This window comes from Bacteroides sp. MSK.18.37, from assembly GCF_019129155.2.
Taxonomy (GTDB): Bacteria; Bacteroidota; Bacteroidia; order Bacteroidales; family Bacteroidaceae; genus Bacteroides; species Bacteroides ovatus.
In genome coordinates this window covers 2,710,561-2,768,231 of record NZ_JAHOIB020000001.1, presented here as the reverse complement: position 1 = coordinate 2,768,231, position 57,671 = coordinate 2,710,561, and the positions used below count along the sequence as shown (strand labels likewise).

At 41.9% G+C, this 57,671-nt stretch carries 43 protein-coding genes (2 of these 43 only partly in view); 20 read left to right on the top strand and 23 right to left on the bottom strand.

The genetic code is table 11. The annotated features are described in order from the left end of the window. The 5 genes from purD to KSX81_RS11350 all read right to left on the bottom strand — a co-directional run. Positions 1-489, bottom strand: partial view of a phosphoribosylamine--glycine ligase gene (gene purD, locus KSX81_RS11370; RefSeq protein WP_004296700.1) — the 5' end (the start) only. The gene continues 786 nt to the left of window position 1, outside the view; the window shows 489 of its 1,275 coding nt (coding positions 1-489); the start codon lies at positions 487-489; its stop codon lies beyond the left edge, outside the window. A gap of 65 nt (positions 490-554) precedes the next feature. After that, entirely contained in the window at positions 555-2,753 is a 2,199-nt protein-coding gene (locus KSX81_RS11365) for a S9 family peptidase (protein WP_115484382.1), read from the bottom strand. Between the two features lie 14 nt (positions 2,754-2,767). Then, complete coding sequence (locus KSX81_RS11360; protein WP_004296702.1) at positions 2,768-3,328, bottom strand: ORF6N domain-containing protein; 561 nt, start codon at positions 3,326-3,328, stop codon at positions 2,768-2,770. A gap of 143 nt (positions 3,329-3,471) precedes the next feature. Continuing rightward, positions 3,472-4,914 (bottom strand): class I SAM-dependent RNA methyltransferase, encoded by a 1,443-nt coding sequence (locus KSX81_RS11355; RefSeq protein ID WP_004324207.1) that lies wholly within the window; start codon positions 4,912-4,914, stop codon positions 3,472-3,474. Positions 4,915-4,930: 16 nt separating this feature from the next. Beyond that, the gene (locus KSX81_RS11350) at positions 4,931-5,836 is read right to left on the bottom strand and encodes a serine O-acetyltransferase (RefSeq protein ID WP_004296704.1); all 906 of its coding nucleotides are present in this window, start codon (positions 5,834-5,836) and stop codon (positions 4,931-4,933) included. A gap of 122 nt (positions 5,837-5,958) precedes the next feature. Between KSX81_RS11350 and KSX81_RS11345 the strand changes: the two genes are divergently transcribed. Further along, positions 5,959-8,010: a histidine kinase gene (locus KSX81_RS11345; protein WP_115484381.1), complete on the top strand. Its 2,052-nt coding sequence runs from the start codon at positions 5,959-5,961 to the stop codon at positions 8,008-8,010. Further along, positions 8,007-8,786 (top strand): LytR/AlgR family response regulator transcription factor, encoded by a 780-nt coding sequence (locus KSX81_RS11340; RefSeq protein WP_004324209.1) that lies wholly within the window; start codon positions 8,007-8,009, stop codon positions 8,784-8,786. The genes KSX81_RS11345 and KSX81_RS11340 overlap by 4 nt, the downstream gene beginning before the upstream one ends. A gap of 88 nt (positions 8,787-8,874) precedes the next feature. On the opposite strand, the gene KSX81_RS11335 is transcribed toward KSX81_RS11340, so the two are convergent. Both KSX81_RS11335 and polA read right to left on the bottom strand, forming a co-directional pair. Then, positions 8,875-9,270 (bottom strand): DUF3836 domain-containing protein, encoded by a 396-nt coding sequence (locus KSX81_RS11335; protein ID WP_004296707.1) that lies wholly within the window; start codon positions 9,268-9,270, stop codon positions 8,875-8,877. 390 nt (positions 9,271-9,660) lie between these two features. Continuing rightward, entirely contained in the window at positions 9,661-12,510 is a 2,850-nt protein-coding gene (gene polA, locus KSX81_RS11330; protein WP_217725599.1) for a DNA polymerase I, read from the bottom strand. 88 nt (positions 12,511-12,598) lie between these two features. Here polA and KSX81_RS11325 point away from each other — a divergent pair, with 88 nt between their 5' ends. Next, entirely contained in the window at positions 12,599-13,573 is a 975-nt protein-coding gene (locus KSX81_RS11325; RefSeq protein WP_004296710.1) for a polyprenyl synthetase family protein, read from the top strand. Here KSX81_RS11325 and KSX81_RS11320 read toward each other — a convergent pair whose 3' ends face one another. From KSX81_RS11320 to KSX81_RS11270, 11 genes are all read right to left on the bottom strand, one after another. Further along, positions 13,574-14,254, bottom strand: coding sequence for a DUF1266 domain-containing protein (locus tag KSX81_RS11320; protein ID WP_004296711.1), 681 nt, complete (start codon positions 14,252-14,254; stop codon positions 13,574-13,576). A 394-nt stretch (positions 14,255-14,648) separates the two neighbouring features. After that, positions 14,649-15,551, bottom strand: coding sequence for a deoxyribose-phosphate aldolase (gene deoC / locus KSX81_RS11315; RefSeq protein ID WP_004302958.1), 903 nt, complete (start codon positions 15,549-15,551; stop codon positions 14,649-14,651). Further along, on the bottom strand, positions 15,538-15,876 hold the full coding sequence (locus tag KSX81_RS11310) for a nucleotide pyrophosphohydrolase (protein ID WP_004296714.1): 339 nt from the start codon (positions 15,874-15,876) through the stop codon (positions 15,538-15,540). The genes deoC and KSX81_RS11310 overlap by 14 nt, the downstream gene beginning before the upstream one ends. A gap of 19 nt (positions 15,877-15,895) precedes the next feature. Further along, the gene (gene dtd, locus KSX81_RS11305; protein ID WP_008023798.1) at positions 15,896-16,348 is read right to left on the bottom strand and encodes a D-aminoacyl-tRNA deacylase; all 453 of its coding nucleotides are present in this window, start codon (positions 16,346-16,348) and stop codon (positions 15,896-15,898) included. Between the two features lie 238 nt (positions 16,349-16,586). Then, positions 16,587-18,422, bottom strand: coding sequence for an excinuclease ABC subunit UvrC (uvrC, locus tag KSX81_RS11300; RefSeq protein WP_004296717.1), 1,836 nt, complete (start codon positions 18,420-18,422; stop codon positions 16,587-16,589). A 69-nt stretch (positions 18,423-18,491) separates the two neighbouring features. Next, on the bottom strand, positions 18,492-19,022 hold the full coding sequence (locus tag KSX81_RS11295) for an adenine phosphoribosyltransferase (RefSeq protein WP_004296718.1): 531 nt from the start codon (positions 19,020-19,022) through the stop codon (positions 18,492-18,494). A 50-nt stretch (positions 19,023-19,072) separates the two neighbouring features. Beyond that, complete coding sequence (gene mnmG / locus KSX81_RS11290; protein ID WP_004296719.1) at positions 19,073-20,959, bottom strand: tRNA uridine-5-carboxymethylaminomethyl(34) synthesis enzyme MnmG; 1,887 nt, start codon at positions 20,957-20,959, stop codon at positions 19,073-19,075. An 845-nt stretch (positions 20,960-21,804) separates the two neighbouring features. Beyond that, positions 21,805-23,370 (bottom strand): IS66 family transposase, encoded by a 1,566-nt coding sequence (tnpC, locus tag KSX81_RS11285; RefSeq protein WP_004296722.1) that lies wholly within the window; start codon positions 23,368-23,370, stop codon positions 21,805-21,807. 86 nt (positions 23,371-23,456) lie between these two features. Next, on the bottom strand, positions 23,457-23,807 hold the full coding sequence (gene tnpB / locus KSX81_RS11280; RefSeq protein WP_004296723.1) for an IS66 family insertion sequence element accessory protein TnpB: 351 nt from the start codon (positions 23,805-23,807) through the stop codon (positions 23,457-23,459). Next, positions 23,795-24,199, bottom strand: coding sequence for a hypothetical protein (locus KSX81_RS11275; RefSeq protein ID WP_004319308.1), 405 nt, complete (start codon positions 24,197-24,199; stop codon positions 23,795-23,797). The genes tnpB and KSX81_RS11275 overlap by 13 nt, the downstream gene beginning before the upstream one ends. 85 nt (positions 24,200-24,284) lie before the next feature. Further along, positions 24,285-24,923, bottom strand: coding sequence for an HU family DNA-binding protein (locus KSX81_RS11270; RefSeq protein WP_004298017.1), 639 nt, complete (start codon positions 24,921-24,923; stop codon positions 24,285-24,287). 309 nt (positions 24,924-25,232) lie between these two features. On the opposite strand from KSX81_RS11270, the gene KSX81_RS11265 reads away from it, so the two are divergent. The 11 genes from KSX81_RS11265 (at position 25,233) to KSX81_RS11215 (ending at position 44,248) form a co-directional block, all read left to right on the top strand. After that, entirely contained in the window at positions 25,233-26,543 is a 1,311-nt protein-coding gene (locus KSX81_RS11265; RefSeq protein ID WP_004298019.1) for a VapE domain-containing protein, read from the top strand. A gap of 368 nt (positions 26,544-26,911) precedes the next feature. Next, positions 26,912-27,481 carry an RNA polymerase sigma-70 factor gene (locus tag KSX81_RS11260; protein ID WP_004298021.1) on the top strand — a complete coding sequence of 190 codons (570 nt, stop codon included), beginning with the start codon at positions 26,912-26,914 and terminating at the stop codon, positions 27,479-27,481. Between the two features lie 244 nt (positions 27,482-27,725). After that, positions 27,726-28,940, top strand: coding sequence for a FecR family protein (locus tag KSX81_RS11255; protein WP_004298022.1), 1,215 nt, complete (start codon positions 27,726-27,728; stop codon positions 28,938-28,940). A gap of 51 nt (positions 28,941-28,991) precedes the next feature. Beyond that, entirely contained in the window at positions 28,992-32,348 is a 3,357-nt protein-coding gene (locus tag KSX81_RS11250; RefSeq protein ID WP_004298023.1) for a SusC/RagA family TonB-linked outer membrane protein, read from the top strand. Positions 32,349-32,362: 14 nt separating this feature from the next. After that, entirely contained in the window at positions 32,363-33,886 is a 1,524-nt protein-coding gene (locus KSX81_RS11245; RefSeq protein ID WP_004302963.1) for a RagB/SusD family nutrient uptake outer membrane protein, read from the top strand. Positions 33,887-33,907: 21 nt separating this feature from the next. Continuing rightward, the gene (locus KSX81_RS11240; protein WP_004298027.1) at positions 33,908-34,654 is read left to right on the top strand and encodes a DUF4843 domain-containing protein; all 747 of its coding nucleotides are present in this window, start codon (positions 33,908-33,910) and stop codon (positions 34,652-34,654) included. Between the two features lie 18 nt (positions 34,655-34,672). Continuing rightward, on the top strand, positions 34,673-36,346 hold the full coding sequence (locus tag KSX81_RS11235; RefSeq protein ID WP_004298029.1) for a PKD-like family lipoprotein: 1,674 nt from the start codon (positions 34,673-34,675) through the stop codon (positions 36,344-36,346). Positions 36,347-36,428: 82 nt separating this feature from the next. Next, positions 36,429-38,753, top strand: a complete 2,325-nt coding sequence (locus KSX81_RS11230; RefSeq protein ID WP_004298030.1) for a S9 family peptidase — start codon at positions 36,429-36,431, stop codon at positions 38,751-38,753. Between the two features lie 18 nt (positions 38,754-38,771). After that, positions 38,772-41,129 carry a S9 family peptidase gene (locus tag KSX81_RS11225; protein ID WP_004298031.1) on the top strand — a complete coding sequence of 786 codons (2,358 nt, stop codon included), beginning with the start codon at positions 38,772-38,774 and terminating at the stop codon, positions 41,127-41,129. Continuing rightward, positions 41,113-43,830 carry a prolyl oligopeptidase family serine peptidase gene (locus tag KSX81_RS11220; protein ID WP_004298032.1) on the top strand — a complete coding sequence of 906 codons (2,718 nt, stop codon included), beginning with the start codon at positions 41,113-41,115 and terminating at the stop codon, positions 43,828-43,830. The genes KSX81_RS11225 and KSX81_RS11220 overlap by 17 nt, the downstream gene beginning before the upstream one ends. Before the next feature lie 13 nt (positions 43,831-43,843). Further along, on the top strand, positions 43,844-44,248 hold the full coding sequence (locus KSX81_RS11215; RefSeq protein WP_004298034.1) for a lipocalin family protein: 405 nt from the start codon (positions 43,844-43,846) through the stop codon (positions 44,246-44,248). A 157-nt stretch (positions 44,249-44,405) separates the two neighbouring features. On the opposite strand, the gene ybeY is transcribed toward KSX81_RS11215, so the two are convergent. Together ybeY and KSX81_RS11205 are read right to left on the bottom strand one after the other, a co-directional pair. After that, entirely contained in the window at positions 44,406-44,822 is a 417-nt protein-coding gene (ybeY, locus tag KSX81_RS11210; protein ID WP_004298035.1) for an rRNA maturation RNase YbeY, read from the bottom strand. A 16-nt stretch (positions 44,823-44,838) separates the two neighbouring features. Beyond that, positions 44,839-46,071: a nucleoside recognition domain-containing protein gene (locus KSX81_RS11205; protein ID WP_004298038.1), complete on the bottom strand. Its 1,233-nt coding sequence runs from the start codon at positions 46,069-46,071 to the stop codon at positions 44,839-44,841. A 126-nt stretch (positions 46,072-46,197) separates the two neighbouring features. On the opposite strand from KSX81_RS11205, the gene ruvB reads away from it, so the two are divergent. The 5 genes from ruvB (at position 46,198) to KSX81_RS11180 (ending at position 53,114) form a co-directional block, all read left to right on the top strand. Beyond that, positions 46,198-47,229 carry a Holliday junction branch migration DNA helicase RuvB gene (gene ruvB / locus KSX81_RS11200; RefSeq protein WP_004298040.1) on the top strand — a complete coding sequence of 344 codons (1,032 nt, stop codon included), beginning with the start codon at positions 46,198-46,200 and terminating at the stop codon, positions 47,227-47,229. Between the two features lie 62 nt (positions 47,230-47,291). After that, positions 47,292-48,068 (top strand): dienelactone hydrolase family protein, encoded by a 777-nt coding sequence (locus tag KSX81_RS11195; RefSeq protein WP_004298042.1) that lies wholly within the window; start codon positions 47,292-47,294, stop codon positions 48,066-48,068. A 30-nt stretch (positions 48,069-48,098) separates the two neighbouring features. Further along, on the top strand, positions 48,099-49,595 hold the full coding sequence (locus KSX81_RS11190) for a polysaccharide biosynthesis C-terminal domain-containing protein (protein ID WP_004298043.1): 1,497 nt from the start codon (positions 48,099-48,101) through the stop codon (positions 49,593-49,595). 2 nt (positions 49,596-49,597) lie between these two features. After that, the gene (locus tag KSX81_RS11185) at positions 49,598-50,953 is read left to right on the top strand and encodes a TIGR00341 family protein (RefSeq protein ID WP_004298044.1); all 1,356 of its coding nucleotides are present in this window, start codon (positions 49,598-49,600) and stop codon (positions 50,951-50,953) included. A gap of 19 nt (positions 50,954-50,972) precedes the next feature. After that, positions 50,973-53,114: a S46 family peptidase gene (locus KSX81_RS11180; protein ID WP_004298045.1), complete on the top strand. Its 2,142-nt coding sequence runs from the start codon at positions 50,973-50,975 to the stop codon at positions 53,112-53,114. 28 nt (positions 53,115-53,142) lie between these two features. On the opposite strand, the gene KSX81_RS11175 is transcribed toward KSX81_RS11180, so the two are convergent. After that, on the bottom strand, positions 53,143-54,009 hold the full coding sequence (locus KSX81_RS11175; protein WP_004298047.1) for a DMT family transporter: 867 nt from the start codon (positions 54,007-54,009) through the stop codon (positions 53,143-53,145). A gap of 143 nt (positions 54,010-54,152) precedes the next feature. Between KSX81_RS11175 and KSX81_RS11170 the strand changes: the two genes are divergently transcribed. Then, positions 54,153-56,810 carry a glycoside hydrolase family 78 protein gene (locus tag KSX81_RS11170; RefSeq protein WP_004298048.1) on the top strand — a complete coding sequence of 886 codons (2,658 nt, stop codon included), beginning with the start codon at positions 54,153-54,155 and terminating at the stop codon, positions 56,808-56,810. Here the strand turns inward: KSX81_RS11170 and KSX81_RS11165 are convergent. Beyond that, entirely contained in the window at positions 56,804-57,010 is a 207-nt protein-coding gene (locus KSX81_RS11165) for a sugar-binding domain-containing protein (RefSeq protein ID WP_004298051.1), read from the bottom strand. The genes KSX81_RS11170 and KSX81_RS11165 overlap by 7 nt on opposite strands. Positions 57,011-57,568: 558 nt before the next feature. Continuing rightward, on the bottom strand, positions 57,569-57,671 hold the end of the coding sequence (locus KSX81_RS11160) for a DEAD/DEAH box helicase (protein WP_217725751.1). The gene runs 1,835 nt beyond the window's last position; the window shows 103 of its 1,938 coding nt (coding positions 1,836-1,938); the start codon falls outside the window, past its right edge — the gene reads right to left on this strand; its stop codon occupies positions 57,569-57,571.

Below are 57,671 nucleotides of genomic sequence, written 5' to 3'. Positions count from 1 at the left end.
AGGGAGGATAAGTACTCCTTTTCCGGCACAAAGACCATCAGCCTTCAATACGTATGGAGCTTCCAGCGTTTCGAGGAAAGCGAGACCTTCTTCGAGGTTTGCGGAAGTGATGCTTTTGTAGCGGGCTGTCGGGATGTTGTGGCGCATCATGAAGCCTTTGGCAAACTCCTTGCTTCCTTCCAGTTCTGCTCCTTGAGCCGAAGGACCGATAACGGCAATATGCTTTAGCTCCGGACGGTTCTGGAAGTAGTCGTAAATTCCTTCTACCAACGGATCTTCGGGGCCTACTACTACCATTTGAATGTTCTCTTTCAGAGCGAAAGCGCTGATGGCTTCAAAATCGGTTGCTTTGATGTTGACATTCTCGCCTACGGCAGTTGTTCCGGCATTTCCCGGAGCAATGTACAGTTTTTCAACTTTCGGACTTTGGGCAATTTTCCATGCCAGTGCATGTTCGCGGCCGCCCGAGCCAAGTAATAATATCTTCATCTTTGTGCTATTATAAGTTATACTGTTATATATGATTCGTATAGATGCGGTGGACTTCACAGGTTTTATAAGTTCTGCTCAAAGTACCGGGTGATTTTCTCGTGCAGATGTACACGGTCGCGGCCTGCTACGTTGTGCTTGTGGCACGGGTAGATAAACAGGTCGGGATAAGTGCGGGCATCTACACAGGCTTTCATAAACGACAGGGTGTGCTGTGGCACGCAGGTATCGTCATGATCGTCGTGAATAATCAACAGGTGACCTTCCAGTTGACCGGCAAGATTCTTCAGGTTACATTCTTTGTAGCCTTCCGGATTGCTTTTCGGTGTATCCATATAGCGTTCGCCGTACATCACTTCATAATACCCCCAGTCGATTACCGGACCTCCGGCAACGCCTACTTTGAATATCTCCGGGTAACGGAGCATCAGGGCGGTAGTCATGTGACCTCCAAAACTCCATCCGTGTACGCCGATGCGCTCGCTGTCTACGTAGGGGAGGGATTTCAGGAATTCAACGCCTTTCACCTGATCTTTGCCTTCTTCGATACCGAGATGGCGGAAGGTGGCATTTTCAAATGTTAGTCCGCGGTTGCTGCTACCGCGATTGTCGATGGTGAACATGATATAGCCTTTGCTTGCCATGTATGTGTCCCATCCGCGTGCGCCGTTCTGCCATCCTCCGGTGACGCATTGTGCGTGAGGGCCTCCGTAGACATATACGATTACGGGATATTTCTTAGCCGGATCGAAGTTTGTCGGCTTCATCAGGCGGTAATGCAGGTCGGTAGTGCCGTCTGCCGCTTTGATTGTTCCGGTTTCGATGCTTGGCATCTGGTATCCGTCGTAAGGATTTTCGGCTGTCAGCAAGTTGGCTGTTTCTTTGAAGTTTTTGGTGTCTACCAGGTTGATGACGCGGGGTTGGTCTTTGGTGGAATAACGGTCGATAAGGTATGTACCAGAGGCGCTAAGTGTTCCGCTATGTTCGCTTTCCTTGCAGTTCTCGAACGGCTGGCTTATCTTTCCATTACTTACGTTTACTGCAAAATGGCCGCTTCTCAAGCCTTCTACGGCAGTGAAGATGACCTCTTTACGCTTTGTGTTGAATCCCAGGATTTCGCTGACCAGCCAGTTGCCTTTGGTTAGCTGTTTTACTTTACCGGCCTGGAAATAACTACCGCCGTTGGCACTATTATAGGTTTCACCTTTCATGTTTGCTGCATTTGTCTCAAAGAGATAAAGGTGATTGTAGCCGTCACGCTGACTTTGATAGATGAACTTGGTAGGGTCCCACGGCAAAAATACGATGGGGTTTTGCGGTTCAACGTATTTAGGGTGCATTTCTTCATAGAGAACTCCCATGGGTTCTCCTGTCTCTGCGTTGTACTGGCAGAGTTTGGCATGATTCTGGTCGCGGTTTACTTCGATCAGGTAGAGGCTCTTTTCATCCGGTGCCCAGCTGATGTTAGTGAAATAACGGTCTGTCGGATCGCCTGCATTCAGATAAATGCTTTTACCGGTAGCAGGGTTGTAAATGCCTACTTTTACCTGATGGCTCGTCATTCCTGCCATCGGATAGCGTACGTTGTTCACTTCGCCTACACGTGCAGTGATGTCTACAAGCGGGTATTGTGTCACCATGCTTTCATCCATACGGTAGAAAGCGAGCAGGTTGCCTTTCGGACTCCAGAAAGTTCCTTTGTTGATACCGAATTCATTGCGGTGCACTGTTTGTCCACAAACGATGCCTTCGGGTTCATTGGTTACTGCTTTCTCATTCACATATAGATTGTTATCTATCGTGTAAGCCACATTTCCACTGGCTGCGCAATAGTCTTCATTATTTGCCCCGTCCTTTGGTTTGAAAGTGCTGATAACCTGATTGTTCTTGAAATCATATACAATGAACTTTCCTGCTATCGTGAATAGCATTTGTGCCTTGTCTGTCCATGGAAAACGGACGGAATACAGGTGTGATAATTTTCCTGCCTTGTTTTCTTCAAGCACTTTGTTGATTTGCTCGCGAGTGATAACCATTGTTTCTTTCCCGGTTTTGGGTTGAATTGAATAAAGGGTATCTACTCCTGGCTTGATACATTCGTCGCCCCACCATTGCAGCCCGTACAGGTTTTCTGCATAGCGGTAACTCTCGCCGCCCGGAATCAGTTCTTCCAGCGTCGGTTTTTTGGTTTCTTGTGCCATAACATTGAATCCGATTGGTAGTGCCAACAATAACAGAATGGCTCTTTTTCCAATTTTACTCATTGCTCTTTTCTTTATTATTTGTTTTTAAATCCTTCTATTTTTACTCTGTCCAAAGGAGTCTGTCTTGATTGGATAATTGCACTTATTTTAGCAAAGGCATTAAATAGGTCGTCAAATTGTTTTTCGTAACTTTCCCTATCAGAAGTAATATCTTCTTCGAGATATTCGATGCGTTGTTTTAATTCTTCCAACTCCTTTTTAGGTATATTGGATAGAAGATATTGGCGCATACGTACAAAAGCACGGATAATATTGATATTTACTTCCACAGCGGTCTTGGACTTGAGGACGCTGGATAACATAACTATACCATATTCAGTAAATGCAAACGGAAGATATTTGATGTTATATCCTTGTCCTGTTTTCAAGGTCGCAATTTGCGACCTTGAAATTGCAACTTCTTCTTTTGTTAGCTCGAACATGAATTCAGCAGGAAAGCGTTCAATATTACGACGTACTTGTTCCTTGAGGCGTTTAGTTTCAACTCCATACATTTCTGCCAAATCAAAGTCAAGCATAACTTTTTGCCCTCTGATTTCGTATATTTTGTTTTCTATAATAGCTATATCATCCATTTTTTTGTTTAGACAGGTTCCAATTTGTGACTGAACATTAGAACTATGATGTAAACTTGAAGTTCCAATTTGGAACTTCAAGTTTTTAATTAATTATTAACTAGTGAATTACAGGGTGAATAAGTTGTTGGGATTATAACCGTTTATTCCTCTTCCTTCTTCGGAATCCTCGGCTCCCGGTTTCCCCTAAATTCTCTTGGCCCTCTTGAATCTCTTCCTCCGCGGAATTCTCCCCGTGGTTTTCTATCTCTTTCATCGCCACCTTTGAAGTCGCCACCTTCTCTGCGTGGCTTGTATTCTCCCTCTCTGCGAGGTCTGGATTCGCCGTCCCGACGCGGCTTGAACTCACCTTCGCGGCGTGGCTTAAATTCTTTTCTTTCTCTGAATCTTGGAGCTTGTTCTCCTTCACCCTCTTTCTTCTCTTCGCCCTCTTCCTGGCTCTTGAACTCTTTATATTTTCCGTCAAAAATCTCATATTTGCGGAATTCACACTCCAACGGTCCATTGAACAAAGGAACCTTCTGGCTTGCCTTCAAGCCAATCTGGTCGAAACACTCTTCCCGATAAGAAAGCACCCATGCTTCGTTTCCTACAAATGCATGTTTCAGACGTTCGCCGATCATCTGGTAAAGACCGAGCAAATCATTCGTAGAGATACGTTCCCCATAAGGAGGATTGGTGATGATGATTGATTTCTCTTTCGGCTGTTCGAACTGCTGGAACGGTTGCAATTTTAGCACGATATCTTTCGATACACCGGCAGCTTTTATATTGTGAGTTGCAATCTCATTCGCTTTCGGATTGTTGTCATACCCATAAATCTTATGAGTAAACTCACGCTCCTGACTGTCGTCATTGTAAATCTCATCAAACATATCCGCATCGAAATCCACCCATTTCTCGAAAGCAAACCCTTTACGGAATACTCCCGGAGCGATATTCTTAGCAATCAGTGCGGCTTCTACAGGGATAGTACCCGAACCACACATCGGATCGATCAGATCACATTCTCCACGCCATCCGGTCATTAAAATCATGCCGGCAGCCAATACCTCATTCAACGGAGCTTCTACCGCTTCCTGGCGATAACCGCGACGGTGAAGTGATTCTCCGGACGAGTCCAACGACAAGGTACAGGTAGTCTGTGCAATATGAATGTTCAGAAGTACATCCGGGTTGTTGATGCGTACCGACGGACGTTTACCCGTTTTCTCGCGGAAGTAGTCCACAATCGCATCTTTCACCTTGTACGAAACGAATTTCGAATGGCGGAACTCCTCACTGAATACTACTGCATCGATAGCAAATGTCTTGTTCACATCGAGATATTCTTCCCATGGAATAGCCTGTATTTGATTGTAAACCTCGTCAGCATCTTTGGCCGTAAAGTTCTTGATGGGTTTCAGGATACGGATGGCGGTACGTAGACAGAAATTAGCCTTGTACATCATACGTTTATCTCCTGTAAATGAAACCATACGACGTCCTATTTGAATGTCGTTGGCTCCTAATGCTGTCAGTTCTTCTGCAAGTATCTCTTCCAGTCCCTGGAAAGTCTTGGCTATCATCTCGAATTGTTCGCTCATATAGATTCTTTTGATTTTATTTTTTTGCTTTAGTTTGTACGATTCTTGCTCCTGCGGGCACGTTTTCCGTTACCCAGATATTACCGCCTACGGTTGCATCACGCCCGATGGTGATTCTTCCCAGAATAGTGGCGTTGGAATAAACAATTACATTGTCTTCCAGGATCGGATGGCGGGGGATTCCCTTGATAGGTTTTCCGTCGGCATCCAGCGGGAAACTCTTGGCTCCCAGCGTGACACCCTGATATAGTTTGACGTTGTTTCCGATGATACTCGTGGCGCCGATTACGACACCCGTACCATGGTCGATGGTGAAGTGAGTGCCAATCTTTGCGGCCGGATGGATATCAATTCCCGTTTCGCTATGCGCCATCTCCGTGATGATACGGGGAATCAGAGGAACACCCAGTTCCAGCAATTCATGCGCGATACGGTAATTGCTGATCGCTTTAATGGCCGGATAACAGAATATGACCTCTCCATAGCTTTCGGCAGCCGGGTCACCGTTGTAGGCGGCTTCCACATCCGTTGCCAGTATCCTCCTCATGGCGGGTAACTTACTGATGAATTTAGCAGCAAGACGTGCAGCTTCTTCTCGTTTGGAGTCGGAGCAGACGTTGCATTTCCCCTCTATGGAAGTGCTAAAACATAATCCGGCCAAGATTTGCTCACAAAGTAAATCAAACAATTTTTCAATGTTGACACCGATGTGATAATTGATAGTCCGGCTGTTAATAGTAGAATTTCCGTAATATCCGGGGAAAAGAATGGAGCGTGAAAGCTCAATAATTTCATACAAGACTTTTGCAGAGGGCAGTGGCTCGCCATCTTTGTGCTGATGAAACAGTCCTTTATAAGATTCGCTTTCCGATAGCTCATCGACTGCCTGTGTCAAAATGTGGGTGAAGTTCAGTGGACTCATTAGGTCAGTTGCTCATATTTATATGGGCACAAAGGTATTAAAAAAATAATAAAATTCGCTGGGATTCAGGATAAATAATGTATTTTTGTCACATTCAAAACATGACATGAATAAGGGGACTGATGAATCAGAAGACTGCTATGAAACTATTTGGACTGTTGGGGTTGTTGATGTTGTTGAGTTGCGGATATGCTGATAGACACCGCAATAGCTCTTCATGCGAACAGGCGTTGGTTGATTCTCTGGAAGTTCGTGTACAGGATTCTTTGTTTTCCAATGTGCATTATTCCCGCTCACAACTGCTTGAGGCACTGACGCAGACGCAAGATTCCCTGGTTTATTATCGTCTGCTCGCCCTTTACGGGAAAACATTTTTTGTCTCTTCCGATTTTGATTCTATACTCTATTACAACCGCCGGGTAAAAGAATTTTCCCGCAATGCTTCCCAATCTTCTGAATCTCTCCAGTCTCCACGATGGAATGATGTATTGTCCGATGTCTATAATATCGAAGGCAACGTATGGATGCAACTGAACCGCCCTGATTCTGCAATTATCGACTATAAGAAAGCCTATGGATATCGCCTGGAAGGAAAAAAACTACACCTGCTTCCGGATATTTGTATCAATATAGCTGATGCCTACCTGCATCGCAGTGACTTGGCGCACACTGCTTCGTATTACCGGCGCGCCCTGTTTCTCTGTGATTCTTTGAACTTGTCCGAGCACACGAAATTTCCTGTCTACTACGGATTGGGGCAGACTTATATGGAACTGCGCGATTTCGATTTATCCAATCATTACTATGAATTGGCCGGGCAGTTCTTCGATGAAATGAACGTGAGCGAGCAATGGACCTATCTCAACAATCGCGGCAACCATTATTATTACCGGAAAAACTATCAGGAGGCTTTGAAATATATGCGCAGAGCCAATGCACTCGTATCTTCTTATCCGCAGATGGTGTTTGAACAGAACTTTATCAAAGTAAACCTGGGAGAATTGTACTTGCTGACTGACAAACTGGACTCCGCACAGATCTGCCTGGACGAAAGTTATCGTTTCTTCTCCGATATACAGCATAACTCGGCTGTTCATTACATTGAAACCCAGATGATTGAACTGGCATTGAAGAAAGGTAATATAGCCCAAGCGAAGACTATGATCGCCCGGACTGCTCCTGTGGGGCATCTTGACGCCAATATGTTGACTATACGCAATCAGTATCTGCAACATTATTTTGAGCATACCGGTGATTATCGCCGTGCCTATGAATACCTGAAACGTGATTGCCATCTGGACGATTCCATCCGGAGCGAACGGATACAGATGCGTGTTGCCGAATTGGATATGCGTTACCGGCAGGATACGATAGTGCTTCGTAAGGAAATGAAGATTCAGCGACAGGCGGCAGAGATGAGAGTGCTCAAGTTGAGCGTATCTATCTGGGTACTTGTCTGCGTGTTGCTTGTGGCAGGGGTAGTGATAGTTGTCTGGTATATGCGTAAAAAGAGGGAGTTTCTTCGCCAGCGTTTCTTCCAGCAAATCAACCGTGTCCGCATGGAGAATTTGAGAAGCCGGATTTCTCCTCATTTTACTTTTAATGTACTGGGACGTGAGATCAATCAGTTTAACGGCTCGGAAGAGGTGAAACATAATCTGATGGAACTGGTGAAATATCTCCGTCGTAGCCTCGAACTTACCGAGAAATTGAGCGTATCTTTGCAAGACGAACTGGATTTCGTCCGTACATACATCGAACTGGAACGTGGACGTGTCGGAGAAGATTTTGTCGCAACAATCACGGTGGAGGACGGTTTAGATGCAACCCGCATCATGATTCCATCTATGATTGTGCAAATTCCGGTGGAGAATGCTATTAAACATGGACTGGCGGGAAAGGACGGAAAAAAGGAGCTAATGGTATATGTTTCCCGTGAAACAAATGGGATTCGCATAACGGTTACCGACAACGGACGCGGGTATCTCCCGCAGGTAGTTTCCGCCACACGGGGTACTGGTACAGGATTGAAAGTGTTGTATCAGACCATTCAATTACTGAATACAAAGAACAAGAGTGATAAAATACGTTTTAATATAACCAACAGAAGCGATGGACAAACCGGTACGGAAGTGTCGGTATATATCCCGTTTCGTTTTTCTTATGATTTATGATGGAGACAGAAGAAAAGTATAAGGTAGTCATCGTTGACGATGAACGTACAGCGATTGATGCTTTGCGCCGAGAGTTGGAGCCCTATCGTGAATTTGAAGTAAAAGGAATCGCAGGGAATGGTGCAAAAGGTAAAAAGATGATTATGGAGTTGCATCCGGACTTATTGTTTCTTGATGTGGAACTTCCGGATACGTTGGGACTCAATCTATTAAGTGAAATCAGGGAGGATATTTTGTGGGATATGAAGGTTGTGTTTTACACCTCTTATGACAAATACTTGCTTCAGGCGTTGCGTGAGTCGGCTTTCGACTTCCTGCTGAAGCCTTTTGAAGCAGAAGACCTGAAAGTAATTATGGACCGTTACCGGAAGGCTATGAGCTCTACTTCGCTTCCTCTTTTGCCTTCTTTTGCTTCTTCTATTAGTGCATTGATGCCCCAGCAAGGCATGTTTATGATTAGTACAGTGACAGGCTTCAAACTCTTGCGACTGGAAGAAATCGGCTTTTTTGAATATCTGAAAGACAAACGTCAATGGCAGGTGGTCTTGTTTAATCAAACTTGTCTGAATTTGAAGCGAAATACAAAAGCAGAAGATATTATCAGTTATTCACAAGCTTTTGTACAGATTAGCCAATCTGCTATTGTAAATGTTAATTATCTGGCAATGATTGATGGTAAATGCTGTCAACTTTATCCGCCTTTTCACGATAAGAACGATTTGATTATTTCCCGAAGTTATCTAAAAGAACTGCAAGAGCGTTTCTTTGTTTTGTAATGTAGACCTCATATTATGAAATACGCCACTTCTTCAGCAGAAGCGGCGTATCCTTTTGTTAGAATATTAGAATGAGAGAGAGTTTATGTTACATATTTGTATTATCCATCGTAACGGTCATTTCGGGTACCAGTACGTAGGCTTGTTTTTTAGCGTTCCATTTATAATAATTCGTAGTAACGGTCTTGCCTTCATAAGTGTAATTGATGCGTAGGTCTTTTTCCCATGCGTCTTTGCTATTGTTCCATTTCAAGGCCTCGCTTTCAATCATACGTTTGTTGTCATCGTACTTGTAGTTGTACTTCATGTAGTTGGCAAGTGTATTTCCGTCCATTTTGTAAACGGTTTGTCCCACTGTCATGCCATTCTCTTCGATTGGATTATAAATCAATTGATTATCGTAGCTACGTGCAGAAGTAGCAAGCGATACAACAAGAAGAGCTGCAGATAAAACGAACATTTTTAAAGATACTTTTGCTTTCATGGCTATTTAAGTTTTTGGGTTATACTTTCATTTGTCTACCAAATACATTGGTTTTATGCTGCAAATCTACATATTAATTTGGTATTTATGCATTTTAGAAGATAAAAGATTGTCAAAATGTCAAGAGTGGAGGTGGGTGATAACTAGCTTTTTGCCAATATTGGTGACAAAAAAATATCCGGCAGTCAATCTGCCGGATATAGAATGAATCACTTCGTCGAAAAAGGAATCTTTTTTCTAGCTTTCTGGATACAGAGTTAAATAATGTTATTACCCAGACTTGCCTCCATTTTGTAAGCGGAGGTCCCTGATAAGGTGGAGTCTCCTTGTGTAATTAGTGTCTAAAAGATAGCAATTCCTTATTGAGGTGGCCTTTATTCACTTGATGGTTTAATGTGCCTCAAGCCAGTTTTTGCCCCATCCGCAATCTGCTTTCAAGGGGACGTGCATGCGGTATGCTTTCTCCATTTCTTCGATGACGATTTCTTCTACACGCTCTTTTTCATTGACAGGAACGCTGAAATTTAATTCGTCATGTACTTGCAGGATCATTTTGGCTTGTATTCCTTCGGTCTGGAACCGTTGATAGATACGTGCCATTGCTACTTTTATAATATCTGCCGCACTTCCCTGGATAGGGGCGTTGATGGCATTTCGTTCCGCATATCCGCGTACAACGGCATTCCGCGAATTGATGTCCGGTAAGAAGCGCTTCCGATGGAAGATTGTTTCCACATAGCCTTTTTCCTGGGCCACCTGAATGCTTTTATCCATATATGCTTTCACTCCCGGATAAGTTTCAAAGTAACCGTCGATTAACTCTTTGGCTTCTTTACGATCTACATTCATTCGTTCGGCAAGACCAAATACGGATATGCCATAGATGATACCGAAATTGGCAGTCTTGGCTTTACGGCGCATGTCGGAACCTACGTCTTTCAGGTCGATCTTATAAACTTTGGCAGCAGTGGCCGCATGAATATCGTGATTGCTAAGGAAAGCATCAATCATATTCTTATCCTCGCTAAGGTGTGCCATGATGCGCAATTCAATTTGCGAATAGTCGGCAGAGAAGAAGAGGCAGCCTTCATCGGGGATGAAAGCCTTGCGGATTTCTTTTCCATTCTCGTCGCGGATAGGGATATTTTGTAAGTTCGGATTGCTTGAACTAAGGCGTCCCGTAGCGGTTACAGTCTGGTTGAAAGAGGTGTGCACCCTTCCTGTACGTGGATTGATAAGCTGAGGGAGTGCGTCGATATACGTGCCCAATAGCTTTTTCAGTCCGCGATGTTCCAGAATCTTTTCTACTACCGGATGTTTGTGCCGGAGGCTTTCGAGCACTTCTTCTGAGGTGACGTACTGGCCGGTCTTAGTCTTTTTTGCCTTCTCTACGATTTTCAGTTTGTCAAACAGTACCTCACCGACTTGTTTGGGCGAAGCGATATTGAAAGTCTCACCGGCCAATTCGTAAATCTCTTTTTCGATTTGCTCCATCTGGGCGGTGAAATGGGCGGACGACTGCTTCAATGCTTCCGTATCCAGCAATACCCCGTTCCGTTCTATATTAACCAATACGGGAACTAGCGGCATTTCTATATCATAGAACAAACGTTCTGCGTCATTTTCTTTCAGTTCTTTCTCCAATACATTTTTCAGTTTCAGAGTTACGTCTGCATCTTCGCAGGCATATAGATATACATCTTTCGGGTCGAGATCGCGCATGTTCTTCTGATTCTTTCCTTTGGGATCTATCAGTTCGTCAATGTGGATAGTCTGATAGTGCAGGTAAATTTCCGCAAGATAATCCATGCCATGACGAAGTTCCGGTTGAAGAACATAATGAGCGATCATCGTATCGAAAAGTGGACCTTTTACTGTTGCGCCATAATTTTGAAGAACAATCATGTCGTACTTGATATTTTGTCCGACTTTTAACGAATTCTCATTTTCGAAGACCGGACGGAACTCATTTACGATTTTTAACGCTTCGTCTTGGTCCGATGGTACGGGAACATAAAAAGCTTCATTCTCTGCAATCGAAAAGCTCATTCCGACTAATTCGGCATCCATTGGTTCGGTTCCGGTGGTTTCCGTATCTAACGAGAGAATTTTCGATGTAAGTAACTTTTGAATAATTTCCTGCCTTTTCTCCTCTGTATCAATAAGTTGATAACTATAAGTGAGCGATTCTAACGTCTCTAGGTTCGATTTTTTTGCTTCACCCGGTTCATCGGGCGTGAAATTCGCAAATAAATCGCCTTGCATTCCGCCTCCTTCTTCGGGAAAAAGTGGAAGAGGAGAGGGGGCACTTTTTCCAGTAGCAACTTTGCTTCCGGTGGCAGAGGTTATTCCGTTTCCGGAAATATCTTTTTTGAGCACCCGGTCGATGAGTGTTCTAAATTCCAATTCCTCGAAAATGCTGCGGAGTGAATTCTCGTCTGCTTCTTCGCGGACAAGAGCATCCATCTCAAGTTGGATAGGGACATCGATTTTAATGGTGGCGAGAAATTTCGAGAACGTAATCATTTCCCGATTGGTTTCCACTTTTGTTTTCAATGCTCCTTTCAGTTGGTCGGTATGTTCCAATAGGTTCTCGATGCTTCCGAATTCGGAGACCAGTTTTTGAGCAGTCTTTTCTCCTACTCCCGGACATCCGGGAATGTTATCTGAAGAGTCGCCCATCAGTCCGAGCATATCGATCACCTGTGTCGGAGACTGAATGTCAAACTTGGCTTTCACTTCCTCCACTCCCATCACTTCGAAACCTCCTGTGTGTTTGGGGCGATACATAAATACTTTGTCACTTACCAGCTGCCCGTAATCTTTGTCGGGAGTCATCATATAGGTAGTGATACCCTGGCGACCGGCTTCGGTAGCGAGCGTACCTATCACATCATCGGCTTCGTAGCCTGCCACTTCCAGAATGGGGATGCGGTAGGCGCGTATGATATCCTTTATAATAGGTACGGAAAGACGAATTGCTTCCGGAGTTTCTTCGCGTTGTGCTTTATATTGTTCAAAAGCCTCGTGGCGGAAGGTGGGACCTGCGGGGTCGAAGGCTACTCCTATATGAGTGGGATTCTCTTTTTTCAATACTTCTTCGAGGGTGTTCACAAAACCCAGTATGGCTGAAGTGTTGAATCCTTTGGAATTGATTCTTGGGTTCTTAATAAAGGCGTAATACGCCCGATATATCAATGCATAAGCGTCTAAAAGAAATAATTTATTACCTGAATCCATAGATTTAATTAATTTTTCATGGTAAAAGTACAAAAAAATACGGTATTAAGCGTTTTATTATTACTTTTGTGCTCAAATTGTGTAATAAATGGACAGTATCTCACTTATCAGAACTCCGATTGAAGCGGAACTGGGCGACTTCAAAGAACTTTTTGATAGTTCTCTCTCCAGTTCAAATGCATTGCTCGATAGCGTCGTATCTCACATACGGCAGAGGAATGGTAAGATGATGCGGCCTATTCTTGTTTTACTCGTGGCACGTCTTTATGGAGCTATATGTCCTTCCACTCTTCATGCGGCTGTTTCACTGGAACTCCTTCATACGGCCAGCCTGGTACATGATGACGTAGTGGATGAAAGTTCCGAACGTCGTGGACAGCTCTCGGTAAATGCTATCTTTAATAATAAAGTAGCGGTGCTGACGGGTGACTATTTATTGGCAACCAGCCTCGTACACGCCGAACTGACAAACAGTCATCGTATTATTCAGCTGGTGTCCACTCTTGGACAGGATCTTGCTGACGGTGAGTTGCTTCAGCTTTCAAATGTAAGTAATCACAGTTTTTCCGAGGAAGTCTATTTTGATGTAATCCGCAAGAAAACTGCTGCTCTTTTTGCTGCCTGCACAAAGGCTGCCGCTTTCTCGGTAGGTGTGGGTGAGGGGGAAGCTGAACTTGCCCGTTTGCTGGGCGAATATATTGGTATCTGTTTCCAGATAAAAGATGATATTTTCGATTACTTTGATAATAAGGAGATTGGTAAACCTACGGGTAATGATATGCTTGAAGGTAAACTGACATTACCCGCTTTGTATGTGCTGAATACGACGAAAAACGAGGAAGCGCAAGAAATTGCAATCAAAGTAAAGGAGGGTACGGCTACTCTCGATGAAATAGCTCATTTGATTTCGTTTATTAAAGAAAACGGAGGTATTGAATATGCGGTTCAGACTATGAATGTCTATAAGCAAAAAGCCTTCAATCTATTGGCTTCTTTGCCGGATTCCGATATCTGTGCAGCTCTCCGGGCTTATCTGGATTACGTAGTAGACCGCGAAAAATAGTTACTTCCGGTATTTTGCCAGAAGTGAATAGCACAATAATAACCGGTCCCAATCTTCTATCTTTTCCGATTTCATCGCTTTTCCTAAAAGGAAACTCTTGTCTATTTCTTCCGCTGTATGAAGATCTAAAGAGCATAATTTGGCGGCTTGCTCTATGTAGTCCCAGGCTTTCTCTTTGGTGATGTGACCACATGCTTGGGAGGCGCGCGCCAGGCTCACAAGCAGTCCCATATCCCATCCGATAATGCCTTTTTCCAAGTCATTTATCCATATAATAGGGTCCCTTCTTTCCTCTGTATATTTCACAAATTTGTATAGATTCTTTCCTTGACGGATAAAGCGTTCCACTCCGAAAAAACGCTTTTGAATGATGTTTTCGAACTCGTTGATGTTCTCTGTAGAGAGTAAATAGGGGAGCATAATCTGGTAGGAGACTCTGTCGCCTTCGTTGATAAGGAACTGGAATAGTCCGGTGGCGGACTCATTATCGGTGCAGTGAAACTCCTCTGTTAGCAGTTTGGATAGCTTTTGCGGATGGATTCCGGTCTCTATGGAGTTGAGATAGAAGCCTTGCAGTCCGGCTTCCATATAACCGATGCGTAGCCCCTTCTTTTTCTCTGCTCCGAGGATGAGGTTCAGAGGGTTGTGATTGAATCTTAAGGTTCTTGTATATGCGTCCATCCTAATACCTCCAAAGGTTCATGAAAAGCGTGAGAACTGTTGCCATGTATTTTCCTGAGGCTTCGGCAAGCCGTTATGAGTATACAAGCAACAGTCCCACGCTCCATTCGATATATAACAAAAGTATATACATGAAGGTGCGTGAGACCCGTTTGCTTATTACCATTCATAACTTTGAATTTTGCCGAATTCCAGGAATTGGTAATAAATGAAACGTTCTCTAATATAACTAATTAGCTATATTTTCATCGCTAAACCTTTTACAAAGATAAGTATTTTTCTGAATTCTCCTGTAACTATCTTTAGATTTTCTTAAATAAAAAATACCGCGTCGGTTCCCGGAGTACGGGAATCGCGCGGTAAGGCGTATTTGATTGCTAATGTAGCCTTTAGCTTAGAAGAACTTGATTTCTTCCCCTTTGATGTCAGAAAGAAGGAGGTTGGCTAAGCGGCTGGTTCCCAGGCGGAACAGTTGATTATCCAGCCATTCTTCACCCAATAGCTCTTTTACAATTGTGTAGTAAATAATCGCATCATTAACGGTATTGATGCCACCTGCCGGTTTGAATCCAATCTTGATTCCGGTCTTCTGGTGGTATTCTTTGATGGCTTCACACATCACGTAAGCGGCTTCCGGAGTAGCGGCAGGCTGTTGCTTACCAGTGGAAGTCTTGATGAAATCTGCGCCCGAATACATGGATAGGATAGAGGCTTTCTTGATGTTGGAAGCGCTCTTTAGTGCACCAGTTTCGAGGATCACTTTGAGGTGGCGTTCCTTGCAAACTTCCTTTAATTCCTGTATTTCTTCACACATTCCTTCGTAGTCTCCGCTTAGGAATTTGCCGATGGAAATGACAATATCTATTTCATCTGCACCTTCTGCGATTGCTAATGCTGTTTCTGCCACTTTTACTTCAATGAATGTCTGTGAAGAGGGAAAACCTCCTGATACACAGGCTATATTGACTCCGTCTACCTCCAGCGTATTCTTAACGATGGCTGCAAAATTGGGGTATACACAGATTGCTGCAACATTTTTAAGATCAGGATATTCGTCGTCAAACTGATTGACTTTTTCGGTAAAGTGCATCACACTTTTGTCACTGTCTGTACTATTCAAAGTAGTCAGATCAATACAGTTGAACAGGAACTTCTTAACGTCTTCCGTGTTGTTTGCCGGCACTTTTTTCTCAATCAATTCAGCTACGCGAGCTTGAATATCTGCATCGCTCAGATTGGTATTATACTTTGCCAATGCGGCATTGTACTTGTTGGGCTGTGAGTTATTCTCTTCCATGATCTTTCAGTTTTGGGTTGTTGATATGTCTTTTATTATCTCGTTTCGTTTTCTTATCCATGCTTTTCTGGAAAGCAGTGGTTATGTCTACACCTGTCTGGTTGGCAATGCAGAGAAGCACCCATAAAACGTCTGCTATCTCTTCATCTATATTATCTTTCTCTCCCTCTTTAAAGGATTGATCTCCATATTTGCGGGCCATGACACGCGCCAGTTCTCCTACTTCTTCCGTCAGAACTGCCATATTGGTCAACTCGCTGAAGTAACGGACGCCGTATGTTTTCACCCATTGGTCCACTTGTTTCTGTGCTTCTTCCAGAGTCATAATTGTTGATGGTTGGTTATTATTCTTTGTTTTTTGTATCCATGCATATAGTAACGGGACCGTCGTTTAAAAGTTCAACTTTCATGTCCGCTCCAAAGATGCCTGTACCTATTTCTTTTCCCAATGCACCGCTTAAATCTTTGCAGAATTGTTCGTAGAGTGGGATAGAGACATCTGGCTTGGCAGCTTTGATATAGGAGGGGCGATTTCCCTTCTTGGTAGAAGCGTGTAACGTGAACTGGCTGATAACCAGAATCTCACCTCCATCTTCTAAGATAGATTTGTTCATTACACCATTCTCATCATCAAAGATACGTAGATTTACAATCTTCTTGCAGAGCCAGTCGATATCTTCCTGCCCGTCTGCTTCTTCAATACCGACTAATATCAGCATCCCTTTCCCAATGGACGACTTACAGTGTCCTTCAATGGTTACTGACGCATGGCTTACCCGTTGTATGACTATTCTCATTATTATTTATTCTATTTCATGATTAGGAAAGGCAAATTTACAAAATTCAGAAGAGAAAACGGTGTGTTGGTGGGAAAATATTGTGAATTCGCTCCGTAGTCAATAGGACCATTCGTTATTATTTGTTGTCAATTCGCTATCTTGATAGTGATAATCAACTTATTGATTGTTATGGTTTGAAATTTAGAGCGGCACTGCTCGAACTTTCGAACAGTGCCGCCTTGGCTGACGTATTTCCTTATTGTTGTTCGTTACCTAAACCTTCTTTTACAGTCTTGGCTTTCGCTTCTCCAATCACAGCGGAAATCTCCTCAAAAGAGGCTTCTTTGATCCGTTTTACGCTCTTAAATTCTTTCAGAAGCGCTGTTTTTGTCTTTTCTCCAATCCCTTTGATATTGTCTAATGCCGATGCTACCTGCCGTTTGCTGCGTTTATCACGATGGAAACTGATGGCAAAGCGGTGCACCTCATCCTGAATCTGTGTCAGCAAACGGAATAACGGGCTTTGCTGTTTGATACCGATAGTCTGCGGAGGAAATCCAAAAAGCAGTTCCGATGTGCGATGGCGATTGTCCTTTGCCAGTCCGGCAATCGGGATTGTTAAGTTCAGCTCATCTTCAATCACCTCTCTAACGACCTCCATTTGGCCTTTTCCACCATCGGTGATAATCAGGTCGGGCAGAGGGGTGTTCTCTTCAATAGCGCGCTGATAACGTCTTCTGACGACCTCTTTCATGGATGCATAGTCGTCAGGTCCTACAACCGTCTTTATATTGTATTTCCGATAATCCTTCTTTGAGGGTTTAGCCTTTTTAAAGACAACGCAAGCGGCCACGGCATCAGAACCCTGTATGTTTGAGTTGTCAAAGCATTCAATTTGCAAAGGCGGTCTGTCCAGATGCAACTCTTGCTGTATCTCTTTCATTAATCGCATACTTCTTTGCTCCGGATTCAGCTTTTCCGCCTGTTTTAGACGGTCGGCTTTGTATTGCTTCACGTTTAGAATCGAAAGATCCAGCAATTTCTTTTTATCTCCCCGCTGTGGAACGGTAAATACGATGTTGTTTAGCTCCAAATCAAGTTCAAAAGGCACTATAATCTCTCTGGATTGACTCTTATAGCGTTCCCGCATTTCGATAATACCCAGTGTCAAAAGTTCTTCTTTTGATTCATTCAGCTTCTTTTTATATTCGAATGTAAACGCCTGGTTAATGGCGCCGTTTGTAATATGCAGATAGTTGATGAAAGCGGAATTGGACTCGTCCTCTTCAATAGAAAATACATCTATGTTGTGCAATACAGCGCTTACTACCTCCGATTTGGAACGGTAGTTTTCTATCAGAAGATATTTCTCTTTCACCTTCTGTGCTTCTTCAAACTTCATCTCACCGGCTAATGTCTGCATCCTTTCCAGTAGCATACGGCTGATTTCTTGTGTATTTCCTTTCAGGATCTCTTTGATTTCATCAATGTTTTTGAGATAATCCTCCTGTGATTGTAGCCCGATGCATGGTCCTGCGCAGTTCTTTATATGATATTCCAGGCATACGTTAAACTTACCAGCCCGTATATTCTCCGGAGTTAGGTTTAAACTGCAAGTTCGCAAAGGATATAAATGCTTTATCAGATCCAGTACCGCATACATGGATGGTATGTGACTATACGGTCCATAATACGAAGAACCGTTCCTGATAATCTTCCTTGTTCTGAAAACTCTGGGAAAATACTCGTTTTGTACGCAAATAGAAGGGTATGTCTTGTCATCCTTTAATAGAACGTTGTAGCGCGGCTTATATTTCTTTATCAGATTATTCTCCAGCAATAACGCATCTTCTTCCGTGTTGACTACAATATAACGAATATCGGCGATTTTGCTGACCAGCACTCGTGTCTTTCCCGGTTCATGCTCTTTGCTGAAGTAGGAGTAGACTCTTTTCTTTAGATTTTTAGCCTTTCCAACGTATATAATTGTGCCCTCCGTGTTCAAGTATTGGTAAATACCCGGTTTCTCGGGAAGGTTGGCTACAATCCCTTTCAAATATTCATTGGCTCTGCTTTCTGGTTCTGTATTCATAATTGTTAGGTACGAAAGATCGCTAGCTGCTTACTTTTGACACATTCTCTGCAAATAGAGGCAAGTCCTTTATAAAGACAATACCGATTCTACTTCTACGTCATCTCCGAACAAAGATTTTCCATTCAGTTCTTTCAATTCGATGATGAAGTTTACATATACCTTTTTAGGCTTTAGTCTTTTCACCAATTCGCAAGCTGCTTTCATGGTGCCTCCTGTTGCCAGCAAATCATCATGTAGTAGAATTACGTCGTTTTCGTCCAGTGCATCTTTGTGAATTTGCACCGTGTCTTTGCCATACTCCTTATCGTAGCTTTCTTCAATCGTTTCTGCAGGGAGCTTGCCGGGCTTGCGGATAGGAATGAAACCGGCGTTCAGACGGGTTGCCAGAATCGGTCCCATAATAAAGCCTCTTGATTCTATACCCACCACTTTGGTGATTCCTTTATCCTTATACATATCGAACATGATATTGGATAATTCCTGCAAGCACCATGGATCTTTGAATAGAGTAGTGACGTCGTAGAACAGGATTCCGGGAATCGGAAAATCGGGTACTTCCCGAATGCTTTTGATTAGTGTTTCTTTGCTCATAATCATTGAATTATATCGTTTCTTTAAATGCTTTGTTTCACGTGAAACGTTGCCGCTTATCGTCCCGAAAGCACCAGCAGCACGTTGATGTCGCTAGGAGAGACTCCCGGGATTCTGCTCGCTTGCGCGATTGTTTCCGGATCTATCTTTACCAACTTTTGCCGAGCTTCGGTGGAAAGGGACTGAATGGTAGAATAGTCAAATTTTCCTTTAATCTTGATACTCTCCAATCGTGCTAGTTTTTCAGCTATCATTCTCTCTCTATCAATATATCCTTGATACTTGATTAGGATTTCGGCAGCTTCGAGAATCTCTTCTTTCCGGTCTTGATCCGAACTCGTCGCTTTTTCCAGTTCGCGTTGAAACGCCGGAACATATTCTGCTATATTTTCTATTGTCACTTGCGGGCGGTTCAGAATCTCTATCAACTTACAACCTTGACGTAGGGGCGTTGTCCCTATCCTTTCGAGAGCATCGTTGATTAGTGCCGGTTTCATCGAATAGTTGCGCGCGAAAGAAATGATTTGTTCCACGGCTTCTTTCTTGCCTCTTACTAACTGATATCGATCTTCTTTTGCCAACCCAAGCTTAAATGCTTTCTCTGTTAAGCGCATATCGGCATCATCCATGCGAAGCAGAATGCGGTATTCCGCACGCGAGGTAAACATACGGTAAGGTTCATCCACACCTTTGGTAACCAAATCGTCGATTAATACGCCAATATATGCTTCATCGCGAGCCAAAGTAAATGCTTCTCCGCCGTGGCAGTTAATGTGTGCATTGATACCGGCTATCAATCCTTGTCCTCCTGCTTCCTCGTATCCGGTGGTTCCGTTTACTTGTCCGGCAAAGAACAAATTTTTGATAATCTTCGATTCCAACGTATGTTTTAATTGAGTCGGATCGAAATAGTCATATTCGATAGCGTATCCCGGGCGGTAGATAACCAGATCTTTGAAAGCCGGGATTTGTTTTAATGCTGCAATTTGTATTTCCATCGGAAGCGAAGAAGAGAATCCGTTAAGATATAACTCTTGTGTCGTTTCTCCTTCCGGTTCGAGAAATAACTGGTGCTGATCTTTATCCGGGAAAGTGACAATCTTGGTTTCGATGCTCGGACAATAGCGTGGCCCGATACTTTGAATCTGTCCGTTGAACAGGGGAGAATCCGGCAAACCTTCACGCAGAATCCGGTGTACTTCTTCATTAGTGTAGCATGTCCAGCATTGAAGTTGCTTTAAGTGGCGCGTGCTAGTATTCATGAATGAGAACTTGTGGAAGTCCGATTCGCCGTCTTGTGTTTCCATCTGGTCAAAATGAACACTACGTGCGTCAATTCGTACCGGAGTACCGGTTTTCATTCTTCCGTAGGTGATACCGTGGCGGGCGATGGATTCGGTCAACTGATAGGAAGCCGGTTCGGCCATTCTTCCTCCCGGTAATTTATGACGTCCTACATGCATCAGTCCGTTGAGGAAAGTTCCTGCGGTGAGCACAATGCATTTCGCTTTGAAGGTGACGCCCCATGCGGTGACCAATCCAGTGACCTCACCGTTTTCTACGAGCAGTTCACATACGGTATCTTGCCAGATATGAAGGTTGGGTGTATTTTCCAGTTTCTCTCGCCAGGACCAAATGAACTTAGCCCGGTCGCATTGGGCGCGGGGGCTCCACATGGCTGGACCTTTCGAGCGGTTTAGAATCCGGAATTGAATGGCAGTCTCATCTGTCACTAATCCCATCTGTCCACCCAATGCATCTATTTCACGTACAATTTGTCCTTTGGCGATTCCTCCTACAGCCGGATTGCAACTCATCTGTCCAATCTTGTTCATGTCCATAGTGATGAGACAAGTTTTGGAACCTAAATTAGCAGCGGCTGCCGCTGCTTCACAACCAGCATGTCCGGCACCAATTACAATTACGTCGTACTTAAAATCCATTCCTATCTTATTTATTATCAAACGCTGCAAAGTTACAGAAAAGTTGTGAGACTTGTATCTTCAAGCTGTTTTTGCTTCTGAAAATCCGAGGAGGAATCCGGCTTAACTGAAAAAAACGTCGTAATTTCGGGTTAGAAATATGCAGATTGTTCGAAAATAGACCGCTTATTGGCTTTTGTGATTGTATATTTTGGGATGGAATGGCAATAGTTTGTCTTTTCAATCCCTTGTTTTGCTTTCTTTTTGTTAGTTGTGTGCTTGCTCAATTATGAGTGCAACTAGAGAGTAAAAGGAAAGATTTGTTGAAAATGCGGATTGTTGTGAAAATAAACGTGAGGTTTACACTCAAAATCTACCCTACGTCTTGACATAAGTCAAAAAAATAAGTCTGAATGTAATTTTTTGTATGATGGCTTTTGCTGTTTTCGCAAACAGCTATACCTTTGCAGTGTAGTTGTGAAACTACTTATATTTTAGGTATTAGAAAAAGGTAATAATTAAAAGGTATTAGTTTATAAAACTAAGGTATTAGATTTTAAGATTAGTTTTTAGGAAAAAGATTGTTTTGATTAGGTATTAGGAAAAAGACGTTTTCAGGTAAAGAGTAAATGAAAGATGAAGAAAAAGAAGAATCCCATTTATGGGGATTCTTTAAAGGTGGGGCGGAATGATTCGCTCTTTTTTTGTGCCCTTTGTTCATTCTCTTCACATTGAGATAAGTCTCAATTTATCAGTCTTTTTACGTGATTCGTTGAGTGAAAATACCTCTTTCACATCCTTCACAGTCGTAAGCGTCTCCGCGATTCTATATAGTGTATTAAAATAAAAAGGCTAATGATCCCTTTTTAGTCATTAGCCTTTTCCCATCTGTCAGGAAGCAGTTCCCTGTATTTTTCAATTGGTGTGTTCGGTTGCCATTCGGCTGTTCTGTTTATCACATCCGTGAGATACTCAAATAGATTCACTTTATGCATCCTACAAGTGAGTGCTATCGTATAGAGTATGGCGCCTCGTTCGGCCCCCTTATGGCTGCCGAAGAACAATGAGTTTTTTCTAGATAAGGATATGTACCGGTTCATCCGTTCAACCATATTGTTGTCCAGATAAGTGTCACCATAATTAAAGATGTCCACCACTGCATTCCACTCATTGCGAAGATAGGTAATGGCTTCCTGCAGTTCGCTCTTAGGTAATAAATCCCCCCGTTCTTCTATTTCATCAAGCACATCTTTTATTTCTCCGAGTATGTCCGGCGCATACTTTTTTCGATGCATAAGATTCTGTTCTACCGTCCATCCCTCAACCCCAACTTTATGCTTATGCTCGTTTTGATAAAGTGCGTTTATCAGCTCCACGATTCTTTTTGCATCCGGCTCCTTCTCACCGCAATCTATAAATTTCCGTTTTATATGTTGCAAGCACGGGATGCGTGTGATATTGGGATAAGCATCGCTTTCGAGCTTCCGGTAAGGTGAGTAACCATCGCTTTGTATGATACCTTTGCAACTGCCTAATTCGTTAAGAATAACTCTTTCAGACCGGGAGCCGTCATCATAGAGCAAGTATATCATCCTGGTGTTTATGCCGACAACCACCCAAAGGTATCCCTTCCTGACTCCTTTTCCCTTGCTGTTCTTTTCTGGGACGAGTATTTTGTAATAGGTTTCATCGGCTGCCTTATAAGGATCACTCAAAGCTGTCTGCCGGATGCACTTATAAAGATTTTCGAAGAGGTTTGAGGCTTTCTCTATCAACTTATGAGCCGTAGGTTTCTTCAGCGTAAAGCCATGACTCTCGAAGTAGTTGATGATTCTTTCAACAGGTAGCGATTGTATATAACGTAATTCCATCAATCCGGCAATAAATGAACCGTCATAGCTGGAATTCAAGAAGGCCGAAGCCGGTGTTTTTCCCTCAAACAGGCGACCTTCTTGCGTATAGGTGTGTATCTTGTAGACATGCTTGATGAAGCGCATGGGTACACATTCATAGCGGACGCATATTCTGGGAACAGTGGTAAACAACCGGGCCTTATTGATGTCAAAATCGGGATCATCGGGATAAACGACATGTTCTTCTTCCTCCATCTCATAATGCATGTCACGTTTGGCCCCATTGTTCTTTCTTGCTTTACGCTTATCTGCTTTTTCCGCTTCTATCTTCTGTCGCTCCTCTTCGGATATGGCAGATTGGGGAGCCTGTTGCTGTTCGGATGTGTTGGATACAAGTTTGGCGAGTCCCTTAGTAAGGCGCTGTTGCTTGCTAAGAGATTCGCCTTTTTGAAGGAGTGCCTCTTTAAGGGAAGAAACCTCCTTTATCAAAGCATCTATTTGGTCCAAGAGTCTGTTGTTGTCATCTCGTAATCCCTTGATTTGTTCCTTCAATAACTCTATGATCTCATCCTTTTTCATGGCATAAAGATATAAAAAATCAACGAATTGGCCAAATAAACCGGATGATATCTTTAGCGCAAATATCTAATAATCAGAATGTTGAATTAGATCCTAAAACGCTTTCTCAACCGTACAGACTTTAATGACACTCCATTTAAGATAAAAGACAAAACCTGATAAGAAATCTCGTAATTACCTGTATTGGGGTTAAATGTCGGTAACTCAAAACTTCCACCTTCGAGGCGCTTGTAGTACAGAAGAAAGCCATCGCCATCCCAACGCAGTATTTTTACACTTTGTCGGTTTTTACCAAAGAATAAAAAGATATCTCCGGAAACGGGAGACAAGTCCTTCATTTCCGATCGTATAATTTTGAATAAACCGTCAATGCCAAGGTTCATACGAACAAAGCCCTGGTACAGATAGTATCGATTGGCTGATGTTAGAGAATACATGGATCTCCCTCCGTTCTTTCGTAATCGCGCAACATTTTAATAACACCACCGGGTGTGGCCCGTTTGACCGAAATGGTGGTTCCACTGTTAAAGGTGATTGTGATCCCGGCAAGACTAAACTCTTCTTCCGACAACATGGCGGGTGCTATTTGAGTGAATGAAGGAGAGGAAGTTGTCGGTTGGGAGGGTTCAACGCCGCCATAATAATCACGGACCACATCTGCCTTGGCTTGTTTAACGCTATAGCCCCGTCTGGACATCCAGGAACTCATACCACCAAAAGTGGTATGCTGATCGCGGCAAACATCGGCTAAAGAACAATTGTAGTCTACTTTCAATGCTTCAAGGAAATGTTTCCAAGTTTTTCCAAATCGATTTTCTGCTAAATCCATAATGCTTCATTTTTATACATAGCAAAAATATAAGAATGAAAAAAGGGCGACAAGATAGAATCGCGGAGACGCTTACTCACAGTCACTACCGTGAAGGATGTGCCGCATCTCTGGATACGCCATAATAACCGGGAGCAGGCACATACATCGGCTGATTGCGCAAACCGATATTCACCAGCTTTCCTTCTCCACGCAAACGTACCAAATGCGTTTTGGCCGTAGTACGTGCCAAACCACACACTTCCTGAAAATCACGGCGGGTCATCATCTGATGTTCGGCAAAATATTCTTTCAACAGCATATCAATCTCCACCTCTGACACCTTCTCCGAATGACGGACATACTTGGACTGATTGGCGCGGACACCCACAAAATGTCCTTTCAGATTACTGTCAGGGCGAAATCGGACAGTTTTGAAAGCCACCTTATTAGTCTTATGCGGAGTGCTACGAGTCACTTTCCCCGTAGCAGCCAAAGTGGGATAAAAATAGCCGATCCCCTCGATATGTACTTCTTTTCCCTCTCGCAACGACTCGCCGAGAATCTTCGATAAGTTATCAAGCACATTCTTTACATCGCCCACAGTCAACGAACTGTAGTCATGAATCTTGTAACAAAGAGTATCCGTATCCACTTTTCCATTCATAAAGATACGCGGATGCAACGCCGCTTCTTCTTCCGAAGAAGCATTAGGATTTTCATACCAATCAAACACAATAGCCATTACTTCTTATCAATTTAAATGTGTAACTTCATCATAGGACAACTTTAATCGGCTATTCGGACGATTGGAATCGGCTGTTCAGTCAACTATTGTCAGCCAACCGGACAACTCCAGTCGGCTTTTCCTAAACAAGCACTAAAGATACGACAAAGTAACGATATATCAGCATAGAAAAGCTTGTTTTTCGTTTCAGAAGAAAATAAATATTTTCTTAGTTAAATACTTGCAAACCCCATATTTCATGTTATACCTTAGCGGCATCAACCGGTCGAAAAAACAACATTTATTCATTTAAAAAACAAGAAAAATATGAAGACATTAGAATATAACTCGAAACGTTTGGCAAAAAGAATACAAGCATTGATGAAAGAATCGTCAAACGTCATCGTTTCACCGAACACTTCAAAGAACGTACCGAAAATGCAAGAAATAGATGAACAGGAAGCATATAAACAAGAAGTACATAAACACCCCGTCCTTCTAACACGACAAGTGATTGACTTTTTGAAAGTACGATATGACTTCCGCTACAACTTACTCACCGAAGAAACCGAATTTCGCCCCTCCGGGCAACGAGAAATTCCTTTCTGCCGCATAGACAAGCGAGAACTGAATACTTTCTGCCTGGAAGCCCACAAAGAAGGAATCAACTGCTGGGACAAGGACCTTCAAAGATACATTTACTCTACCCTAGTGGAAAGCTACCACCCTTTCCGGCTTTATATGAACGAACTACCTGCCTGGGACGGAACGGATCGGTTGAAGCCCTTGGCGAAGCGAGTATCCGACACTCCTATATGGATAAAAAGCTTTCACACCTGGATGCTCGGACTTGCCGCCCAATGGCTGGGAGTGAATCAAACACAAGCAAACAGCGTAGCCCCGATACTTATCAGCGAAGAACAGGGACGCCATAAATCCACTTTCTGCCGTATGCTGATGCCGCCACAACTAGCCCGTTATTATTCGGATAATCTGAAACTAACCGCACAAGGCAATCCCGAACGTCTCCTAGCCGAGATGGGGTTACTAAACATGGATGAATTTGATAAATTCGGAGCACAAAAGATGCCGTTACTTAAAAATCTGATGCAAATGTCCAGCCTCAACATCTGCAAAGCCTATCAGAAAAATTTCCGGTCGCTGCCTCGTATCGCCTCTTTCATCGGAACAAGTAACCGGACTGACTTACTGTGCGATCCGACAGGCAGCCGCAGATTCATCTGCATTGAAGCGGAGCATGATATTGACTGTACCGGAATTGAACATTCACAAATCTACGCCCAACTGAAAGAGGAATTGCTTGCAGGTGCCCGTCACTGGTTCAACAAGGAGGAAGAACATGCTTTGCAACGTCATAATAGCGCATACTATCATGTCAACCCCATAGAAGACATTGTGTGCAACATATACGCGCCTGCCATGTTGGATGAACCGGATTGTCTGTCACTCTCCGCCGCTATCATTCATCAAGAATTGAAAAAGAGGTTTCCGGCTGTACTTCGTAATTGTACTCCTATCCAATTGGCGCAGATTCTGACTGCAACGGGTATCAGTCGACAGCATACGAGATTGGGCAATGTGTATTTGGTGAAGAAAGTGAAGGGCTGTGAAGAGTGAGAATGATACTACCTGTTCACATAAGATATCTGTGAATAAGATGGTTACGCCTCTGTGACGACTGTGAATGACAGCATATATCATAGCAATCAGAAAGTAGTAAACAATCAAGTCCCGAACATATTTTGATTGGTAATGATTTTATTGCAAATAATGTTATTACTAATCGAAGTATTTCTTATTTTTATATTCCTCTTTAAAGCTTGCGCCTTTTGTGCCCTGTTGCATTTTATTTTTTATTTTGTAAGTCGGCAAGGTCTGCGTTTCTGAAAAAAACAATATATTTGCATTCATAAATATCGCAAAAGTAAGTAGTTACGGTGATTTTTATAAATTTTGTTCTCTTTTTTCGCAGGAAAAGTGACAGTATGAACGATAAAATTGACATCATAGTAGCGGGAGTAAACCGGAAGGATAAAAAGATGTGGGGCGATTTCTACGATCGTTTTTATACTGCTTTATGTGTTTATGTTTCCAAGATATTGCCAGTCCCCGATGCGGTGGAAGATTTGGTACAGGAAGTTTTTATTTCTGTATGGGAGGGGAAGCGTACCTTTTCTGATATTAAAGAACTTACCAATTATCTTTATCGTGCCTGCTATAATAATGCCTTATTATATATACGTAATAATCAAATTCATGATACTATTTTAAGTTCTTTGGCGGAAGAAGAAAGTATGGTGGACGAAGATACGATTTATGCACTGACAGTAAAAGAAGAAATTATCCGGCAACTCTATTGCTATATCGAAGAACTTCCTGCCGAACAACGTCGGATTATTTTAATGAGAATTGAGGGACATACATGGGAAGAGATAGCGGAACGTCTGGAGATAAGTATCAATACTGTCAAAACCCAAAAGACTCGCAGCTATAAATTCCTCCGTGAAAGGTTGGGGGATTCCATTCATTCCATAATTCTTTTTTTATTTTTCTAAAAATAAAAAAACATTCTGATACTTCTTTGTCTTTTTATTGATTGATTAAAATTTATTCTATTTGTTAAAATCAAATCTTTTTCTTCTATATAATGACATTATGATATATTTCTACCTCTAAATTCTGATTCATTATTCTTTTATCTCAAAAAAATGTCATCTTTTTGTCACCCGTTTTTATGAGTTGTGTATATCTATAATAAAGATGAATTAAACAATTGTTTAATTAAAAAAACGCAATAAGATGAAGAAGTTCGAAAATGTATATCAAGACGCTGCTTTAATGAGAAAGGTTCTTTTGGGGGAGGCTGATGAAGTGGAACAAAAAGATCTTGAGAAACGGTTGGCAGAATGTCCGGACTTACGAAATGTATACGAGCAGTTACAGAGCGGGGAGACTTTGAAAGTCGCCTTTGGAGAATATCAAAAATATTCGTCAAAGAAAGCTTATCAGTCTTTTCTTCAGAGTATCGGGCAGATGGAATCGAAAGGCCGGAAGAGTCGTTCTCGTCGGGTGGGGTGGTACGCTGCTGCGGCTGTCGTTACTTTAGCCGTTGCTCTTTCTTTCTATATGTCGAATTATATCTCATCGGAAAAAGAAGGGAAAACTTTGATTCAGCCGGGAACGCAGCAGGCACAATTGACTTTGTCCGATGGCAGCGTGATTGATGTGCATAGAAAAGAAGTAAGCGTAGTAGTAGATGGCGTTCAAGTAAAATATAAGAAAGGAGTGCTGTCTTATCAGCCTACCGTCACGACACAACATGAGGAGAAAAACATTGAAGAACAATCTGGCAAATCAAATGAACTGGTAATACCGCGTGGAGGTGAAAATACTGTAATCCTTGCAGATGGAACGACAGTACATTTGAATGCCGGTTCTAAATTGACCTATCCGGTACGTTTTGCCGGTAAACGTCGAATTGTGCGTTTGGAGGGTGAAGCTTATTTTGATGTAGCAGGAGATGAGAATCATCCATTTGTGGTACAAACTCATCTCGGGGAAATAACTGTACTTGGTACTGAATTCAACGTGAATGCTTATGCCGATACCCCTGTTTGTTATACAACCCTAGTACATGGAAAAGTGAAATTCTCTACATTAAATGCGGAAACGGTTACTCTCTCACCGGGTGAACAAGCTGTTGTATTTGCCAATAGTTCAACGAAACGCAAGGTGGATTTGGAAGAATATGTTGGTTGGGTAGATGGTATGTACATCTTTAATGACCGTCCCTTGGGCGATATAATGAAGACATTCGAACGCTGGTACGACATACAGGTTTATTACGAAACCCCTAACCTGCGCGACATTACCTATAGTGGTAACTTGAAACGCTACGGAACAATAAATTCATTCCTGGATGCACTGGAACTGACAGGAGACCTTACTTATAAAATCAGTGGCAGGAATATATTGATATATGACAAAGTGGAAGAACAGGAATGGAAAAGATAGAATATTAGAATAGTTAGAATATTAGGTACACAAAAGTTTAATTATTAATTTATGAGAGAAAAACGATGGCTGCTATGTTTTCTAGTGGCAATGTGCTGTACGTTTAGTGCATGGGCATTACCGTCACAAGACAAGACGGTGACTTTGAAACTGCACAATGTCTCTATAGAGACTGTCCTGGATGCAGTGAAAAAACAGACAGGTGTGAATATGTTATATAATTCACAAATGTTCAAGGGTGTTCCTTCGGTATCACTTGATGTGAAGAACGAGAGATGGGATACAACTCTTAAATTAGTGTTGAATCCTCAAGGGTTTGACTATGTGATGAAAGACGGTATTGTTGTCATTCGAAAACAAAAGCGTGAAAACCGTGTCCGTGGTATGGTGACAGACTCACATGGAGAGCCGATTCCCGGAGCTAGTATTATTGTTAAAGGTACTCGTACAGGTACTTCTACCAATATTGAAGGTGAATTTACTTTGGACGTAAAAAGTGATAAGGTGGTGTTGGAAGTTTCTTTTATAGGTATGAAGAAGCAAACTGTCCAAGTGGATGCTACTCGTCGGAAAACGGTTGAAATTACATTGGTGGATGATGTCAAAACATTGGAAGATGTGGTTGTGACCGGATATAGCAATGTACGTAAATCCAGTTTTACGGGTAGTTCGACTCAGATTTCGGGTGATGACTTGCGTAAGGTGTCACAGACAAATATAATTGGGGCGATCCAGTCATTCGATCCCTCTTTCCGTTTGGTAGATAACGTACAATTTGGTTCTGACCCGAATGCTTTACCAGAAATGTATATTCGTGGACGTTCCGGTTTTGGCGTTAAAGAACTGGATAAAGATCAGCTTTCAAAATCAAATTTGGAGAATAATCCTAATTTACCAACTTTTATCATGGACGGTTTTGAAGTAAGCATTGAGAAGGTATATGACTTGGATCCTACCCGTATTGAGAGTTTGACGGTTTTGAAAGATGCTGCTGCTACTGCTATGTATGGTTCACGTGCTGCTAATGGAGTGGTGGTAATTACTACTGTTGCTCCGAAAGCAGGAGAGGTTCGTGTCTCTTATAACTTTACAGGAACGTTGGAAATGCCCGATTTACGGGATTATAATTTGGCAAATGCATCGGAGAAGCTGGAAATAGAGCGTCTCGCAGGATTATTTGATAAAGGACAAGCTAACATTCCATCGACTGCGGTAGGGATGAACAACTATTATAAGAAATACGCTTTAATTCAAAAAGGAGTAGATACGGATTGGATGTCTATTCCACTTCAAAATTCTTTCAATCATAAGCACAGTATTTACTTAGAGGGAGGAACACCTAATTTGCGTTATGGTGTGGACGGTTCATTTAATATAGCAGATGGTGTGATGAAGGGTACAGAACGTAATCGCTATAGTGCAGGCTTCTCTTTGGATTATCGCATCAAGAATTTGCAAGTAAGAAACTATGTATCTTTCGGGCATACGAAATCGAAAGAATCTCCGTATGGTTCGTTTAGTGATTTTAGCGGACTACAGCCTTATGACTCTCCTTATAAAGATGATGGAACACTCCGGGAGAAACTCACATATTCGAAAATTAGCGGACGTGACAATAATAATCCGCTATATGAAGCAACTTTGGGTAATTATAATTGGAACTCTTATGATGAGGTTATTGATAATTTGAGCTTTAACTGGTACCTGAATGATTACTGGACGGTTAAAGGGCAGTTCAGTGTAACGAAGAAATATTCCAAATCAGAAAAGTTTATTGATCCGCTTTCAAGTAAGACTAGTGTTACAGGTTCAAAAGATAATAATCTTGCCGGTGATTTGTATACGACGAATGGAGAAAGTTTGGATTGGAATTCCAATGCTTTTTTATACTATACACGTAGCTTTAACAAGCAGCACAATTTGAATGTTTCAGCAGGTTGGGAAGCAGCTTCAGGTACCACTGAGAGTACCAATGCTCATTATCGTGGATTTCCGTCGGGTGAGTTTCACTCTCTGAATTATGCGGCGGAAGTATATAAGAAACCTACTCGTACTGAGAATACCACACGAAGGGTTAGCGTATTAGCTTCTGCCAATTATACGTGGAATGATATTTATTTGGTAGACGCTTCTGTACGTTTCGACGGTTCGTCAGAGTTTGGGGCGAATCAGAAGTGGGCTCCTTTCTTCTCTGGAGGTTTGGGTGTTAATATTCATAACTATGATTTCTTCAAAAGTAACGGATATATCAATAAGTTAAAATTACGTGCTTCTTATGGGCGTACCGGTAAAGTTAATTTCCCGGCTTATGCTGCAACGACGATGTATGAAACTTTATTTGATGAATGGTATATAACAGGTTATGGGGCTGTATTGAAAGCTTTAGGTAATAAAGATTTGACTTGGGAAAAGACGGATAAGCTGAGTGTTGGTATCGAAACAAAAACGTTCCATGATCGCCTGACTGTTGATTTCGAGTATTACTATAATAAGACAATTGACTTGGTGAATGATGTCACTCTTTCCCAAACTTCCGGTTTCTCTACTTACAAAGATAATATGGGACAAGTTGCCAACAAAGGCGTAGAATTAAAACTTCGTGCGGATATTTATCGTGACAGAAACTGGAATGTGGCGTTATGGGGAAATATGGCGCACAATAAGAATGAGATTCTGAAGATTTCCGACTCTCAGAAAGCATATAATGAGAGAGTGGCCGCTTATTATAAAAATGAAGCACTTTATCAAGAAACATTAGGGCTGTCTCATGGTGCGGAATATTCGGTACCACTGCCACAGTATGAGGAAGGAGCTTCTCTGACTTCAATTTGGGCTGTACGTTCATTGGGCATTGATCCTACTACGGGTAAAGAGATCTTTTTGAACCGTGATGGCTCTATAGCTGATAAGTGGAATGCTGCGCAGGAGGTTGTAGTTGGAAATACAGAACCTAAATGTAGTGGTGCTTTCGGGTTGAACCTGTCGTATAAGAATTGGACTCTGTTTGCTTCATTTCTTTATGAGTGGGGTGGACAGGAATACAATCAAACATTGGTCAACAATGTGGAAAATGCGGACTTAGTGAACAAGAATGTCGATTTACGCGTATTGACGGACAGATGGAAAAAACCGGGTGACATAGCTCAGTTTAAAGATATTAAAGACCGGGGGATGACTACTTTGCCAACATCACGTTTCGTGCAGGATAAAGCATTGGTTCGATTGAATTCATTGAATGTCAGCTATGATTTTAACCGTGACTGGATAAAAAAACATCTCCGCATGAATCTGCTTCGTCTGGAAGCTTCTACGAGTGACTTGATAAACTGGTCCTCTATTAAACAGGAACGCGGATTGAGCTATCCGAGATCTTGGAAAGTGGAATTCTCATTAAAAGCACAGTTCTAAAAAAAGAAGAAAAAATGAAAAAGATATATACAATAATATTTGTGTCATGTCTAGCAGCTATCTCGTTCAGTTCTTGTAGTGACTGGCTGGACGTGAGACCTGCGGATGAGATAAAGGAAGAATATTTGTTTGAGACAGGAAATGGTTATCGTACAGCTCTGAACGGTATATACCGGAAGTTGGCGACTTTCGATTTGTACGGTAGTAATCTGAGCTGGGGGTTGATAGATGGCTGGGGACAGGTATATGACTTGGACAAAGCCCCCGACAGCGGTGGTGGTAAAGCTATGAAGAAATTATCGAAGTTTTTGTATAAGAACTCTGAACTTACTCCTACAACAGATGCTATGTGGAGCGCAGCGTGGAATATCATAGCCAATTGTAATAACCTTGCACAGCAGGTGGCAGAGGAAGATACAATGCTGTTCTACAAACGTACGCAGGAGAAAAATATGATTTTAGGAGAAGCTATTGCCTTACGGGCGTATATGCATTTTGATTTGTTACGTATATATGCGCCGTCTTTGGCTATGAATCCGGGAGATAGGCTTTTTATTCCTTATGTGGACAAATATCCATCTTATTTATCCGATCGACAAACAGTCGGTTACTGTTTGGAACGCATCATCGCTGATTTAGTAGAAGCGCAAAAGATTTTGAAGGATGTGGATAAGTCATCAGAGTTTACTTCGGGTAATCGTTTTACTAAGTCTCCTTCCGGAGAAGAACGTTTTGTGTGGTACAGAGGATTCCATCTTAATTATCATGCCGTAACTGCGGAGTTGGCTCGTGTTTACTTATATGCAGGACAATCGGAAAAGGCCTATGAAACAGCGAAGTTACTAATAGATATTAATGCTGATAAAGGTTATTATAAGGCAGTAACAAGTAGTTATAGTGGACCTATGAATATAGAGAATGGGAATATAAAGATGTATGAAGACATTATATTTGCATTATATTCTACAGATCAGACTGATTGGGATTTGGAGATTAATCATGCAAGTGATAATGCTACCAAACCGGATGATGAAAAGTATCTGGCTTTGAGTGATGCTGTGATAACGAAATTCTTCGGTACCGAAAGCGATAAAGACTGGCGTCTTAAGTATCAGTTAGGACCGAATACTTCTTCTTTTTATCGTTCATTGAAGTATAAAAAACAAGATGAAGGTTCTGGTTTTGGTAAAGTGAATAGTACAATGGTGCCTATGATTCGTATGTCTGAAGTATATTATATAGCTGCAGAGGCTATTTATGATACAGATAAGGAATTGGCCAAGACATATCTTAAAACTGTGAAACAAGGGAGAGGTATTAGTTCTCCTGACCTTAGCAAATCGGGTACGAAGCAAGACTTTATTAATCTGATTGTTGATGACGCCCGTCGCGAGTTTATTGGCGAAGGACAGACTTTCTTTTTATACAAGCGTTTGAAACGGAACTTGGAAGGGTCGGATGAAAAGCAGTCCGTAGAATATCCGGCGATTGAAGATAATTTGGTGATGCCATTGCCTGATTCGGAAAGCAATATTTAAATTTTGAAAGATTGAAGATATATGAAAAGAATAAGTTTTTATATAGTCATTGTATTGTTGGGAGTCTCCTTCTTTACTTCTTGTGAGGAGCAAGGATTACTGACCCATACAAATGATGTGTCATATATTGCATTTGAGAAAAATATGACAACAGATACAACAGGTGTATCTTTTAAGTTTTACAATGAAGGTGAAAATGCTAAGATATTATTAGGAGTTACCATTTCTGGAAAAGTACAGGATAAGGATTTGGAGTTTACGGTCAGTGTAGATCCGGAACGAACGACTTTGCCTGCTACCCAATATGAATTGCCAGAGAAGTGCGTAATTAAAGCAGGAGAACTAACCGGAGAAATATTGGTGGTTCTGAAGTATTACGAAAAATTGGATACGAAAGCTGAACTGCTGACGTTGCAAGTGAATGACGGTGGTGAGGTTCGTCAAGGTCCGAGTGTCTATTCACGTGCTATTATTTCCGTATCTAATTTGTTGTTTGCACCTGAGTGGTGGACTAGAAACGACGGTGATGTGAATAATCCCTACAACATTGTTGAAGAATGGTATTTGGGGAGGTATTCGGAAAAGAAATATTTAATGTTTTTGGAAGAATTGAAAAAAGACGGGGTGGTATTTGACGGAAAAGATATGTTTATATTGCGTAAATATGCACTGCGTCTGAAAAATAGAATTAAAGATTATAATACTCAACATCCGGATGAACCCATGAGTGATGAGTATGGTAAAATGGAAATTCCTGTTGCCGGATAATTAAAAAACGGAAGAAGTATGAAAAAGATAACAGTTTATATTTTATTACTACTTTTATTGAGTAGCATTTGCAGTTGCCTGGATGATAAAAACAATTATGATTATACACCGATTAATGAACTGAAAGGCACTATTAGTAATATTGAAAAAAACTATAGTGTTGGGATAGATGAAGACTTAGTTATAACACCTACGTTTGAGTTTACAATTGATAAAACAGATCCGGATGTGAGTTACGAATGGAGACTAGACGGAGAATTGTTGAATGTAAAAGCACCTTCGTATACTTTCAATTCTCATAAGATCGGATTGTTTGAACTCACATTTTCCGTCATCGACAATAAAACAGGGGTTAAGTACTCTGCTTCAACAGACATTTTGGTTCGTTCTCCTTATCAGAGAGGATGGGTGGTTTTGTCTGACGTAGATGGAAAGTCAACACTTTCATTTATCAAGATTAAGACCTTGTATGGTGTGTCAGAAACTGTGAATATCTGGGGTGAGAAAGTGGTACGTGATTCTATCGCATATCATTCTGTCGAAAAGTATTTAGTCAAAGATTTAGGAACCAACCCCAAAGGTGTTTTTGAACATTTGGGTTATCCTAGTACTTTCGGACAGGTAGAGACTGTATATGATGAACTGGTAGTGATGCAAGATCGTTGGGTGGAGCTGAACGGTAATACTTTGGAGCGTGAAGTATATACAGAGGATGAGTTCTATGGGGATTTGCCGGTGGGGGGCTTCAAACCTGTAGAAGCTGCCATGTCTTACTCTGCAAAATTTATTCGTGATGAAAATGGATATATTTATATGCACACGAAGCCGGTTGCAAATGATTTTCATGCTGGAGCCTATATGTCTATTCCACTGTGGAATTATACTAGATTCAGTGCTTTATATCCTGTACAGAAGTTTAAGGACAGAAATATGGATGCGGTTCTGGCTCTCCGTGAAGAGGATAACTCATTGGTAATTATTCGAAATGGAGGTGGGGTGAAGAATAGTTCCAATGATCCGACATTTTATGATAATACGGTGAAGGATACCGGAGAAATAGTTGAATTTGAAGGAGAGGATGCTAAGAACTTTCAGAATATGCGTGATGAAAGTATTGTAACAATGAAAACTGCGTCAGTTAATGTGAATGGCGACATGATGCAAGCATGGGTTGCCTTGATGAAGGGTAACGATATGTCTTATCAATTGCGCTATTTCAGAATGAAGAATAAAAAATGGGATATATATGATTATTATGAAAATGACTTGACGTCATTGAAAAATAAAGAGTATACAGATATGGCTGTATTTGAACAAAAGCAGTATGTTGTTATTGCAATGGGGAATGAATTGTGGTATTGCCAATATGTGAAAGGTATGGCATCTGCTCCAAAATTGATTCATACATTTGACAAGAAGGTGATTGCTCTTTCATCTAATGATATATATTTGTATCCAAAATATGGAGTTTACAACGGTCAGTTAGGGGTTGCCTTGGAAGACGGAAGTTTCTTTATATATGGGGTGGAAGAGAAGGACAAGCAAGAATCAGAATTGGTTAATGATGTAAAAATAAAACAATTATACCCGAATGAGGAAAGTGAGAAGGAGGGAGATAATAATTTTGGAAAAATAGTGGATGTACTATATAAAATAGGAAATGCTAACCAGATTGTTCAGTATGACCTTTAAAATAACTTGATCTATATAGATTATGCGGGGAATCGCATTGAGTCTTGAATACTTTATGTGATTCTCCTTTGTTTATTTGAATATGAGAAAAAGAATATTATTTATAGTTTTATTTGCTTGGTCAGGCATTCTGCATGCTTTTTCCCAACAGCAGGCCAACTATGAATTGGCAAATGAATTTCAGGCTTTCGGTTTAGGGGGTAATTTTACTGCTAATAGTCTAAATCTCTGGCCGAATGAAATTAATGGAACAGATAAGTTTTGGTTTGAATTTCATACGACTGTCGGGAAGGATTACTATTTTGTAGATCCTGAACGTCGGTTAAAAGAACCATTGTTTGATAAAGGGAAACTGGCATCGGGAATTGCACAGATTACTAGGGGTGTAGTGGACAGGAATAAACTGGAGTTGAGTGATATCAAATTTTCTGAAAACCTGGCTTCTTTTTCTTTTTCTTATAAAGGTAGGAACTATGAATATAATCGCCTGACACACCAGATTGTAGAGAAAAAGAAAGAAAAGAGTCGGTCATTATTTGATCGTTACTCATGGATGAAATATTCGCCAGACAGAAAATATCTTGTGTATGTGAAGAAACACAATCTGTATGTGAAAGGTAATGGGGAGATGGGAATGGATACGACGGAAGTGCAGTTGACCACTGATGGAGTTCGGTATTATTCTTATGCGCATGATGGAGGAACGGACGAAGAAGGAGAAGTCATGTCTGATATCTGTTGGTGCCCCGATTCAAGGCATCTTTATTTAGTACGCGAAGATGAACGTCTGCTTAGAGATTTTTGGGTGATAAATTCGTTGGATGACAGGCCTTCCCTGACTACTTATCGTTATGAATTCCCTGGTGATAAGAATGTAACCCAAAATGAACTGGTTATAGTTGACGTGATTGGGCGTACCGTAAAAAAAACAGACATAAGTAAGTGGCCGGATCAATACATAAATCCTTTGTGTGTGACAAAGGATAGTAAATACCTCTTTTTTGAACGTACGAAACGTACATGGGACGAAGTGGATTTGTGTTCTGTCAACCTCTCTACAATGGAGGTGAAAGAAATAATTCATGAAGTTGACAAACCGTATCGTGATCCGCATGCTCGTAGTGTCGCTATTTTGAATGATGGTAAAGATATTCTTTTTCGTTCGGAGCGTACGGGATGGGGGCATTACTATCATTATGATGGTAATGGAAAGTTGAAGAATGTGATGACTTCCGGTGAGTGGGTGGCAGGTCAGATAGCTTCTATTGATACTTTGGGGCGAACAGTATATCTATATGGATATGGCAGGGAAAAAGATATTGACCCATCTTATTACATGCTCTATAAAGTGCATATTGATAGGGAAGGAGTAACTCCATTAAGTACGGAAGACGGTCAGCATCAGGTTAAATTCCTGAAGTCTAATAGATACTATATTGACACTTATTCAAGAGTGGATATGGAACCTAAAATCATGTTGAAAGATAACAAGGGACAAGGGATTCTTGAATTGGCAAAGCCGGATATTGAATTAGCCTACAAAGCCGGATGGAAAAAACCGGAACGTTTTGTTGTGAAGGCTGCTGATAATATAACCGATTTACATGGAGTAATGTGGAAACCGGCAGACTTTGATTCTACTAAGGTATATCCGATTATTTCTGTGGTATATCCGGGGCCTTACTTTGGTCAAGTTCCTACTTCATTTACCTTAGAAGACAGATGTTGTACCCGTTTGGCGCAGTTAGGTTTTATCGTAATTGCTGTGTCTCACAGAGGAGATACTCCTATGCGTGGAAAGGCATACCATCGGTTTGGTTATGGTAATATGCGTGATTATCCATTAGCTGATGACAAATATGCTATTGAGCAGTTAGCTCGGAGGTATTCATTTATTAATGGTAAAAAAGTCGGTATCTACGGTCATTCCGGTGGAGGATTTATGGCTGCTGCAGCCATCTGTACTTATCCGGACTTTTATAAAGCTGCTGTCTCCTGTTCCGGAAATCATGATAACAATATCTATAATCGTGGGTGGGGAGAATGCTATAACGGTGTGAAGGAAGTGGAAAAAGTAGTAAAAGATAGTTTGGGTAATGAGACAAAAGAGTATGGATACAAGTTCAATGTGAAGCCGAATACGGAGATTGCCAAGAATTTGAAAGGACATTTAATGCTCGTCACCGGTGATATGGACAAGAACGTGAACCCTGCTCATACTTATCGCATGGCGCAGGCATTGATTGAAGCCGGCAAGGATTTTGATATGCTGGTGATTCCGGGTGCCGGCCATGGATATGGTTCTGCTGATAAGTATTTTGAGAAGAAGATGTACCGTTTCTTTGCCAAGCATTTGCTGGGTGATACTCGTGCAGACTATTGGGGAGATATTAACCGTAACAAATAAGACAATAGATAAGATTTTATGAAAAACTCTCTCTTTAGATATGTGTGCCTGGTGGTTGCATTGTTGATATGTAGCTTTGCCGATGCACAGCAGAAAGCGAATTATAAGTTAGCGGAAAAGTTCCGTCTGTTAGAACAGAATCCTATAATAAAGTATTCAACAGAAGTCAAGCCAACGTTTATTAATGGTACGGACTGTTTTTATTATTCGTTTACTACACGTGAAGGAAAGAAGTATTATTATGTAAATCCGAAGAAAAAGGAAAAACGTCTTCTGTTTGATACGGCTGAATTATTGAGTAAAATTGCAGTATATACCAAGAAAGCCTATTCTTCGGCAGATCCATATTTGTCTTTCACTTTCATGAAGGATAACGAAACGATTCGTATTGATTTTGACCGTGGACTTTATACGTACAATATTCATACGAAAGCACTGAAGCAGCTTAATGAGAAACCATCTTATGGAAATAGTGATCCGTATTGGATGAAGTATTCTCCAGATAGTCTTTATTTTCTTTATGCCAGCAAGGATAATTTGTATTTTGTTGGGAATCAAAAGAAAGGGCAAGATACCATTCCTGTACAACTGACAACGGACGGTGAGCCGAATTATACATTTAACCGTGAAGATGAGGGTAAGCTGGAAGGACGCTTCGGAGCCGAATCTACTCATTGGATTCCAGGTAGCCATCGTTTTTATGCTGTTCGTGAGGATAACAGGAAAGTGCGTGATTTATGGTTAATCAATTCGTTGTCTACTCCATATCCGACACTGAAAACTTATAAAGCCGAACTGGCAGGCGATAAACATGTCACCCAATATGAATTGTTGATTGGAGATGTCGATACCCGTGAAGTGAAGAAAATCGATATTAATCGCTGGCCTGATCAGTATATTGACATATTGTATATTTCAAAGGACGGGAAGCGTTTGTATTTCCAACGTTATAACCGTCCATGGAACCAGTCGGATATTTGCGAGGTAGACGTAGAAACCGGAAAAGTGCGCGTAGTGATTCATGAAGAAAACAAACCATATCTCGATTATCAGATGCGTAATGTTTCTTTCCTGAATGACGGGAAAGAAATCCTTTTCCGTTCCGAACGTAATGGTTGGGGACACTATTACCTGTATGACACAGCAACGGGAAACTTAAAGAACCAACTGACCGATGGAATATGGGTAGCTGGTCCGGTTACCAAGATTGATACTATCGGGCGTAAGATGTATTTCTATGGTTATGGTCGTGAGAAAGGCATTGACCCTTATTATTACATTCTTTATGAAGCTCAACTGGATCGTCCGAATGCTGTTCGTCTGTTAACTCCGGAGAATGCGTCACATGATGTCAGTATCTCTCCGTCTTACCGATATATGGTAGATTCTTATTCTACTGTTTCGCAGGAACCGGTGAATGTGGTTCGTAACCGGAATGGAAAGGTGATTATGACGTTGGAAAAGCCCGATTTGCAGCCTGTCTATGAGATGGGATGGAAAGCACCGGAACGCTTTAAGGTAAAAGCTGCCGATGGAGTGACCGATTTGTATGGCGTGATGTGGAAGCCTGCCGACTTTGACTCGACAAAGGTTTATCCTATCATTTCGAATGTTTATCCGGGATCGTTCTTCGAATATGTGCCGACACGTTTCACGATTAATGATGTTTATAATACTCGTTTGGCTCAACTGGGGTTCATTGTAATCACTGTGGGGCACAGAGGTGGCACTCCGATGCGCGGAAAGGCTTATCATACCTATGGATACAACAATATGCGTGATTATCCGTTGGCGGATGATAAATATGCTATTGAGCAACTGGCTGCCCGTTATCCGTTTATTGATGCCACCAAAGTCGGTATTTACGGCCATTCCGGTGGAGGGTTTATGTCGGCGGCTGCCATTTGTACTTATCCTGATTTCTATTCGGCTGCTGTTTCATCGGCAGGTAATCATGACAATCGTATTTATAATAAAGGCTTTGTTGAGATTCATTTCGGTGTAGATGAGAAGGTGAAAACGACTAAAGATAGTTTGGGAGTAGAAAGTACGATGTATGATTATAGTGTCCGTGTACGTCCGAATCAAGAGTTGGTAAAGAATTACAAGCACGGCTTGTTGCTGTTTACCGGTGCGATGGATAAAACTGTGAATCCTGCTAACACATTGCGTCTGGTGGATGCATTGATTAAGGCTGATAAGGATTTCGAAATGTTTGTATTGCCGAAATGTACACATGGATTCTTCGGTGAGTCTGAGGATTTCTTCGAGCATAAGATGTGGCGTCACTTTGCCCGCTTGTTATTGCATGACAACTCGGCTGATTCTGATGTCGATTTGAATAAGGATATGATTAAAGATGACAGGAGAAGATAAGATGAACCGGATATTTGTATATATAGGGATTATAGCAGGATTGTTGCTGGGGGGAAGCTTGTCTGTTGAGGCTCAAAAGAAACCGTTGGATATAGAAGCATGTACATCTTGGAAACGTATTGATGCACCGGATATTTCACCGACAGGCAGATGGGTGACTTACCGTATATCGTTGATGGAATATAATCCGGCTAGCAAGGAAGAAAAAAAACTGCATTTATTCGATTCCCGTACGCGGAAGGAAATATTGCTGAATGGCGATATAGAGCGTCTGGAGTTTTATAATAACGACCAGGGAGCTTTTTATCGGTTGGCAGACTCGGCAGGAGTAATGAAAACATTTTTGTTGTCATTGCCTTCGGGAGTAAAGACCGAATGGAAACATAAAGAGGCTTTTCGTCCTGTGGAAGGGACCCCTTACTCAATCTCTGTAACTAATGTGTCGAAAGATACGGTAAATCATGTTCCGGCTTTTAACAGGCTGGTGGTACGTCATCTGAAGACAGAAGTTGCTTTTCATATTGACAGTATCGGCTATCATACATTATATGACGGAGGACGTTCTATTCTTTTCATTCGTAAAAAGTCAGACAGGAACGAGCTATGCTATGGCCCTTTAGCTGGTCCATATAAGACTCTTTATCAGAGTTCTGTAAAGAGTGAACCCTCTTCTTATAGTTTTAATGAAAAAGAGATGATCGGGGAGTTTAGCGTAAATGATTCTTTGTGGTATGCTTTTTCATTAAAGAAGCCGGGTTGTAACTTGCTTTTTGACCGGAAAGAAATTGTTTTGCCTGATGGTATGTCTGTCGGACGTATTGACTTGTCTAAAAGCCATAATTTTTTGATACTTGAACTTCGGGACTCACAGCAGATTTCCCGTAGAAGGGAAGAATCGGAGAAGAAACCGGACAAGAGTTTTGAATTAGAGTTGTGGACGTGGAACGAAATGGAAGTTCCGACTTTACAAAGGGGCGGACGTTATAGGCAGGATAAGTCGGTGACGTATATTTATGATATTTTTTCTAAGAAGCTCACAGAAGTTGCTCCATTTACCGTAGATTTACTCTTACCATCGGGAGCAGAGAATTTGAACTATGTGCTTTACACAGATGAATCTCCTTATAAGATGCAGCGTGAGTGGTTGGATCGGTTGCCGTTCGATATATATTCAGTGAATGTGCATACAGGTGCAAAACGGTTGATCGGACGTAGTTATCGTACAGCTCCCAAATGGTCGGTAAATGGCAAGTGGGCAGTAATGTATGATCCGATTGCTCAAGTCTGGAATAAGTTTGATGGTGCTACCGGTAAGGTTGTTAATATATCTGATGCTATCGGTTATCCAATGTTCATGGAAAGTTATGATAAACCGGCTCCTGCTCCCGCTTATGGAATAGCAGGGTGGACGGCTGACGGGAATAATGTGTTTCTGTACGATGCATATGACTGGTGGAAGATTGATTTGACAGGAGAACGTCAGCCGGAGTGCCTGACTAAAGGATATGGTCGCAAGCATGGCAAATCTATTCGTAAAATGACGAGTAATATAGATAAGGATGTTTTTCAGAAAGACGAAAAAGTCATAGTTAGCCTTTGGGATAAAGACACGATGGATGAGGGTGTCTATCAGCTTGATATGAAAGGCCGTCTGAGAAAATTGATGGAGGGGAATTATGTATATACTATACATCGTTTTTCTGACAATCATGAGTATTGCGTTTGGAATCGTCAGAATGTATCGGAATTTAGGGATTTGTGGTGGAGTAAGTCCGATTTCTCCAATCCCGTTAAAGTGACGAATGCGAATCCTCAACAAGCAGATTATAAATGGGGTACAGTTAAACTGATAAAGTGGACTAATTATGAGAATAAGGAAAATAAGGGGTTGCTTTATCTTCCGGAAGATTATGATCCTCAAAAAGAATATCCGGCGTTGGTGCAGTTTTATGAAACTCATTCCGGTGAGTTGAATATTTATCATGCACCTTTGTTGAGTAGTGCGTTAGGGGATCCTATGTATTTTGCCAGCAATGGTTATATTGTGTTTATGCCGGATGTGCATTTCACGGTTGGGACTCCCGGTCAGAGTTGTTATGATGCTGTTGTGAGTGGAACGAAGTATCTGATAGAGCAGGGGATAGCACATCCCGGGAAAATAGGCTTACAGGGACATAGCTGGTCTGGCTATCAAACATCATATTTGGTGACAAAGACAGATCTTTTCACTTGTGCCAATATAGCGGCTCCAATTACGGATATGGTGACCGGATATTTGGGAATTCGTAATGGAAGCGGTCTGCCACGATATTTTATGTACGAGGAAACACAAAGTCGTATGGGAAAGACTTTATGGGAGGCAAAAGATAAGTATCTGGCAAGTTCAGCAATTTTGGAGGCTGATAAGATACATACACCTTTGTTGATATTACATAATGATGAGGATGAGGCTGTTGCATATGAACAAGGACGTGCTCTTTATTTGGCTATGCGTCGCTTACAACGTCCTGCATGGTTGTTGAATTACAAAGGTGAAGGACATTTCGTACTGGGAAGAGGTGCACAGAAAGACTGGACAATCCGGATGATGCAGTTCTTTGACTATTACCTGAAAGGAACAAAAGAACCACGTTGGATGAAGGAAGGTATTCATCTGCGAGAGCGTGGAATTGATCAGAAATACGATTTACTAAAAAAATAAATATTGATTTAAGATGAAAAAATTATTGATTACGGCTATGGCTCTGTCTTGTTTCGCTTTAAGCTACGGACAGAAGAAAGTAGAAAAACAGATTATCGGAAAATGGTGCAATCCTTATACATACAAGTCTACGGGTGAGTTGAAAGGATTTGAGTTCAAGAAAGGTGGTAAGTGTTCTGCTATCAATATTCCGTCTTTAGATTTGAAAACGTGGAAAGTGGATAATGGTTATCTGATTGTGGAAGGATTCAGCAAGGAAGATGATGGAAAGGTTGAGGTGTACAAAACTCGTGAGCGTATCGGCTACCTGACATCGGATTCATTGCAGTTGATAGTGAACGAAGGAACTCCTCGTTTGGCTTTCCTGTACCTAAATACAAAATCAATTAAGGAACTGGTTACTCCTGAAGTGAAGTAACTCCAAACTATTAATAAATTGACTAAATCTCTCTCTTAATAATTTAGTGTTAATTAGCATAAGCTAATGGAGTGCCTCGGCGTAGTGATTACGCCGGGGTTTCTTTTTTATGAAAGGCGAATTGAAAAGCAGTGTACGAATTGAAAGCAATGAGCGCTTATCGCAACATCCCCAATGCCTTATTCTCAGCTGCTTCCATAACTTCCCGTTCTCCGGGACCTTTATCATTAATGCCGCACAAATGAAGAATTCCGTGGATAATCACACGATGTAGTTCGTCTTCGTATGAAGCACCAAACTGTTCCGCATTGGTGCGTATCGTATCCAGGCTGATGAATAAGTCACCTGATAGACGATCGCCTTCACAATAATCGAAAGTAATAATGTCCGTGTAGTAGTCATGTTGCAGATACTGACGGTTTACCTCCAGAATTTTTTCGTCCGAGCAGAAGATATAAGCGATTTCACCGAGTCTTTTTCCGTAAGAAGCAGCTACGGTCTTTATCCATTCCGTAGTCTCACGTTTCTTGATATCAGGCATTTTTACGCCTTCTGTTTGATAAGTTACAGCCATAGTTGAATGTTATGATTTAAAAGAAAAATAAATAACTGATTAAGATAGCGGCTATGATACCCGAAAAGTCAGCTATCAGACCGCAAGTCACTGCATTACGAGTTTTGGTAATTCCTACACTGCCGAAATAAACGGCCAGAATGTAGAATGTGGTATCTGAAGCTCCGCGTACTACGCAACTCATACGCCCTACAAACGAATCCGGTCCCAGTTCTTTCATCGTATCAATCATCAATCCGTTGGCACCGCTACCGCTAAGCGATTTCATCAATGCAGTAGGCAGTGCCCCTACAAAGCTTGTATCAACTCCGCATGAGCCTACTATGTAGCCAATGCCTCCCACTAGAAAATCCATAGCTCCCGAAGTGCGGAACACGGCGATTCCTACAAGGAAAGCAACCAGATAGGGTATGATACGTACAGCTGTCGTAAATCCTTCTTTAGCTCCCTCTACAAACGAATCGTATACATTGATTTTTTTCCTGACTCCCGTCAGAATAAACAGGATAATGACACTGAACAGCAGAATATTCGCTATCAATGTAGAATAAGTACCCATATCCTCTCGTGAAACGCTTAGAAACAGATAAATCAATCCCGAAAAGAAAAGACAGATAACACCCATTAAAATGAGAATAGGCTTATTGATTAAGTTTATCTTTTGAGCGATACTGACTGCTATGACTCCTACTAAAGTTGAAATGAAAGTACTTAGCAGGATAGGGATAAATACATCCGTAGGCTGTGCAGCCCCCATTTGTGCACGATACACCATGATACTGATTGGAATGATGATAAGGCCGGATGTATTAATCACCAAAAACATAATCATCGGATTGGAAGCCGTATCCTTATTCGGATTCAGTTCTTGCAGTTCTTTCATCGCTTTCAGTCCCAGCGGGGTGGCGGCATTGTCCAAACCGAGCATGTTGGCAGACATATTCATAAAGATGGAGCCTAACACCGGATGCCCTTTAGGAATGTCCGGAAACAGGCGGCAAAGCACCGGACTAAGAAAGTGGGCCAGCGCATTAATCAATCCGCTGTTCTCGCCGATTTTCATGATGCCCAACCAAAGGGCCAGTACACCCGTAAGTCCTAGCGATATCTCGAATGCCGTTTTGGAGGAGTCGAATGTAGAGTTCATGATAGCCGTAAATATCCCCGTATCTCCCAAAACAATCACTTTTATAAGAGCGATGATAAAGGCTATGACGAAAAATCCTATCCAAATGTAATTTAGAACCATAGTTGATAACGTGTATATAGATAGTGCAAAAGTAGTTATTACGTTTCAAATAAACTAAATCTTCGTCTTTCTTATACTGAAAATGAATGTAAATCTCTATCTTTGTCTCCTACTTTCAAGAAATAAATGGAACAGGAAGATTTTAACATACGCGAACATCAGCTTACTTCAAAAGAACGGGATTTCGAGAATGCACTCCGTCCGTTAAGCTTTGAAGACTTTAGCGGGCAGGACAAGGTGGTGGAAAACCTTCGCATTTTTGTGAAGGCGGCACGTCTGCGTGGCGAAGCACTCGACCATGTGCTGTTGCACGGCCCTCCCGGATTAGGAAAAACAACTCTTTCGAATATTATCGCTAACGAATTAGGAGTTGGCTTTAAAGTAACTTCCGGTCCGGTACTTGATAAACCGGGTGACCTGGCAGGTGTATTGACCAGCCTCGAACCGAACGACGTGCTTTTTATTGATGAAATTCATCGGCTGTCGCCTGTGGTGGAGGAATATCTTTATTCGGCGATGGAAGATTACCGCATCGATATTATGATCGATAAGGGACCTTCGGCACGCAGCATCCAGATAGATTTGAATCCTTTCACGCTGGTTGGTGCAACCACACGTAGCGGTCTGCTGACGGCCCCGCTTCGTGCACGTTTCGGTATTAATCTTCATTTGGAGTACTATGATGATGATATTTTGAGCAATATCATTCGTCGTTCTGCGTCCATACTGGATGTGCCTTGTTCGGTACGTGCAGCATCGGAGATCGCTTCCCGTAGCCGCGGAACGCCCCGTATTGCCAATGCCTTGCTCCGTCGGGTACGTGATTTTGCGCAGGTGAAAGGCTCCGGTTCTATCGATACGGAGATCGCCCAGTTTGCATTGGAAGCACTGAATATTGATAAGTACGGCCTGGATGAGATAGACAACAAGATACTTTGCACCATTATAGACAAATTTAAAGGTGGTCCGGTAGGTATCACTACCATTGCCACGGCTTTGGGAGAAGATGCGGGAACCATTGAGGAAGTTTACGAACCTTTCCTGATAAAAGAAGGATTTATGAAGCGTACTCCCCGTGGACGTGAGGTGACCGAACTTGCCTATAAACATTTGGGAAGAAGTCTTTATAACAGTCAAAAAACGCTGTTTAATGACTAACATAAAGCGTCATGTGACAAGTGGTATTAACGGTATAAAAGAACTTTATAAAGCATAGTTGGATGATGAAGCAATGGACTACTTTACTTGTTTTTCTCTTTTTGAGCTTGTCTTTATCGGCTCAACAGGAATATGGGAGGGATATTTTTGTCTCTTCTAAAGGAGACTCTTTACCTTATCGGATGATTCATCCCGAATCGGTGAAGCCAGGTGAAAAGTATCCGCTCGTACTGTTTCTGCATGGAGCCGGCGAACGGGGAAATGATAATGAGAAACAGTTGACTCATGGTGGACAGATGTTTCTTAATCCGGTCAATCAAGAGAAGTATCCCGCTTTCGTTCTAATTCCACAGTGTCCGACAGACGGTTACTGGGCTTATACAGGACGTCCGAAGTCGCTTATCCCTACAGAAATGCCAGTGGGACAAGAGATCAGTCCTATATTGCAAACGCTTAAACAGTTGCTCGACTCTTATCTGGTAATGCCCGAAGTGGACACACAACGGGTTTATATTATCGGTCTTTCAATGGGAGCGATGGGAACGTATGATTTAGTCGTGCGTTATCCGGAGATTTTTGCAGCTGCAGTTCCTATTTGCGGTACAGTCAATCCAAGTCGGCTATCGGTTGCCAAGGATGTGAAATTTCGTATCTTTCACGGAGATGCGGACGATGTAGTTCCGGTGAAAGGTTCTCGCGAAGCGTATAAAGCACTGAAAGCTGCCGGTGCAGATGTGGAATATATTGAATTCCCCGGTTGTAATCATGGGAGCTGGAATCCGGCTTTCAATTATCCCGGATTTATGGATTGGTTGTTCAAACAAAAGAAGAAACGTTGAACCAATCTGAATGATAATCACTAATAAAACATGGCTGGACTAAAATCATTAGCTAAAGATACGGCAATTTATGGGTTGAGTAGTATTGTCGGACGATTCCTTAACTACATGCTGGTGCCTTTGTACACAGCGGTATTGCCAGCTTCCACCGGAGGTTATGGAGTTGTTTCAAACGTATATGCGTTTACAGCCCTGATGCTTGTACTGCTTACGTTCGGTATGGAAACGGGATTCTTCCGTTTTGCCAACAAATCGGGAGAAGACCCGATGAAAGTATATGCCAACTCCTTGTTATCGGTAGGAGGGGTATCTTTGATTTTTGTTTTCCTTTGCCTGTTATTCCTGCAACCCATTTCCAATTTACTGGATTATGGCGATCATCCGGAGTTTATAGCGATGATGGCTGTTGTGGTAGCTTTAGACTCTTTCCAATGCATTCCTTTTGCCTATTTACGGTATAAAAAGCGGCCTATTAAGTTTGCTGCTATCAAACTGCTCTCTATCGTTGGTGGCATCGGTTTGAATCTATTTTTCCTACTGGTGTGCCCGTGGCTGAATGTACATTGTCCGTCAACTATCTCCTGGTTTTATGATCCGGATTATTTAGTGGGATATATTTTTATTAGCAACCTGATTATCTCGGTTGTTCAGATGTTCTTTTTTATCCCGGAACTGACGGGGTTTGCTTATAAGTTGGACCGGGTATTGCTGAAACGAATGGTCGTATATTCTTTCCCGGTATTAATCTTAGGTTTGGTAGGTATTCTAAATCAGACTGTGGATAAGATGATCTATCCGTTTCTTTTTGAAGACCGGCAGGAAGGGTTGGTGCAATTGGGTATCTATGCAGCAACCAGTAAGATTGCGATGGTGATGGCAATGTTTACGCAAGCTTTCCGTTATGCTTACGAACCGTTTGTTTTTGGCAAAGACCGAGAAGGAGACAACCGGAAGATGTATGCCGCTGCGATGAAGTATTTTCTTATATTTTCCTTGCTGGCTTTCCTTGCTGTCATGTTCTACCTCGACTTGCTGCGTTATCTGGTGGCAAGGGGTTACTGGGAAGGCCTGGGGGTAGTAGCTATTGTAATGCTTGCAGAGATCTGTAAAGGGATCTATTTCAACCTTTCCTTTTGGTATAAACTGACGGATAAGACCTATTGGGGAGCCTACTTCTCGGTGATTGGTTGTGTTATTATTGTCGTATTGAACATCCTGTTTGTGCCGGTTTACGGTTATCTTGCTTCGGCATGGGCTTCTGTTGCAGGCTATGCAGTCATCTTGCTGCTATCCTACTGGATAGGACAGAAAGAATACCCGATTCATTATGACTTGAAGAGCCTGGGACTTTATGTTCTGCTGGCAGCGGTACTTTACGTTATTGGAGAGCAGGTTCCTATCCCTAATATAGTGCTCCGTCTCGCTTTCCGTACCGTACTCTTATTGCTATTTATAGCTTATATTATCAAGAAGGATTTACCATTGAGTCAGATTCCTGTTATTAATCGATTTATAAAGAAGAAATAACTATGAAGACAGATGAACGTAATAAGTTTGCTATCAAGTCCTTTCTGGGAGAATATCTGGACTTGAGGAAAGATAAGGATAACGAACTGGCCACAGTGGATTCTATCCGTAAGGGGGTAGAGTTCAAAGGTGCCAATTTATGGATTCTGATCTTTGCCATATTCATGGCATCACTCGGATTGAATGTGAACTCCACTGCCGTTATTATCGGTGCCATGTTGATTTCTCCATTGATGGGACCTATTATGGGAGTAGGACTGTCTGTCGGACTGAATGACTTTGAATTAATGAAACGCTCTTTGAAGAGCTTTCTCATAACGACTGCTTTCAGTGTGACTACGGCAACAATCTTTTTCCTTCTTGCCCCTATTGCCGGTTCACAGTCAGAGTTGCTGGCACGTACATCGCCCACTATTTATGATGTATTCATCGCGCTTTTTGGTGGTTTGGCAGGTGTCGTGGCTCTCTCTACCAAGGAAAAAGGGAATGTGATTCCGGGTGTTGCCATTGCTACTGCATTGATGCCGCCGCTTTGTACGGCAGGTTACGGGCTGGCTTCCGGTAATCTCATTTATTTCCTGGGTGCTTTTTATCTTTACTTTATCAACTCTGTTTTTATCAGCCTGGCTACTTTCCTCGGTGTTCGTGTGATGCATTTCCAACGGAAAGAGTTTGTGGATAAAACCCGTGAGAAGACCGTACGTAAATACATCGTTCTGATTGTAGTGCTTACCATGTGCCCTGCAGTTTATCTGACATTTGGAATTATAAAGAGCACTTTCTATGAAGCAGCAGCCAATCGTTTTATAAACGATCAGTTGAGCTTTGAGAATACGCAGGTACTTGATAAGAAAATTAGCTATGACCATAAAGAAGTACGGGTTGTTTTGATTGGTCCTGAAGTGCCTGACGCTTCGATATCTATTGCTCGTAGCAAGTTGAAAGAGTATAAGCTGGAAGATACGAAACTGATTGTATTACAGGGGATGAACAATGAGGCGGTAGATGTATCTTCTATCCGTGCCATGGTCATGGAAGACTTCTATAAAAACAGTGAGCAACGGCTTCAACAACAGGCGGTGAAAATTTCCCAACTGGAGACAACACTGGAGCAATACAGAACGTACGATGCTATGAGTCGTACATTAGTACCCGAATTGAAGGTACTTTATCCTTCCATCACAACTCTTTCCATCGCTCACTCGCTCGAAGTGCGGGTCGATTCGATGAAGACGGATACGGTAACATTGGCTGTCCTTAAATTCGCCAGACATCCGTCTGTTGCTGAAAAAGAGAAAATCAGCGAATGGCTGAAAGCCCGCGTAGGAACGAAGAAGTTGAGGCTGATTACAGAATAATGAATCTAAAAATAATAATATGAAGTTCAGACTAACCGTCTTGATAGTCTTTTCTCTCTGTCTGTCGAATGTATTTGCCGATGAGGGAATGTGGTTGTTGGGAAATCTCCGAAAGAATAAACAGACTGACCGGGTAATGAAAGAACTTGGTTTGCAGATGCCTGTGAATAAAATATATGATCCGAAGAAACCATGTCTGGCAGATGCTGTTGTCAGTTTTGGAGGCTTCTGTTCAGGAGTGGTGGTTTCTGAAGACGGTCTGGTGTTTACTAATCATCATTGTGGCTTTAGCAGTATTCAGCAACATTCTTCAGTGGAACATGATTATCTGAAAGATGGCTTCTTTGCACGTAGTCTTGAGGAAGAACTGCCGAATCCGGAATTGTATGTTCGTTTCCTGCTTCGTACGGAAGATGTTACTAAACGCGTATTGTCTGCCGCCCGGCATGCTAAAACGGAAACAGAACGCCGTGTGGCTGTTGATTCGATTATGAATGTAATCAGTATGGAAGTCTCCGAAAAGGATTCTACATTGACTGGTATTGTAGATGCTTATTATGCAGGGAATGAATTCTGGCTATCTGTTTATCGTGATTATAATGATGTCCGCCTGGTTTTTGCACCTCCTTCTTCTGTCGGGAAGTTCGGATGGGATACGGATAATTGGATGTGGCCGCGTCATACGGGCGATTTCAGCGTATTTCGTATCTATGCTAATACCAAGAATGGTCCGGCGGATTATTCTCCTGAAAACGTCCCTTATCATCCCGAATATGTAGCACCCATTTCTTTGGATGGATACAAAGAAGGTTCTTTCTGCATGACGCTTGGCTATCCGGGCAGTACGGAACGTTACCTTTCCTCGTATGGTATCGAAGAGATGATGAATGGAATCAATCAGGCAATGATTGATGTACGGGGAGTGAAACAAACCATCTGGAAACGGGAGATGGACCGTCGTCCGGATATTCGCATTAAGTATGCTTCAAAATACGATGAAAGCTCCAATTATTGGAAGAATAGCATCGGAACGAATAAAGCCATCAAGCATTTGAAAGTGTTGGAAAAGAAGCGGGTGGCTGAAGCAGAGCTTCGTAACTGGATTCAGTCTCATCCGGAAGAGAGAGAGAAACTGATTCGTTTATTTTCTTCTTTAGAGTTGAGTTATAGTAATCGCCGTGAAACCAATCGTGCGTTGGCTTATTTCGGTGAATCGTTTATAAATGGTCCCGAGTTAGTGCAGCTCGCTCTTGAAATTCTCAATTTCGACTTTGAGGCGGAAGAGAAGTTGGTGATAACCCGCATGAAAAAGTTACTGGAGAAGTATGATAATCTCGATCTTTCCATTGATAAGGAGGTTTTTGCTGCCATGCTCAAAGAGTATCAGTCGAAAGTGGATAAAAAGTTTCTGCCTGCTATGTATGAGAAGATAGATACGCTCTACAACGGGAATATTCAGACCTATGTAGACTCTTTGTATGCAACTTCCAATATAACGTCTCCTAAAGGCTTAAAACGCTTTCTGGAGCGAGATACTACTTATAATCTCATAGAGGATCCGGCTGTTTCCTTAAGTCTGGATTTGATTGTGAAGTATTATGAGATGAATCAAAGCATTTCCGAGGCTTCCGAGCAGATAGAGGAGGGGGAGCGTTTGTTCAATGCAGCCATGCGCCGGATGTATGCTGATCGTAATTTTTATCCGGATGCCAACTCTACCATGCGGCTTAGTTTCGGAACGGTTGGAGGATATACTCCTTTTGATGGAGCCACTTATGATTACTACACAACCGTGAAAGGCATTTTTGAGAAAGTGAAGGAACATGCGGGTGATATTGACTTTGCCGTTCAGCCGGAGTTGTTGAGTTTGCTTTCTTCCGGTGATTTCGGAAGATATGCCAATGCGCAGGGAGATATGAATGTTTGTTTTATCTCCAACAATGACATTACAGGCGGTAATTCCGGCAGTGCCATGTTTAATGCCAAAGGAGAATTACTAGGCTTGGCTTTTGATGGCAACTGGGAAGCAATGAGCAGTGATATCGTATTCGAACCAGATTTGCAGCGTTGCATCGGGGTAGATGTGCGGTATATGCTCTTTATCATAGAGAAATACGGTAAGGCAGCCCATCTTATTCAGGAATTAAAAATGGGTCGATGAAGTAAATATTCCGATGAAACCGCATTTTTTATCGTTTTAATATAATAACGATTACGGCAGCGATAATCAGTGCAATACCTACACCAATGCTTGTGGTGAAGGCTTCCCCGAAAAGAAAGATACCTACACATACAGCAGTTACCGGCTCCATAGCTCCCAACACAGAGGTGAGTGTGGAGCCGATGCTTTTTACGGCTCTTACTAGAGCAAGATTAGAAACTACGGTAGGGATTAAAGCTAATAGAATCAAGTTGCCGGCAGTATGCCATTTGCTGATGGGTTGAAGCTGGCTGATGGTTTCCGTTCCGATAAAAAGGAGAATACCTCCGAAAAGGAATACGTAGAAAGTAAGCAGTAGCCCCTTCATCTGTCCAATTTTTAGTTGGCTCATTGTGACGAGATAAAGCGCATATCCGAGTGCCGACAGAAGAACAATGAAAAGTCCCAGGAAAGAAAAGCTTCCCGTTTTTGTATCTCCGCCGGATAAGAAATAAACTCCTGCCACTGCGGATGCAATGGCAGCGATCCGCCAGCCGGACTTCTTTTCTTTAAAGAAGAGCATCATGATTAACGTGGTAAGCACCGGATACATGAAATGAATAGTGGTGGCAACTCCGCTAGCCATAAACTTATATCCCCAGAACAGGAATACGGCAGACATTAAATAAAGAAGCGCAAGAAGAAACAGGGAAGGAATGTCCTGCCTCTTGATGCGAAATGATTGACCATTCACCAATAAGATTCCGCCTAACGCCAGACAGGCAAACAGGAAACGATAGAAAAGTATAGATTCAAATTGCATCCCTGCTTGCATGGCAGGAATGGTAAATAGAGGGATAAGTCCAAAAGAAGCCGATGAAAGCAGCCCATATAGTAAACCATTAACTTTATTCATAGTCAAGTATATATTCGGGCCGCAAAGATATAGCTTTTTTGAGGCAAGTAGATAAAGCGTCCATACAATATTTTTCGTAAATTAGCACGCGATGTAAATATGGCATCCGATTGAAAGAAAATACAAACTAATTTTTGGATAAAATGAAACGATTGACACTATTACCGGGATTACTATTTTTAATGCTGCAAGCAGCATTTTCACAAGAGTCAGGCAGCTGTAAACCAGTGAATCTGGTTTGTGATTATTTGGTGAATCCCTTGGGAATAGATAATCCTGCTCCCCGGTTATCATGGATGCTGAATGATGCTCGAAAAGGAGCACGGCAAACAGCCTGTCAAGTCATCGTAGACAAAGACTCTCTTGAATTGATTGCAGGGAAAGGAACTATCTGGGATTCGGGCAAAAAGGACTCCGAACAGATTCTGATTACCTATTCCGGACAGGAACTTCGTCCTTTTACCAAGTATTATTGGAGAGTGAATGTATGGGATAAGGATGGAGTGAAATCTTCTTCGGCTATTAATAGTTTCGAAACGGGCATGATGGGGATGGAACACTGGCAAGGGGCTTGGATTAGCGATAACAAAGATATTAATTACCGTCCTGCTCCCTATTTCCGGAAAGTGTTTGATGCACGAAAGAAGATACGGTCGGCAAGGGCATATATTGCCGTAGCAGGTTTGTATGAACTGTATATCAATGGTGAGAAGATTGGAAACCACCGGCTGGACCCGCTATATACCCGGTTTGACAGGCGTAATTTCTACGTCACTTATGATATTACTTCCCAAATACAGAAAGGGAAAAATGCGATTGGTGTGTTGCTGGGCAATGGATGGTATAATCATCAGTCAATGGCCGTGTGGGACTTTCATCGTGCACCTTGGCGTAACCGTCCTGCTTTTTGTATGGATGTGCGGATTACTTATGAGGATGGTTCCGTTGAAGTCGTTTCTACGGAGCGGGACTGGAAAACTTCATCCGGCGCATTGATCTTTAATAGCATTTATACAGCCGAGCATTACGACGCTCGTTTGGAACAGAAAGGCTGGAATACCGTGAACTTTGACGATTCTAAATGGAATGGAGTAGGATATAGGGCTGTTCCTTCACAGAATGTGGTGTCACAACAAGTGCAGCCGATTCGTGCAGTAGAAACAATCCCCGTAAAAATCTGGAAGAAACTTAATGATACAACGTATGTATTCGATTTTGCCCGCAATATGGCAGGAGTCACCCGCATTAAAGTGTCCGGGGAAGAGGGAACTGTAGTGAGACTGAAACATGGTGAGCGGTTGTATGACAACGGACGAGTGAATACGTCAAATATTGATGTGTATCACCGCCCGGTAGACAACTCCGATCCTTTTCAAACGGACATCCTCGTTTTGAGTGGAAAGGGAGAGGATGAATTTATGGCACGATTCAATTATAAAGGTTTCAGATACGTGGAAGTAACAAGCACTAACCCCCTTGTATTGAATGAGAATAATCTGACAGCTTACTTTGTGCATAGTGATGTTCCGCAGAAAGGGATGATTCATACTTCGAACGCACTTATCAACCGTCTTTGGTGGGCTACAAATAATGCCTATTTGTCCAACTTGATGGGGTATCCCACCGACTGTCCCCAGCGTGAGAAGAACGGATGGACAGGCGACGGTCATTTTGCTATTGAAACGGCATTATACAATTATGACGGTATCACTGTTTATGAGAAATGGCTTGCCGACCATAGAGATGAGCAACAGCCTAATGGTGTACTTCCCGATATTATTCCTACAGGAGGCTGGGGATATGGTACGGATAATGGACTGGATTGGACAAGCACTATTGCCCTTATTCCATGGAATATTTATATGTTTTATGGCGATCATAAACTGTTGGCAGACTGTTATGAAAATATAAAGCGATATGTAGACTATGTGGATCGCACCAGTCCGACCGGATTGACCTCATGGGGAAGAGGAGACTGGGTGCCTGTTAAATCACATTCTTCCAAGGAACTGACCTCTTCTGTCTATTTCTATGTGGACACCAAAATACTTGCCAATGCCGCAAAGATGTTTAATAAAACGGAAGACTATAAATATTATTCTGCTCTTGCCAATAAGATAAAGAACGCGATTAATGACAAGTTTCTGAATAGAGAAACGGGCATTTATGGTAGCGGCGTTCAGACGGAACAGAGCGTTCCTTTGCAATGGGGCATTGTTCCCGAAGAGTTGAAGAGAAAAGTAGCCCGGAATCTGGCAAAACAGGTGGAAGCAGCCGGCTTTCATTTGGATGTAGGTGTGTTGGGAGCAAAAGCTATATTGAATGCGTTAAGTGAGAACGGTGAAGCCGAAACGGCTTATAAATTAGCTGCACAAGACACTTATCCATCATGGGGTTGCTGGATTGCCAATGGTGCTACCACATTACTGGAGAACTGGGATTTGAATGCCACACGTGACATATCAGACAATCACATGATGTTCGGAGAAATTGGAGGGTGGTTTTATAAAGGATTGGGTGGAATCTTCCCTGACCCCGAAAATCCCGGATTCAAACATATTCTCCTTCGGCCTAATTTCCCCAGTGGATTAAATGAGCTCGAAGCCAGATATCAATCACCTTATGGGGAAATCTGCTCTAAATGGGAACGTAAAAAGAACCGTATTGTCTATCATGTAACTGTTCCGGCAAATAGCACTGCTACCTTTTATGCACCCGACAATGTGAAAGGAGAGCGTGCAGTAAAATTGGAAGCAGGAAAACATATCTTGGAATTACCTATAAAGAGAGCTGTTTATTGAATGTCTTTCGATTGGTAATCCCGGTTGCTGTTTATCCAGATGTAAAAAACAGCTTCTACACCATTGAAACGGATGAATATATCTCTCCCCTTCCATGAATCGGGCAGAGTGAAATCCCTCCGATAGCTACCTACCGGATTGGGCATGGAAGCGAAAGTGTAATCTGCCGGACGAGGCTGGATGACATTGGGCCACTGCACTCCTTTGCTATAATCTCAGAATGGATAGATCACGTTACAATAGAGAGGTTTGTCCCAATTTCGTGCTTTTGTATAGCTGCTTTATAACTAATAGATGGAGTGTTTTGAAATAAGAACTTGACAAACGACTTTTTATTTTGTATCTTTGTGATCAGAAAAGAAACTTATTGATTGGAAATTATGTGTATGAATAGTATAATATTAGAACAGAGTTGCCGACGATTTACCTCTCTTTAGAAGAAGAGGAAATTTATTATATACTAAAGGTTGCAGACTTTTGATGAGTTTGCAACCTTTTTTGTTGTATAAAATTGAATTGTTTGCAGTAGATAGACTTCTTATCGTTTTTAATAAATAGGAATATCGTTTATTAAAAACGATAAGAAAGTTTATTAGAAACACAAAAGTAGATTCTGTATGAACAGTTGTCTTTTTTCAATAAGATAGAATAGGGATAATGTTGTTCCTTCTCATTAGAATGTCAAGATGGTAATTAGTTGTAACATAAAGATCTCTGACTAATAATGTACAAATCTACGGATTATGCTTGCTTCATATTTATTTCTTCTTAGGTTTTCTACGTGCCCATCCTTCTTCGCTGAAGTCAGGTTCTTTATCTTTAAAAAACTCTTGCCAGTCATCTTTCTTCTTCGGACCGCGA

Bases quoted from the DNA above. Each gene is read 5' to 3' on its own strand.
- KSX81_RS11360 (WP_004296702.1), bottom strand. From the start codon at position 3,328: ATGGATGATATAGCTATTATAGAAAACAAAATATACGAAATCAGAGGG.
- polA (WP_217725599.1), bottom strand. From the start codon at position 12,510: ATGGATTCAGGTAATAAATTATTTCTTTTAGACGCTTATGCATTGATA.
- KSX81_RS11270 (WP_004298017.1), bottom strand. From the start codon at position 24,923: ATGGCTATTGTGTTTGATTGGTATGAAAATCCTAATGCTTCTTCGGAA.
- KSX81_RS11365 (WP_115484382.1), bottom strand. From the start codon at position 2,753: ATGAGTAAAATTGGAAAAAGAGCCATTCTGTTATTGTTGGCACTACCA.
- KSX81_RS11235 (WP_004298029.1), top strand. From the start codon at position 34,673: ATGAAAAAGATAACAGTTTATATTTTATTACTACTTTTATTGAGTAGC.
- ruvB (WP_004298040.1), top strand. From the start codon at position 46,198: ATGGAACAGGAAGATTTTAACATACGCGAACATCAGCTTACTTCAAAA.
- KSX81_RS11335 (WP_004296707.1), bottom strand. From the start codon at position 9,270: ATGAAAGCAAAAGTATCTTTAAAAATGTTCGTTTTATCTGCAGCTCTT.
- KSX81_RS11215 (WP_004298034.1), top strand. From the start codon at position 43,844: ATGAAAAAATTATTGATTACGGCTATGGCTCTGTCTTGTTTCGCTTTA.
- tnpC (WP_004296722.1), bottom strand. From the start codon at position 23,370: ATGAAAAAGGATGAGATCATAGAGTTATTGAAGGAACAAATCAAGGGA.
- KSX81_RS11255 (WP_004298022.1), top strand. From the start codon at position 27,726: ATGAAGAAGTTCGAAAATGTATATCAAGACGCTGCTTTAATGAGAAAG.
- KSX81_RS11340 (WP_004324209.1), top strand. From the start codon at position 8,007: ATGATGGAGACAGAAGAAAAGTATAAGGTAGTCATCGTTGACGATGAA.
- KSX81_RS11240 (WP_004298027.1), top strand. From the start codon at position 33,908: ATGAAAAGAATAAGTTTTTATATAGTCATTGTATTGTTGGGAGTCTCC.
- KSX81_RS11295 (WP_004296718.1), bottom strand. From the start codon at position 19,022: ATGATTATGAGCAAAGAAACACTAATCAAAAGCATTCGGGAAGTACCC.
- KSX81_RS11310 (WP_004296714.1), bottom strand. From the start codon at position 15,876: ATGACTCTGGAAGAAGCACAGAAACAAGTGGACCAATGGGTGAAAACA.
- KSX81_RS11185 (WP_004298044.1), top strand. From the start codon at position 49,598: ATGAAGACAGATGAACGTAATAAGTTTGCTATCAAGTCCTTTCTGGGA.
- KSX81_RS11190 (WP_004298043.1), top strand. From the start codon at position 48,099: ATGGCTGGACTAAAATCATTAGCTAAAGATACGGCAATTTATGGGTTG.
- KSX81_RS11350 (WP_004296704.1), bottom strand. From the start codon at position 5,836: ATGAGTCCACTGAACTTCACCCACATTTTGACACAGGCAGTCGATGAG.
- KSX81_RS11245 (WP_004302963.1), top strand. From the start codon at position 32,363: ATGAAAAAGATATATACAATAATATTTGTGTCATGTCTAGCAGCTATC.
- KSX81_RS11170 (WP_004298048.1), top strand. From the start codon at position 54,153: ATGAAACGATTGACACTATTACCGGGATTACTATTTTTAATGCTGCAA.
- KSX81_RS11230 (WP_004298030.1), top strand. From the start codon at position 36,429: ATGAGAAAAAGAATATTATTTATAGTTTTATTTGCTTGGTCAGGCATT.
- KSX81_RS11225 (WP_004298031.1), top strand. From the start codon at position 38,772: ATGAAAAACTCTCTCTTTAGATATGTGTGCCTGGTGGTTGCATTGTTG.
- KSX81_RS11345 (WP_115484381.1), top strand. From the start codon at position 5,959: ATGAATCAGAAGACTGCTATGAAACTATTTGGACTGTTGGGGTTGTTG.
- KSX81_RS11275 (WP_004319308.1), bottom strand. From the start codon at position 24,199: ATGGATTTAGCAGAAAATCGATTTGGAAAAACTTGGAAACATTTCCTT.
- deoC (WP_004302958.1), bottom strand. From the start codon at position 15,551: ATGGAAGAGAATAACTCACAGCCCAACAAGTACAATGCCGCATTGGCA.
- mnmG (WP_004296719.1), bottom strand. From the start codon at position 20,959: ATGGATTTTAAGTACGACGTAATTGTAATTGGTGCCGGACATGCTGGT.
- KSX81_RS11265 (WP_004298019.1), top strand. From the start codon at position 25,233: ATGAAGACATTAGAATATAACTCGAAACGTTTGGCAAAAAGAATACAA.
- KSX81_RS11325 (WP_004296710.1), top strand. From the start codon at position 12,599: ATGGACAGTATCTCACTTATCAGAACTCCGATTGAAGCGGAACTGGGC.
- KSX81_RS11220 (WP_004298032.1), top strand. From the start codon at position 41,113: ATGACAGGAGAAGATAAGATGAACCGGATATTTGTATATATAGGGATT.
- KSX81_RS11180 (WP_004298045.1), top strand. From the start codon at position 50,973: ATGAAGTTCAGACTAACCGTCTTGATAGTCTTTTCTCTCTGTCTGTCG.
- KSX81_RS11355 (WP_004324207.1), bottom strand. From the start codon at position 4,914: ATGAGCGAACAATTCGAGATGATAGCCAAGACTTTCCAGGGACTGGAA.
- KSX81_RS11260 (WP_004298021.1), top strand. From the start codon at position 26,912: ATGAACGATAAAATTGACATCATAGTAGCGGGAGTAAACCGGAAGGAT.
- uvrC (WP_004296717.1), bottom strand. From the start codon at position 18,422: ATGAATACAGAACCAGAAAGCAGAGCCAATGAATATTTGAAAGGGATT.
- KSX81_RS11320 (WP_004296711.1), bottom strand. From the start codon at position 14,254: ATGGACGCATATACAAGAACCTTAAGATTCAATCACAACCCTCTGAAC.
- KSX81_RS11195 (WP_004298042.1), top strand. From the start codon at position 47,292: ATGATGAAGCAATGGACTACTTTACTTGTTTTTCTCTTTTTGAGCTTG.
- tnpB (WP_004296723.1), bottom strand. From the start codon at position 23,807: ATGTATTCTCTAACATCAGCCAATCGATACTATCTGTACCAGGGCTTT.
- dtd (WP_008023798.1), bottom strand. From the start codon at position 16,348: ATGAGAATAGTCATACAACGGGTAAGCCATGCGTCAGTAACCATTGAA.
- KSX81_RS11175 (WP_004298047.1), bottom strand. From the start codon at position 54,009: ATGAATAAAGTTAATGGTTTACTATATGGGCTGCTTTCATCGGCTTCT.
- KSX81_RS11250 (WP_004298023.1), top strand. From the start codon at position 28,992: ATGAGAGAAAAACGATGGCTGCTATGTTTTCTAGTGGCAATGTGCTGT.
- ybeY (WP_004298035.1), bottom strand. From the start codon at position 44,822: ATGGCTGTAACTTATCAAACAGAAGGCGTAAAAATGCCTGATATCAAG.
- KSX81_RS11205 (WP_004298038.1), bottom strand. From the start codon at position 46,071: ATGGTTCTAAATTACATTTGGATAGGATTTTTCGTCATAGCCTTTATC.